The 57,671-nt window shown below is 46.4% G+C and carries 52 protein-coding genes, 1 other RNA gene and 3 pseudogenes (1 of these 56 running past the window's edge); 27 read left to right on the forward strand and 29 right to left on the reverse strand.

The genetic code is table 11. From position 1 onward, the window contains the following. Positions 1–11: 11 nt before the first annotated feature. Both IQ257_RS06025 and IQ257_RS06030 read right to left on the reverse strand, forming a co-directional pair. Positions 12–446, reverse strand: a complete 435-nt coding sequence (locus tag IQ257_RS06025) for a DUF4079 domain-containing protein (RefSeq protein ID WP_193876680.1) — start codon at positions 444–446, stop codon at positions 12–14. A gap of 101 nt (positions 447–547) precedes the next feature. Further along, a complete protein-coding gene (locus tag IQ257_RS06030; RefSeq protein ID WP_193876682.1) occupies positions 548–934 on the reverse strand; it encodes a DUF1830 domain-containing protein in 387 nt (128 codons plus the stop codon). A gap of 316 nt (positions 935–1,250) precedes the next feature. Between IQ257_RS06030 and IQ257_RS06035 the strand changes: the two are divergent. The 6 genes and pseudogenes from IQ257_RS06035 to IQ257_RS06060 all read left to right on the forward strand — a co-directional run. Further along, positions 1,251–1,640, forward strand: a pseudogene (locus IQ257_RS06035) (RNA-guided endonuclease InsQ/TnpB family protein); the annotation flags it as partial. 404 nt (positions 1,641–2,044) lie between these two features. After that, positions 2,045–3,625: a photosystem II high light acclimation radical SAM protein gene (locus IQ257_RS06040; RefSeq protein WP_193876685.1), complete on the forward strand. Its 1,581-nt coding sequence runs from the start codon at positions 2,045–2,047 to the stop codon at positions 3,623–3,625. A 99-nt stretch (positions 3,626–3,724) separates the two neighbouring features. Further along, on the forward strand, positions 3,725–5,086 hold the full coding sequence (locus IQ257_RS06045; protein ID WP_193876687.1) for a DICT sensory domain-containing protein: 1,362 nt from the start codon (positions 3,725–3,727) through the stop codon (positions 5,084–5,086). A 54-nt stretch (positions 5,087–5,140) separates the two neighbouring features. After that, positions 5,141–5,779: a pentapeptide repeat-containing protein gene (locus tag IQ257_RS06050; protein WP_193876689.1), complete on the forward strand. Its 639-nt coding sequence runs from the start codon at positions 5,141–5,143 to the stop codon at positions 5,777–5,779. Between the two features lie 1,145 nt (positions 5,780–6,924). Then, positions 6,925–7,917: an RNA polymerase sigma factor, RpoD/SigA family gene (locus IQ257_RS06055; RefSeq protein ID WP_193876691.1), complete on the forward strand. Its 993-nt coding sequence runs from the start codon at positions 6,925–6,927 to the stop codon at positions 7,915–7,917. Between the two features lie 521 nt (positions 7,918–8,438). After that, a complete protein-coding gene (locus IQ257_RS06060; RefSeq protein ID WP_193876693.1) occupies positions 8,439–9,041 on the forward strand; it encodes a hypothetical protein in 603 nt (200 codons plus the stop codon). 6 nt (positions 9,042–9,047) lie between these two features. On the opposite strand, the gene IQ257_RS06065 is transcribed toward IQ257_RS06060, so the two are convergent. The 3 genes from IQ257_RS06065 to IQ257_RS06075 form a co-directional block, all read right to left on the reverse strand. After that, positions 9,048–9,230 carry a hypothetical protein gene (locus IQ257_RS06065; protein ID WP_193876695.1) on the reverse strand — a complete coding sequence of 61 codons (183 nt, stop codon included), beginning with the start codon at positions 9,228–9,230 and terminating at the stop codon, positions 9,048–9,050. Between the two features lie 135 nt (positions 9,231–9,365). After that, a complete protein-coding gene (locus IQ257_RS06070) occupies positions 9,366–12,908 on the reverse strand; it encodes an AAA-like domain-containing protein (RefSeq protein WP_193876697.1) in 3,543 nt (1,180 codons plus the stop codon). After that, positions 12,856–14,838 (reverse strand): AAA-like domain-containing protein, encoded by a 1,983-nt coding sequence (locus tag IQ257_RS06075; protein ID WP_228060462.1) that lies wholly within the window; start codon positions 14,836–14,838, stop codon positions 12,856–12,858. Before IQ257_RS06075 ends, IQ257_RS06070 begins: the two co-directional genes overlap by 53 nt. A gap of 325 nt (positions 14,839–15,163) precedes the next feature. Here IQ257_RS06075 and IQ257_RS06080 point away from each other — a divergent pair, with 325 nt between their 5' ends. Together IQ257_RS06080 and IQ257_RS06085 are read left to right on the forward strand one after the other, a co-directional pair. Then, positions 15,164–15,943, forward strand: coding sequence for a DUF4388 domain-containing protein (locus IQ257_RS06080; protein WP_193876699.1), 780 nt, complete (start codon positions 15,164–15,166; stop codon positions 15,941–15,943). Positions 15,944–15,957: 14 nt separating this feature from the next. After that, a complete protein-coding gene (locus tag IQ257_RS06085; protein WP_193876701.1) occupies positions 15,958–16,341 on the forward strand; it encodes a response regulator transcription factor in 384 nt (127 codons plus the stop codon). 61 nt (positions 16,342–16,402) lie between these two features. On the opposite strand, the gene IQ257_RS06090 is transcribed toward IQ257_RS06085, so the two are convergent. The 4 genes from IQ257_RS06090 to IQ257_RS06105 all read right to left on the reverse strand — a co-directional run bounded on the left by IQ257_RS06090 (position 16,403) and on the right by IQ257_RS06105 (position 20,341). Further along, a complete protein-coding gene (locus IQ257_RS06090) occupies positions 16,403–16,816 on the reverse strand; it encodes a hypothetical protein (RefSeq protein WP_193876703.1) in 414 nt (137 codons plus the stop codon). A gap of 40 nt (positions 16,817–16,856) precedes the next feature. Then, positions 16,857–17,822: a protein translocase subunit SecF gene (gene secF / locus IQ257_RS06095; RefSeq protein WP_193876705.1), complete on the reverse strand. Its 966-nt coding sequence runs from the start codon at positions 17,820–17,822 to the stop codon at positions 16,857–16,859. Positions 17,823–17,840: 18 nt separating this feature from the next. Continuing rightward, positions 17,841–19,244, reverse strand: a complete 1,404-nt coding sequence (gene secD / locus IQ257_RS06100; RefSeq protein WP_193876707.1) for a protein translocase subunit SecD — start codon at positions 19,242–19,244, stop codon at positions 17,841–17,843. A 113-nt stretch (positions 19,245–19,357) separates the two neighbouring features. Next, the gene (locus IQ257_RS06105) at positions 19,358–20,341 is read right to left on the reverse strand and encodes an alpha-ketoacid dehydrogenase subunit beta (RefSeq protein ID WP_193876709.1); all 984 of its coding nucleotides are present in this window, start codon (positions 20,339–20,341) and stop codon (positions 19,358–19,360) included. A 251-nt stretch (positions 20,342–20,592) separates the two neighbouring features. On the opposite strand from IQ257_RS06105, the gene IQ257_RS06110 reads away from it, so the two are divergent. After that, positions 20,593–21,840, forward strand: a complete 1,248-nt coding sequence (locus IQ257_RS06110) for a septal ring lytic transglycosylase RlpA family protein (RefSeq protein WP_228060463.1) — start codon at positions 20,593–20,595, stop codon at positions 21,838–21,840. A 126-nt stretch (positions 21,841–21,966) separates the two neighbouring features. Here the strand turns inward: IQ257_RS06110 and IQ257_RS06115 are convergent, their stop codons facing one another. Continuing rightward, entirely contained in the window at positions 21,967–23,874 is a 1,908-nt protein-coding gene (locus IQ257_RS06115; protein ID WP_193876711.1) for a PAS domain-containing sensor histidine kinase, read from the reverse strand. A gap of 308 nt (positions 23,875–24,182) precedes the next feature. Next, entirely contained in the window at positions 24,183–25,490 is a 1,308-nt protein-coding gene (locus IQ257_RS06120) for an ArsB/NhaD family transporter (RefSeq protein WP_193932968.1), read from the reverse strand. Between the two features lie 76 nt (positions 25,491–25,566). Between IQ257_RS06120 and IQ257_RS06125 the strand changes: the two genes are divergently transcribed. Then, positions 25,567–26,076: a GNAT family N-acetyltransferase gene (locus IQ257_RS06125; RefSeq protein WP_193873865.1), complete on the forward strand. Its 510-nt coding sequence runs from the start codon at positions 25,567–25,569 to the stop codon at positions 26,074–26,076. A 25-nt stretch (positions 26,077–26,101) separates the two neighbouring features. On the opposite strand, the gene IQ257_RS06130 is transcribed toward IQ257_RS06125, so the two are convergent. Together IQ257_RS06130 and IQ257_RS06140 are read right to left on the reverse strand one after the other, a co-directional pair. Continuing rightward, entirely contained in the window at positions 26,102–27,220 is a 1,119-nt protein-coding gene (locus tag IQ257_RS06130; RefSeq protein WP_193873864.1) for a LuxR C-terminal-related transcriptional regulator, read from the reverse strand. A 447-nt stretch (positions 27,221–27,667) separates the two neighbouring features. Next, the gene (locus tag IQ257_RS06140) at positions 27,668–29,428 is read right to left on the reverse strand and encodes an iron uptake porin (protein WP_193873869.1); all 1,761 of its coding nucleotides are present in this window, start codon (positions 29,426–29,428) and stop codon (positions 27,668–27,670) included. A 505-nt stretch (positions 29,429–29,933) separates the two neighbouring features. On the opposite strand from IQ257_RS06140, the gene IQ257_RS06145 reads away from it, so the two are divergent. From IQ257_RS06145 to IQ257_RS06155, 3 genes are all read left to right on the forward strand, one after another. Next, entirely contained in the window at positions 29,934–30,245 is a 312-nt protein-coding gene (locus IQ257_RS06145) for an RNA recognition motif domain-containing protein (protein ID WP_193873863.1), read from the forward strand. A gap of 188 nt (positions 30,246–30,433) precedes the next feature. Beyond that, positions 30,434–30,637 (forward strand): 30S ribosomal protein S21, encoded by a 204-nt coding sequence (gene rpsU / locus IQ257_RS06150; protein WP_193873862.1) that lies wholly within the window; start codon positions 30,434–30,436, stop codon positions 30,635–30,637. Between the two features lie 161 nt (positions 30,638–30,798). Continuing rightward, the gene (locus tag IQ257_RS06155) at positions 30,799–32,007 is read left to right on the forward strand and encodes a 4-hydroxy-3-methylbut-2-enyl diphosphate reductase (protein WP_193873861.1); all 1,209 of its coding nucleotides are present in this window, start codon (positions 30,799–30,801) and stop codon (positions 32,005–32,007) included. A 111-nt stretch (positions 32,008–32,118) separates the two neighbouring features. Here the strand turns inward: IQ257_RS06155 and IQ257_RS06160 are convergent, their stop codons facing one another. Beyond that, positions 32,119–32,991 carry a pentapeptide repeat-containing protein gene (locus IQ257_RS06160; RefSeq protein ID WP_228060464.1) on the reverse strand — a complete coding sequence of 291 codons (873 nt, stop codon included), beginning with the start codon at positions 32,989–32,991 and terminating at the stop codon, positions 32,119–32,121. Positions 32,992–33,355: 364 nt separating this feature from the next. Between IQ257_RS06160 and ilvD the strand changes: the two genes are divergently transcribed. Continuing rightward, complete coding sequence (ilvD, locus tag IQ257_RS06165) at positions 33,356–35,038, forward strand: dihydroxy-acid dehydratase (protein WP_193873860.1); 1,683 nt, start codon at positions 33,356–33,358, stop codon at positions 35,036–35,038. Positions 35,039–35,194: 156 nt separating this feature from the next. After that, positions 35,195–35,368, forward strand: a complete 174-nt coding sequence (locus IQ257_RS06170) for a hypothetical protein (RefSeq protein ID WP_193873859.1) — start codon at positions 35,195–35,197, stop codon at positions 35,366–35,368. A gap of 328 nt (positions 35,369–35,696) precedes the next feature. Here the strand turns inward: IQ257_RS06170 and IQ257_RS06175 are convergent, their stop codons facing one another. Next, complete coding sequence (locus IQ257_RS06175; RefSeq protein WP_193873858.1) at positions 35,697–36,926, reverse strand: DUF4336 domain-containing protein; 1,230 nt, start codon at positions 36,924–36,926, stop codon at positions 35,697–35,699. Positions 36,927–37,254: 328 nt separating this feature from the next. On the opposite strand from IQ257_RS06175, the gene infC reads away from it, so the two are divergent. The 4 genes from infC (at position 37,255) to IQ257_RS30660 (ending at position 39,103) form a co-directional block, all read left to right on the forward strand. Further along, entirely contained in the window at positions 37,255–37,722 is a 468-nt protein-coding gene (gene infC, locus IQ257_RS06180) for a translation initiation factor IF-3 (protein WP_322744213.1), read from the forward strand. Between the two features lie 229 nt (positions 37,723–37,951). Further along, positions 37,952–38,398 carry a DUF29 domain-containing protein gene (locus tag IQ257_RS06185; protein WP_193873857.1) on the forward strand — a complete coding sequence of 149 codons (447 nt, stop codon included), beginning with the start codon at positions 37,952–37,954 and terminating at the stop codon, positions 38,396–38,398. Between the two features lie 292 nt (positions 38,399–38,690). After that, entirely contained in the window at positions 38,691–38,900 is a 210-nt protein-coding gene (locus IQ257_RS06190) for a hypothetical protein (RefSeq protein ID WP_193873856.1), read from the forward strand. An 80-nt stretch (positions 38,901–38,980) separates the two neighbouring features. Next, entirely contained in the window at positions 38,981–39,103 is a 123-nt protein-coding gene (locus IQ257_RS30660) for a hypothetical protein (RefSeq protein WP_265584469.1), read from the forward strand. 25 nt (positions 39,104–39,128) lie between these two features. Here the strand turns inward: IQ257_RS30660 and IQ257_RS30665 are convergent, their stop codons facing one another. From IQ257_RS30665 to IQ257_RS06225, 9 genes and pseudogenes are all read right to left on the reverse strand, one after another. Next, positions 39,129–39,257 (reverse strand): hypothetical protein, encoded by a 129-nt coding sequence (locus tag IQ257_RS30665; protein ID WP_265584468.1) that lies wholly within the window; start codon positions 39,255–39,257, stop codon positions 39,129–39,131. Further along, a complete protein-coding gene (locus IQ257_RS06195) occupies positions 39,254–39,580 on the reverse strand; it encodes a type II toxin-antitoxin system RelE/ParE family toxin (protein ID WP_193873855.1) in 327 nt (108 codons plus the stop codon). Before IQ257_RS06195 ends, IQ257_RS30665 begins: the two co-directional genes overlap by 4 nt. Next, positions 39,577–39,828: a ribbon-helix-helix domain-containing protein gene (locus IQ257_RS06200; protein ID WP_193873854.1), complete on the reverse strand. Its 252-nt coding sequence runs from the start codon at positions 39,826–39,828 to the stop codon at positions 39,577–39,579. The genes IQ257_RS06195 and IQ257_RS06200 overlap by 4 nt, the downstream gene beginning before the upstream one ends. A gap of 153 nt (positions 39,829–39,981) precedes the next feature. Beyond that, positions 39,982–41,865 (reverse strand): glycosyltransferase family 4 protein, encoded by a 1,884-nt coding sequence (locus IQ257_RS06205; protein ID WP_193873853.1) that lies wholly within the window; start codon positions 41,863–41,865, stop codon positions 39,982–39,984. 14 nt (positions 41,866–41,879) lie between these two features. Then, on the reverse strand, positions 41,880–42,602 hold the full coding sequence (locus tag IQ257_RS06210) for a hypothetical protein (protein ID WP_193873852.1): 723 nt from the start codon (positions 42,600–42,602) through the stop codon (positions 41,880–41,882). A gap of 218 nt (positions 42,603–42,820) precedes the next feature. Continuing rightward, positions 42,821–43,030, reverse strand: coding sequence for a type II toxin-antitoxin system HicB family antitoxin (locus tag IQ257_RS31380; RefSeq protein WP_228060469.1), 210 nt, complete (start codon positions 43,028–43,030; stop codon positions 42,821–42,823). A 114-nt stretch (positions 43,031–43,144) separates the two neighbouring features. Continuing rightward, a pseudogene (locus tag IQ257_RS31385) lies at positions 43,145–43,264 on the reverse strand (type II toxin-antitoxin system HicA family toxin); the annotation flags it as partial. 459 nt (positions 43,265–43,723) lie between these two features. Further along, positions 43,724–43,820, reverse strand: an RNA gene (gene ffs / locus IQ257_RS06220) — signal recognition particle sRNA small type. Positions 43,821–43,997: 177 nt separating this feature from the next. After that, complete coding sequence (locus IQ257_RS06225; protein ID WP_228060465.1) at positions 43,998–45,173, reverse strand: sugar phosphate nucleotidyltransferase; 1,176 nt, start codon at positions 45,171–45,173, stop codon at positions 43,998–44,000. 334 nt (positions 45,174–45,507) lie between these two features. Between IQ257_RS06225 and IQ257_RS31390 the strand changes: the two are divergent. Continuing rightward, a pseudogene (locus tag IQ257_RS31390) lies at positions 45,508–45,681 on the forward strand (SulP family inorganic anion transporter); the annotation flags it as partial. Between the two features lie 37 nt (positions 45,682–45,718). On the opposite strand, the gene IQ257_RS06235 reads toward IQ257_RS31390, so the two are convergent. Together IQ257_RS06235 and IQ257_RS06240 are read right to left on the reverse strand one after the other, a co-directional pair. Next, positions 45,719–46,606, reverse strand: coding sequence for a hypothetical protein (locus IQ257_RS06235; RefSeq protein ID WP_193873851.1), 888 nt, complete (start codon positions 46,604–46,606; stop codon positions 45,719–45,721). A gap of 43 nt (positions 46,607–46,649) precedes the next feature. Next, positions 46,650–47,177 (reverse strand): hypothetical protein, encoded by a 528-nt coding sequence (locus tag IQ257_RS06240; protein ID WP_193873850.1) that lies wholly within the window; start codon positions 47,175–47,177, stop codon positions 46,650–46,652. Positions 47,178–47,412: 235 nt separating this feature from the next. Between IQ257_RS06240 and IQ257_RS06245 the strand changes: the two genes are divergently transcribed. The 4 genes from IQ257_RS06245 (at position 47,413) to IQ257_RS06260 (ending at position 52,248) form a co-directional block, all read left to right on the forward strand. After that, the gene (locus tag IQ257_RS06245; RefSeq protein ID WP_193873849.1) at positions 47,413–49,119 is read left to right on the forward strand and encodes an ABC-F family ATP-binding cassette domain-containing protein; all 1,707 of its coding nucleotides are present in this window, start codon (positions 47,413–47,415) and stop codon (positions 49,117–49,119) included. A 277-nt stretch (positions 49,120–49,396) separates the two neighbouring features. Beyond that, complete coding sequence (gene gpmI, locus IQ257_RS06250) at positions 49,397–50,995, forward strand: 2,3-bisphosphoglycerate-independent phosphoglycerate mutase (RefSeq protein WP_193873848.1); 1,599 nt, start codon at positions 49,397–49,399, stop codon at positions 50,993–50,995. An 87-nt stretch (positions 50,996–51,082) separates the two neighbouring features. Next, positions 51,083–51,316: a preprotein translocase subunit SecG gene (gene secG, locus IQ257_RS06255; protein ID WP_193873847.1), complete on the forward strand. Its 234-nt coding sequence runs from the start codon at positions 51,083–51,085 to the stop codon at positions 51,314–51,316. Between the two features lie 68 nt (positions 51,317–51,384). Then, entirely contained in the window at positions 51,385–52,248 is an 864-nt protein-coding gene (locus tag IQ257_RS06260; protein ID WP_193873846.1) for a matrixin family metalloprotease, read from the forward strand. A gap of 9 nt (positions 52,249–52,257) precedes the next feature. Here IQ257_RS06260 and IQ257_RS06265 read toward each other — a convergent pair whose 3' ends face one another. Together IQ257_RS06265 and IQ257_RS06270 are read right to left on the reverse strand one after the other, a co-directional pair. Further along, entirely contained in the window at positions 52,258–52,440 is a 183-nt protein-coding gene (locus IQ257_RS06265) for a hypothetical protein (protein ID WP_193873845.1), read from the reverse strand. A 93-nt stretch (positions 52,441–52,533) separates the two neighbouring features. Beyond that, positions 52,534–54,681, reverse strand: coding sequence for a S8 family peptidase (locus IQ257_RS06270; RefSeq protein WP_193873844.1), 2,148 nt, complete (start codon positions 54,679–54,681; stop codon positions 52,534–52,536). Between the two features lie 295 nt (positions 54,682–54,976). Between IQ257_RS06270 and IQ257_RS06275 the strand changes: the two genes are divergently transcribed. The 3 genes from IQ257_RS06275 to IQ257_RS06285 all read left to right on the forward strand — a co-directional run bounded on the left by IQ257_RS06275 (position 54,977) and on the right by IQ257_RS06285 (position 57,268). Continuing rightward, the gene (locus tag IQ257_RS06275) at positions 54,977–55,300 is read left to right on the forward strand and encodes a nucleoside triphosphate pyrophosphohydrolase (RefSeq protein ID WP_193873843.1); all 324 of its coding nucleotides are present in this window, start codon (positions 54,977–54,979) and stop codon (positions 55,298–55,300) included. A 199-nt stretch (positions 55,301–55,499) separates the two neighbouring features. Then, entirely contained in the window at positions 55,500–56,576 is a 1,077-nt protein-coding gene (locus IQ257_RS06280; RefSeq protein ID WP_193873842.1) for a DUF262 domain-containing protein, read from the forward strand. Next, positions 56,573–57,268, forward strand: coding sequence for an MAE_28990/MAE_18760 family HEPN-like nuclease (locus IQ257_RS06285; protein WP_193873841.1), 696 nt, complete (start codon positions 56,573–56,575; stop codon positions 57,266–57,268). Before IQ257_RS06280 ends, IQ257_RS06285 begins: the two co-directional genes overlap by 4 nt. On the opposite strand, the gene IQ257_RS06290 is transcribed toward IQ257_RS06285, so the two are convergent. Next, positions 57,265–57,671, reverse strand: the 3' end of a protein-coding gene (locus IQ257_RS06290; RefSeq protein WP_193873840.1) for a DNA cytosine methyltransferase. The gene runs 634 nt beyond the window's last position; the window shows 407 of its 1,041 coding nt (coding positions 635–1,041); its start codon lies beyond the right edge, outside the window; its stop codon occupies positions 57,265–57,267. The genes IQ257_RS06285 and IQ257_RS06290 overlap by 4 nt on opposite strands.

The following is a 57,671-nucleotide window of genomic DNA, read 5'->3' on the forward strand; positions in this document are numbered from 1 at the left end:
CTCCCAAAGCTCTACAGGTACTTTTGCACTACCTGCCAACCTGTAAATGAAACCCAAGCAAATCCCACAAACAGAGCAATATTCGTTCCTACATGAACGGCACGCGCCCAAGGTTGGTGAGGACTAATTTGGGTGGAACTCGCTGCCGAAACTAAAACCAAAACCACAACCGAGCCACCAGCAATTAAGTGTCCTGAATGTCCTAAACTGCCGTAATGACCTAGAGTTCCGACTAAACCAATAGCGAGTAAGAGCAACACTAAACCCACCATTACCCAACCAATAATGTAGTGTAACGGTCGCAACCACTGAGGTCGCGGATGCTGAGACAGGCGTTTGGAGAAAAGGACACTACCAGTAATGCCTAGCAAGGCATAAGCCAAAATCGACAAACCCATTGACCAAGCGGCTGCTCTCCAGAGCCAGAGAAAATCAGGCAGATTCACGAGTTATTAAGAATACTTAGCGTTCCCTTGTCATCATACAAAGCAAGGGGGCTGCCGATGTGGGCAACCCCTTTAATTTTCATTCAACTGGCTTTTCTTAATTAGCTGAGAGACGCCAGCGCTAAAGGCTCTGACGTTACCTGGCTTTTATGATTAACAGTTTCTACAGTTTGCTTGTTATTGGTAGCGTCTTGGCTGGGTTGTGGAGCAGATTTATCAGGGGGACTGCTGTTTTCGCTTACAACCAGGCGAGTACAAGGAATTGTATCTGACAAAATCGCGCTTGCCATCATTCCAGAGTGGATTTCTACTAAAGCCTCTGGTAGGGCTTCAAATACCAAGCGCTGCCCAGGAAAAACAACCCGCTCAAAATACCAGTTGGGAATGTTTGAAATGCGAGCAATTTGGATCTGGCTGGTAGCATTCACATAGCAACAGAGAATGCCCTTTGGGTCATCTGAAGGAAGGGAGTCTAGAATTTGAGCCATAACTGCCGAGGTAATCAACGAATCTAGCTGCTTATTACACTCCCCAAGTTAGCACCTGTGATCCCCAGTTGCTGTAAACCCGACTACCAATCACTACTTATCTCTGTCGCTAGCCAGGTAAGCGTCAGAGCTTATTGAGATAATTTCTTTTATTCTCTGCTGTTTATGGCTAAATTCGGCAATTTCCCTTAAAAATGCTCAGTTTTTTCAGCTCCGGTTCATCCCTCATTGCCAGTACTCATCAAGAATTGGGGTTGGAGCTGGCACGCACCCCAAGGTAGGAACTTTAACTTATCGCCGGGAAGTCCCCCACTATATTAATGTCAAAGGCATGGTACGCAATCACAGTTTAGCTAAAGCAATATCTGATGCTGGTTGGGGAACCTTTGTTAATTTCTTGGCATATAAGCTAGAGAAAAAAGGTGGAAAGTTAGTAGAAATTGACAGATGGTTTCCCAGTTCTAAGCTCTGTTCTAATTGTTATTACCAGATTGATAAGTTGCCACTTGACGTTAGAGAGTGGACTTGCCCTCATTGTGGCACTCGTCACGACCGCGATGGTAATGCATCAACAAACATTAGAGCAGAAGGCATCAGAATACTACAGACGGATGGAACAGCCGTCTCTGCTGAAGGAGGGGAAGTAAGACCAAAGTTGGGACGCAAGTCCGTTCTGAGGCATTCCCCCATGAGTTCAGAAGCCTAGACTATAGTCGTTTCGACTTAGTGTAGGTAGTTCACCTCTTACCCGTTAACGTAGACCAAGTAAGTCTTAAGTTGGTCAGGTTTAGGCTTTTTCAAGCCCCCGGCTTATAGCCGTGGGGTTCCTGACGCATTTGAGGAGACTCTACACCTCAAAAAAAATACCATATTCTTAAGACGGTTGAGGTCGATCGCCAATCTTGTTAAAGTTAAGTTATATAAACAAAATTTTTCAACATTCTTCTGAACGCTAGGTGAGAACGGCATCCCGATCCTCAAAAAGGCTAAACGCTTCTAAGGGTTAGGATTGCTAGGACATCTAAGCCAACTCAGTTAAGGCTGATTAACCCGGAGGTGCAGCATCAACAACCATTAATAAAGAACACAATCCTTAACAGAAAATCCCCAATGTTACAGAAAATTCTCTACGTCCGCCTTCCCTGCAACCCCATCTTTCCGATTGGTGTCGTCTACTTAGCCGATCACGTTCACAAACAGTTCCCAGAGGTTGAACAGCGTATTTTTGACCTAGGAACCGTACCCCCCCTAGATTTTACCCGTGATCTCAATAGCTGTATCGACGAGTTTCAACCCACACTCCTCGTTTTTTCCTGGCGTGATATTCAAATTTACGCACCTGTAGGCGGTAGGGGTGGCAATCCGCTGCAAAATGCCTTCGAGTTCTACTACGCGCAGAATCCCTTGGTGAAGTTACGCGGTGCGATAGGAGGATTGCGTCTAGCGGCTTCTTACTATACCGAACTTTGGCGTAATATGGGTTTGATTCGGCGCGGACTAAAACGCGCCCGTCGTTACCATCAAAACGTGCGTGCCGTTGTCGGGGGGGGAGCGGTGAGCGTTTTCTACGAGCAACTAGAAAATCAACTGCCCCAAGGCACGATTGTTTCTGTGGGAGAAGGAGAAAATCTCCTAGAAAAAATTCTTCGGGGTGAAAGTGTTCAGGACGAGCGTTGCTATATCGTGGGTGAAACCACGCCGCGCGATCGCCTGATTCACGAACGCCCTACTCCCCTTGAAAAAACAGCGTGTAACTACGACTACATCGAACGCATCTGGCACAGCTTTGACTATTACTTACAAGGGAGCGACTTCTACATCGGCGTCCAAACCAAGCGGGGTTGTCCTCACAATTGCTGCTACTGCATTTACACCGTTGTAGAAGGCAAGCAAGTGCGGATTAACCCAGCCGATGAAGTAGTGGCTGAGATGCGCCAGCTTTACAATCGAGGGGTTCGCAACTTCTGGTTTACCGATGCCCAATTCATTCCGGCGCGGAAGTTTATTGATGACGCAGCAGAGCTGTTGCAGAAAATTCTCGATTCCGGCATGACGGATATCCACTGGGCGGCATACATTCGGGCAGATAACCTGACGCCTGAGTTATGCGACTTGATGGTGAAAACGGGAATGAATTACTTTGAAATTGGCATCACCAGTGGTTCTCAGGAACTCGTGCGGAAGATGCGGATGGGGTACAACTTACGCACAGTGCTACAAAACTGCCGGGATTTGAAAGCGGCTGGCTTTAATGACTTGGTTTCGGTCAACTACTCCTTTAATGTAATAGATGAGCGACCTGAAACTATTCGCCAGACTATTGCCTATCATCGGGAGCTAGAACGAATTTTCGGTGCAGATAAGGTTGAACCCGCGATTTTCTTCATTGGCTTACAACCCCATACTCATTTAGAAGAGTATGCCTTTGAGCACAATATCATCACGCGGGATTACAATCCCATGAGCCTGATGCCTTGGACAGCGAAGAAACTTCTCTGGAATCCCGAACCCCTAGGTTCTTTTTTCGGTGAGGTTTGCCTGCAAGCTTGGCAGCAAAATCCTAATGATTTTGGTCGTGAAGTGATGAAAATTTTGGAGGAAAGACTCGGTTGTGCTGACTTGGAGGAAGCACTAGTTGCCCCGATTGAAACCAAGCCAAAACAAGAGAAACAATTAATCGCTGCTCATTAGTGGGTAGCCCCAGGGGAAAGGTGCTTGATGATCGGTGATTAAACGAATGGGGTTAAGCCTATCCGTTAGATCCGCTGCAAAATCCGTTGCGAATAAATCATGCTGCAAGGTTCGATTTTACAAAAGCTAGAAACAGCCCATCGACACAGTAAAAGACCGCTAAATTTTGGAGTGTATTACAAAAACACTCTGGTTTCCCTGTGCCATGCTTTGGAAGATTTCATTTTAGAGTCTGGGGGAAAACCCTTAACAATCGCGGCATTCCAACGGGGGAAGTGGTATCTGCAAGAGGCAGAACGCTACTCACAGTTAGCTGAGAAATCTTCCCAAGTGGCGATTATGGCGGCACCCGATACGGGCTTTGCTGAACATTCCACCAGTCAACTCAAGAATGTGTCACTTGTGTCTCTGGACCCGGCTGATCCAGTGGCTCAAGAGTGGCACTTAATCATTATGTCGGAAACTTACACGGCAATGGTTTTGTGTCAAGAGCTATCGGAATCAGATTATGGGGTTAAAGGAGTACCAGAAAGTGACCGAGATCGCAAATTTTATGGGTTCTGGACCTTTGAGCCGGAGTTGGTTCGGGAAACGATAGATTTGGCGATCGCTCACATTGGTAATTACAATCGCGACTTACAACAAACCTTAGGGGAACAAGCGCAGCAGATTACGGCTGCCTTTGGCACCACAGAACGGGATGACATTGGGATTGTGGTGTCTCGCGTAGTCGATTACCTGCAAAGTTCTCAACACAATTTATACCAAACAGGGGAAGATCAACTGCATACCTTGCCCATCGAAGACAAGGTGTTGGATGATAACCTCCTTTCCAATGAGATGCAGGCATTCTTACGGATGGCGCAGCTTATCGATCAAGCTGATGCCACCAACCCCATGGCAGCATCAGAGGTAGCGGCGCTGTGCGAAGCAATGGGGCAGTTGCTAGATTTACCCGCATGGCAACTCAAACGTTTGCGTCTGGCGGGTTTGCTGCACCGTCTTATCCCGATGCAAGGGGTCGAAGATGTTTTGGACGCGCCTAAGTCACCGGTTCAGAAAGAGGTGGTAGGCCAAAAAGAATCACTGCCGAAGGCATCGGTTTTGCGAATCATGCCTCAGTTGCAGGCGATCGCTCACATTGTCACTCACCAAACTGAACATTGGCAGGGTTCGGGGAAACCTGATGGGTTAGCTTACGATGCCATTCCTTTAGAATCAAGGATTCTGGCGTTAATCGCCGACTTTCAGCAGCGGGTGGCGACTTACCAATCCCAGGACAATTCTCTGGCAAGGGCGCTCAGTGATTGTCGGGCGAAAGCTGGCACAGTATTCGACCCCAAACTGGTTGAGGCTCTAGAACTGTTGACGATTGGGATGCAACAGGGTATGAGTTTGCAGGTAAATCAACCTAAAATAGCAGCAGGGATGTGGTTGATCGATTCCCACTCCAGTGAGTGAAGAAGCGCCATTGGATGCTTCCTCTAGAAAGGCATGATTTAGCAAGGAAGATTGATGGAGATAGAGGCAATTCAAGCGGGAAAAATCAAACAGCTATCGGGAGCGGCGTTAGACGACGAGGACTTGTCGGGTAGCCAACTTGAGCAAATTAATTTAGCAGGTGCTAGTCTGGTGGGAACGAATTTTTCGGAAGCCAATCTCAACGGTGCTCGCCTTGATGGTGCAAAACTTATCTGCGCTCGATTGGTGTCAGCAGACTTGCGGGCAAATTTGCTAGGTGCCAACCTGATGCAGGCAGATTTGACGGGGGCTGACTTGCGGGGCAGCAATCTTCGAGGTGCGAATTTGATGGGAGCAACCCTTTTTCAGGCATCTTTGGCGGGTGCCTTTTTGAGTGGTGCGACTCTCACCGGAGTGAACTTGCAGGGCGTGGATTTTCGAGGGGCAGACTTGCGGGGTGCAAATCTCAATAGCGCTAATCTTAAGGGGGCAGACCTTTCACAAGCTAATTTGCAGGGAGCGAGTTTGAACCAAGCCAATCTGGAAGAAGCCGATTTGCGAGGGGCTAATCTTGCCGGTGCCACCCTCACCGACGCGAATTTGCTTTGTGCTGAGTTAGCAGAGGCAAACTTGGAAGGGGTCGATTGGGAGGGAGCTTGTCTCGTAGGCACCTTTCTGGCAAAGGACTCTTAGCTAGGATTGAGCATAATCCCCTAAAATTTGGATTGAATACCTACCCAAAACTCTTTGATCTGTGTTATAATTCGCAAATGCCAGTAGGTTCTTGGGTAAAGTATAACTCTGCGCTAATACCACTGAGTGATCAATTGCCTTAAGCAAGAAAATCCAAAAACTTTATTGTCCCAGCTCACAACGCCAACTCCTGTCCAGTAACAGGAGATAGGCTGGCTTGGTAGGGTAAACATCATTTTTAGTTTTTCTCCCGAATGGCTGTTTCTTAACCGAAAACAAGCAATCGGCGTCTTGCTCTTATTCGGGAAAGGGGAGCTTTAAACTGATAAGATCGAACATTTGCAAGAGGTTTAATCGCCAATGAACCTCAGAAAAAGAGGGAACAAGGAAAGACAGGACTAGCGCAATAGTTGCCTAAAAAGTTAGGTTTTCGAGTAAAATAAGCGTCTGTCTTAAAGTCAAGGGAGATAGGACGTTAATAAAGAATCAATGCGCTAGGGGGTAGAAGGAATACCACGGTTGGAAAGCTCTAAGCCTGTGGGTTCCTGGTTTTCTATGCCCTTTCCAGTTTAGAAAGTCAAGGGTTCCAAACATCTGCTCGCCCTAGTCGCTGTAGCATGGTAGGATATCAATCCACGAATCAGTTCGGTTATCTCCATTGGGGTTGCCTATTCGTTCCCAGTGTATTGGGAGATGATAGTAACTAGGGAGCGATGCCAATCCCCCAGTCCTATTCGGTGTCAGGAGGAGGATTCTATCGATGCGACACCACCGTCAGGTTAGAGAAATGTTGAACCTTTGCCTCTTTACCAACGTCTAAACTTGTAATACTATTGAGTAAAAGCAAACTCATACTGACTTCGATTTTACTCTCGGTTCTCAGCCACGAGCAGCCAAACTGGGAAACGCAGTAAAAGTACCGAAGAGAGAATTTTCTCGAGTAACTGGCTTTAACTCAAATTTACGGTTAGATCTCCTGCCCAATATAGAACAGGTGGGCGGTCTATACATCTTTTAGTAGATGTAGGTCACCAATTCGCGCCAATATCCTCAGGGTGAGAGACTAGTCCATCGCTATTGCTTTTGCTTTTGAGGTCCTAATCCGCGACAGACTTATTGCTCGTTTACGGAGTCACCACTCACAGATGCCCACTGTTAACACTAACACCAAACAAAAGACAACCAAGCCCACGTTCTCGGCAGATATGGTGCGTACCTACCTGCACGAGATCGGTCGCGTACCGCTACTGACCCATGAGCAAGAAATTGTCTATGGAAAGCAAGTGCAGCAGATGATGCAACTTGTAGAGGCGAAAGAAGCCCTAGAGGAAACCTTGCAGCGCGAACCGACCCTGAAAGAGTGGGCTGCTGACATCAAGCTTGATGAATCTGCCCTCAAGAAAATTATAAGCCAGGGAACGCGGGCTAAACGCAAGATGATCGAAGCGAACCTGCGTTTAGTTGTAGCGATCGCGAAAAAGTATCAAAAGCGTAACATGGAATTTCTGGACTTGATCCAGGAAGGAACCCTCGGCTTAGAGCGAGGTGTAGAGAAATTTGACCCGACACGGGGCTATAAGTTTTCCACCTACGCCTACTGGTGGATTCGTCAGGCAATTACCCGTGCGATCGCGCAGCAAGCGCGTGCGATTCGGCTGCCCATTCACATTACCGAAAAACTCAACAAAATCAAGAAAGTTCAGCGAGAACTCTCCCAAAAGTTGGGGCGCAACCCTACACCGGCTGAGATCGGTGAGGAGTTGGAATTAGAACCCGCCCAGATTCGGGAGTACTTGAGCATTGCCCGTCAACCCGTTTCTTTAGATGTGCGGGTAGGGGATAACCAAGATACGGAACTGTCTGACCTGCTAGAAGACAGAGGTCCAACGCCCGTACATTACACAACCCAAGAGTCCCTGCGCCAAGATCTCGATAACCTGCTGGCAGAACTCACCCCCCAACAACGGGAAGTGCTGGCGCTGCGCTTTGGGCTAGAAGACGGTCACGAACTGTCTTTGGCGAAAGTTGGTCAGCGCCTCAACCTGAGCCGGGAACGGGTGCGTCAGTTAGAACACCAAGCCCTAGCACAGCTACGCCGTCGTCATGGGAATGTCCGAGAGTACATCGTCGCTAGTTAATGGCTAATCCGGGCATTTGCGGAAGTGGTAGCAGAGGTTGTTACCACTTTTTTTTCGCTAAAGAATTGTAACGTTATACGAAATCCTATCCCTTGCTACTGAAGTTAGTAGTGAGGGGTTTTATTTATGGGATGTAGGGGGTAGGTGAAGAGACAAGGAGACATGAAAACCCTTGAGGTGTTACTCCACTCCCCCCATTGGGGTGAGACGATTTTCACTCCTTTGAGGGAAGTTTTATACCGTGTTTCTGAGTTATCTTTTTTACATAGGATGGCTTTTTTTACAAGGGATTATACGGAAAAAATATGTATTCAGATGTGACGGTTGAGAAACCGGTTGGAGGAGGCGCAAACAACGCCAGGGTTCAGGTTTAGATAGATAAACAAGGAGACGGCTTAAAAGTATCGATTTTTAGGGCAAATGCAAGGTTCTCCTAGGCTTTTGGCTTGCTGCCGACTGTGCCTTAACATGACGGCATTTTTCCAGGGTGTTTCGAGGTTTTATCAAAGGAGGTAACCACCGTGATTAACCAATTAATGGGGTTCGTTTCGTCACAACATCAGCGACTTGCTTTTTGGCAATTACCGCTCACTGGGTTACTCCTCACAGTAGGATTGATAGGGAATACCTCTATCGGGGAGAAAGCAGCCGCTCAAGAACAAGCAGAAACCGTTGATACTACTGCCGTTGCGATCGCACAAGCACAAACCTCAACTGCCTCTATTGCTGATGGTGTCTACCTTTACGGTCAATCTTCAGAACCGGAACAAATTGGTACAGAATATATCGTCTTTGAAGCCGATCACGGTAAGTTGCTCGGTGCTCTCTACCTACCCAATTCGGAGTTTAGCTGTTTTTACGGCACCTTAGATTCAAACCAAATGAATCTAACAGTAGTCAATCCCTACGACCAAACCGCTTTGTCTCACACCATTGCTCGCGCCCAACCCCAGTCTATTGCAGCAGCTAGAAGTCAGCCTAATTTAGGAAATACCTACGAATCCCTAACCTATCCCCATACCGTCTCCCTCGAAGGCTATCAACCCGTTGGCAAACTCAGTGATAACGATAAACGTATCTTGAGTACCTGTCGAGAGAGTTATCAAGAACGGGTTGGGAATTAGAACGTCTCAACACCCCATATCAAACCCTTCGGGGGGCAGTATGTCCATCGCTTGCATCTGGATTAGTGTTGGGGCAGTAGTCAACTGTTCAATTTGAGTCAGTAAGGTTTTAGCTTCAAGATCGCCATTGTCAGCTCGGTGTTTGAGGTAGAGTTTGAGTTGGTTGACTAGGGTATCGGGGACGTTCATGTTTACAGGGGTTTTCAAGTGAATAGACTACATTTTGACCCCCCTAGCTCCCCTTATCAAGGGGGGACTGTGCCAGACTAACTCGCAAAGTGCTGTAAATAAAAGTTCTATCTCAGATATTGCACCATTTCCAAATTAGTGAGTGTTAAGGTACTGTGTGTTTCGCCGCAGCGCTTTGCGATCGCACAAATGTCTGTCACTCTCTTCCACCTCGATATTCGTCTGCAAATAATCCTGCACCCAATTGCAACCATAGGATAACACTTGCTCAAGCTTGACTACCTGATCTAAATCCCACAAAATAATCGTTTTGTCTACACTAGCTGAAGCAATGGTTCTGCCATCTGGACTGAAAGCAACGTCGTAAACGCGATCGCTATGCTTTTCGAGAGTGGTGATAAACGTACCGTCACGCCTCCAGAGTTTGATCGTATTGTCCCAAGAAGTCGAGGCAATTATTTTATTATCAGGACTAAAGGCAAGACCATCAACGCGATCGCCATGTCCTGCTAGAGTAGCGAGAAAGGTGCCATCACGCTTCCAGAGTTTGACGGTATTATCCCAACTTGCAGAGACAAGACGCTGACTATCCGGGCTAAACGCTACTGCCCGAATTACGTCCTTATGCCCACTCAGCGTTCTTAGCAACGTGCCGTCAGGCTTCCAGAGTTTAATGGTCTTATCTCCACTCGCTGATGCCAAAAGCTGACCGTCCCGACTAAAAGCGACTCCATGAACTGGTGCGCTATGTCCTTGAAGAGTTTTTACCAACGTGCCGTCAGGCTTCCAGAGTTTAATGGTCTTATCTCCACTGACTGATGCTAAAAGCTGACCGTCAGGGCTAAACGCTACTTTATAAATTGTATCACTATGACCCTGGAGAGTCTGAAGTAAAAGACCCTCCTTGCTCCAGAGTTTAACCGTCTTATCCCGACTTGCCGAAGCAATCGTTTCACCATTGGGACTAAAAGCAACGTCGAGAACTGCATCCTGATGTCCATACAAGGTTTTCAACAAGGTGCCGTCTATTTTCCAGAGCTTGATAGTACTATCCCAACTGGCAGATACTAAGGTTTTACCGTCGGGGCTGAATGCCACTCCCCAAACAGCATCCCTATGTCCAGGAAGGACTCTCAACAAGGTATTTTCAAGGGTCCAAAGTTTGATTGTTTTGTCCCAACTGGCAGATGCTAGGGTTTTACCGTCGGGACTGAACGCAACTCCCCAAATAGCATTGGTATGCCCTTTGAAGGTAGTCAGTTGGGTGCCATCGATTTTCCAGAGTCTGATAGTTCTATCCCAACTCCCGGAGGCTAAAATTTGACCGTCGGGACTAAAGGCAACACCGTAAACCCCATCACTATGTCCTTCTAGAGTTCTTAGCAGAGTTCCGTCATCCCTCCAGAGTTTCACTGTTCCATCAAAACAGGTTGATGCCAGGGTTTGACTGTTGGGGCTAAATGCCACACCGTTAATCCCGTCATTATGACCCCTAAGAGTTTTCAGTAACGTGCCGTCAGGCTGCCAGAGTTTGATAGTACTATCCCAACTTGCTGATGCCAGCATCTGATTATTTGGGCTAAATGCCACGCCTCGAACTTCGTCAGTATGTCCTGTTAAGGTAGTCAGCAAAGTGCCGTCTATTTTCCAGAGTTTTACAGTTCTATCGGCACTTCCAGAAGCAATAATTTCACCATCTCGACTGAATGCCACGCTATTGACGCCATCACTATGTCCGTTTATTGTTCTCAGCAGAGTCCCGTCACGCTTCCAGAGTTTAACCGTCTTATCTCCACTGGCTGAAGCGATAAGCTGACTGTCGGGGCTAATTGCTACTCCTCTGATCTTATCGCTATGCCCTTTGAGTGTAATCAGTAAGGTGCCATCCGGTTGCCAAAGTTTAACGGTTGTGTCCTCACTGGCGGAGGCAATTAGAGAACCATCAAGACTGAAAGCGACGGTATAAACGCCCTGACGATGACTCGATAAGCGGTTATGTTCTTTAACTCCATACACGGTTCGGCGCAATACCTGTTCAACTTGGTTCTCCGTCTCGGTGTCTGTCCTCCCTAGGGTTTGTAGTTTTTGTTTGGCTTTAATGGCGGCTATTAGGGCATCCAATCGTTTATCGACAGCAAATAAAGCCTCAGATGAGGTGGCGATTGCTTTAATTTCACTAATCGCTAATCGGTGGTTTTGAATCAGCATTGCCCCTGCGAGTCCACTCGCCACGAGAAAGGCGATACAAAAGGTCGCTAGTAACAATCGCTGTTTTTTGGCAACCTCTTGTTCGGCTTTGAGCCGGGCTTCAATTTCTTTGATGCGTTCGGCTTCCAACCGTTGTTGAACATCTTTTCGATCTAATTCTTCGCTGGCGGCTAAAAATTGATAATCGAGATCGCTCAAACTTTTGTCCCGCGCCCAAGCTTGCGCCTCTTTGAGAGCTTGTCCCCGCAATAATCGTGATTCATCCTGTTGTTTGGAGGCTATCCAGGTATCGAAATTTTGAGAATAGGGACGAAGAGAGGTTAACTGTTTTTCGACCCATTCGAGGTTGAATACCTCTTGATAAATTCGGTTTTTAAGTTTCAGATATCCTTGCTGTTTGACGACTAAGCCTGATAGCAGCAGTTCAATTTGCTCTGGAGAGTCATCGGTTTCGATTCCCCCGGCATCACTTAAATCAAATTGTAAGAGTTGCTGATAGATACCCAATAATCTGCCAGCCCGTTGCTCGTTTTTTAAGATGCGATCGCGGATTGTTCTTAAATGCTCTGGTTCATCAGCAGATTCCCATTTGTAGATAATGTGCTTGTGTATTATTGATTCCACCCAAAAGGCTTCGGTTCCCGGTGGAATTTGCCAAACTTCACTCCCGGCATCAGAGGCAATATATCGCGTTTCTACAAGATTTTGTAGCAGTTGACACAGCTTTTGGGTCAGAAAGGGTTGTCCGCTTGTCCAGGCTAATATCTGTTTGAGAATGGCTTGGGGATTTGAGAACTTCTCCTTTAATCCTTTAGCTAAGGGTTGAGCTTCCTCTAGAGTAAAGCCTTGCAAATCTATGGCTTTACCAATATTAAAGGGTGTGCGATTTCGGTCAGCAATTAAATCTGAAGGTGTTGCTACTCCGAAGATGGCAAAGGTGATGCGGTTATAGTCGGGATTGATGGCTCTCTGGTTATAGCAAAACCGGATAAGGGCAAAAAAATCATCAATGGGGAAGTCTAAGCTGAGAATACTATCAATTTCATCAATAAAAATAAAAATTTTTTCGTTGGGGAATTTAACTAAGAGGATATCTTCGATAAAATGACTCAAACTCTGAAGAATTGAGATATCTTCTTCGTGTTGCCACCAGGTTTTGAGATTCACTTTTCCCAGCAGTTTGAACCCTCGCCACAACTCCGAAACCACACCTTTGTACCACTGAGTCGGGGTGATAGTTTCACTGCCGATACGAGTCATATCTAGGGTTGTACATTTAAACCCGTCCTGTTGCAATTGATTGCGGGTGCGGACTAAGAGGGAAGATTTGCCCATCTGCCGGCAGTTGAGAATGTAACAAAACTCCCCCTGTTTTAGTGCCTCATAAAGTTCGCTGTCTGCTTGTCGTTCTACATAGCTAGGATGATTGGTTGCGAGACTTCCACCAACTTGATAGTCGTAATTCGTCATTCCCCATTCCCTGTTCAAATCTAAAATTTAAACTTGAACAAAGGGTAACGCGATCGCGTCCCCATCGTTTTGACTCATACAGCGCATTGTCAGCCGCATCTATAATCGTTGTTAGATCATCATCTGGTTTGGGAATAGTGCTAGCGACTCCTAAACTGATGGTGATAATTGGTAAAAAACCGCCAATTCGACTCTCATCATGGGCAATCCCCAGTGCTTTTACCTGCTCTCGGATTTCTTCAGCCAGTTGTAAAGCACTATTGGCATCGCTATAGAGCATAATCACCGCAAATTCTTCCCCCCCAAAACGCGCCACGAAAGCAGCCCGACTATCTGCGCAATCACCGATAGCTTTAGCAACTTTCTGTAAACACCCATCCCCAGCTAGATGACCAAATGTATCATTGTAAATCTTGAAAAAGTCGATATCGGCTAAAATTATTGAAAGGGGAGCTTCTGCCTGCACCAACTGCTGCCATTCTTGTTCGAGGTATTCGTCAAAGCTACGCCGATTCGGGAGTCGGGTTAGGTTATCTAAGCTACACAAGCGCTGTAATTGCTGGTTTTCTTCTTCCAACTGCTCAAGGCGATTTTCCAAGGGGGGTTCTTCAAAGAGTTGCTCTCCAAAATACAAGCGATACAACTCACAACCGATTATCGCCTCATTTCCCTCCAGCTTCACCAGCCCCATACTCTCTAATTTATATGCTGCGATCGCGTCTAAGCGCACCCTATCCGATGCAGTAACCACTTGTTTCAAAACATCTGCCAATTCCGGACGCTTTTGCAGAGTTGCTAGCTGACTCCGTAAGTGATGGCTATAAATCCCGGCTGCTGTGGGTGCGTTTTGCAATAGCGGCTCTAAGGTTAAATCAGAACAACAGAGGTGATAAAGAGCCAATCGCAGTAAATAAGGATGTCCTCCTACCATTCCCATTAGTTTTTCAGCTTCATAGCCATCTGTCCAATCAAGTCCGTGACGCACTGCCAAATCCTGCAACTGCTCCAGGGTAAACTCTGGTAAGGTAATCGGCAGTCCGATATTAAAAGGGGATTGGTTGAGTGTTAAGGATACATAAACTTCTGTAGAGTGAACCACCACCAGCCGTAGTTTTTGTAGGCTCTCATCCTGTTGAGCTTCTTCATGCCATGATCGCAGTAAGGGCAGAAACTCTCTAGCAATCTTGGGATACTCGAAAATTCGATTCACTTCATTGAATGCCAAGACTACAGGAGAGTCGATTTGCTCCAACAGATATCCCTGAAAATAGATCGTGCAGCTTACTTTACTGCCAATCTCTTCATCCCAATACTCATCAATGTAAGATTCGAGCTTTAACTGCCGAGTGGCATTGGCACACAACCAACGCAAAAATTTATCAAGGGAGGCAAAAACTGCCTCATCCGCTTGCTGAAAATCTATACTAACAATTTGGTACTCCTGAGCAGCAGCCTGAGCGATAAGCCGCAGCAGCAGAGAACTTTTTCCCATCTTCCGAGGCGCTTTGATGCGAACAACGCTACCAGGTTTTCTAATCTCACTGTAGGCACGTTCTTCAAGGGGAGAACGCTCGATGTAAAATGCTGAGTTGAGTGGTACAGGACTACCCGGAAATTCGATACACTCTTCAGTTGCTTCTGGCTCAGAGTCTAACTGGGTGTAGTCATCTGGTTTCAGAGTTAGGTTAAAAGCACTGAAGTAGCACTCTAAACTTTGTCGATCAACACCCACTTGACGGTGATGAATTTTGGTGAGAGTATTGGGGCTTAAACTCGTTCGTTCGTTTAACTCTTCAAGGGTATAAGCTTTGTTAGAGTTTTCTTGTGCTTCTAATGCCTGCCTTGTTGCTTGTAGGCGGTGCCAACCCGGAAGCGTAAGGACAACACCTCGTTTGCGCTTTGGGGGCATATTTCTCAGTGGCATTTGCATAACTGGTTCAATTGCCAGGAGACTATTTCGGTTAATTATTGCACTTCCCTAAAGGTAAAGCGAGGAAAACAGTTTTTTTTAACCTTGTCAAATTTTTCTCCCCATCAAACTTTTTTTAAACTCATCCTGCCAGGGGTAGAACTCCCCTAATTTTTCTTAAGTTGCGTCATTAACTTGCGATCTTCAGTTGTAGGGCTCTGAGAGCAGAAGCAAACTAAAGGTGCGGCTGAGGTGAGTGCATACTTTTTAAGGAATGTAAATGCTCTAGCTCTAGTGTTCTCAACCGCCTCAAGCAACTATCGGGGAGCATCTAAAGGGGTAACGTATGTGTATTGCAGGTTCTGTAACAGACTGTTCCATCGCTGAAATTTTTCAGTTCATCGAGAAAACCAAAAAAACTGGCTTACTTACGATTCGTTCTTTTCCAGACTCCAAAGCCACACCGTCTAATGTTCATTACATCTGGGTCTGCAATGGTAAGATTGTGGCAGCCGCAAACCGATTAGACGAGCAAGGTTTGAGTTCGCTGATTAGTCGATGTAAGTGGGTGAGCGATCGCGTCCTCACCAAATTACTTCAGTGGTGCTGTCCGACTAATCAACCCTTGGGTGTGTGGCTCAAAAACAATCGAGTCTTAGAATCCCAAAATCTAGAACAGCTATTTCAGATTCAATTATTACAACAAGTCTACCCCTTGTTTCAACTCAAGGAGGCTCAGTTTCAATTCGACTCGAAAGCATTCTTACCAGCGCGAGAAATGACGGGTTTAAACATACCCGCAACAGAAGCCACATTAATGGGGTTGCGAGTGCTGCAAAATCAGGGCATTCTCACCGAAGGCTTGCCCGATCCCCAAAAAGCATTAATCAGTATTATTAGCAATCAACCCCTCTGTCGGCTAGATGCCCTAGAGTGGCAAGTTTGGGAGTTTACCAACGGGACGGTATCTCTGAGTGCGATCGCGCAGCAGCTAAGATTACCTGTCAAAACTATACAGCAAACTGCATTAAGGTTAATAAGTGTGGGTCTAGTGCAAGAAGTGCCATTGCTGGTTAATCCCTTATCAAAACCAGCATTCCACTTCGTACCTCTCTATCCCCTGTAGCCCACCCCTCGAAAATGAAAATTCTATTACTAGTGAAGGATGCGTCCTTTAGTGAAACTTTAACAGAAGCTCTCACTGATCAAGGTTATACAGTCTATGCCGTCTGCAACAGCAAAGCTGCTTGGAACCAACTAAGAGACACCCACTACGATTTGATGCTGTTGGATATCCTATTTCCCAAGCTAGATGGTGTCAACTTTTGCCGAAACCTGCGTTCTCACGGCTACTGCCTGCCCATATTCTTGATGACTGAACCAGATATTGGCGTTAATAAAATGATCGGTTGGGGTGCTGGTGCCGACGAATATTTCCTAAAACCCTTTGATTTACAGTCGTTAAATGCCCGAATCAGAGCCTACTGGAGAAACCAAGTTCCGTTAAGCCCATTCCCTGCATAGTTAAAAGGGGAGTGGGGAGTAGGGAGTCATTACTCATTACTCATTACTCATTACTCCCTAATTACCGCTCACAAACCCATTTCCACAACGGATGACTCGCTCCCTGCTGACAAATACGGTGTACTTTATGTTCCAAACGTTTTTGTTCAGCGGGATGTATTCCCAGTAAAATATTACGACTCTGCCATACCAAAACAGAAGCCGTCATGCCAATGCAGATAGAAAAACCTAAAACAGGCAGACGGTTGTAAACGATACCATATCGCACGGCTGCCCAGGTAAAATGCGATCGCAACAGAGAAAGTTCATAGCGCCAACCCCACAAGCTCAACGGAGCCAGACTAATCCACAAGAAACCCACCAGTAACCACCGCCCATAGACGGTAAGCTGATGTAACCGTTGAACTTTAATATGGAAGGTTGAGTCGAGGTTATGGGGGGTTGTCTGAGACGTTTGAGCGTCGGGCTGCTCCATAGTTAGTGAATCGTTTAGGGTAGGAAATCGCAACAGCCAGCTAACCTTCGTCGGATATTTTAGCCTCTGTTGCTGGCATCATTTGAGCCTTGCCAGTACGTTCTCGCCACCACGCTAACATCGTACTGGCAACAAAAATACTTGAATAGGCACCCGCAATAAAGCCGACGATTAAGGCTAAAGCAAAGTATTTGAGAGTTTCCCCCCCAAATAGAAAGATAGATACTAATGCTAGTAACGTTGTAAACGTGGTGTTGATTGATCGTGTCAGTGTTTGATTGACAGCATCTTCTACCACTTGGTTAATATGTCGCTCTGGATGCAGGGCGATAACCTCCCGCACACGATCATAAATGACTACAGTGTCGTTAACAGAAAAACCAATAATTGTCAAGAGAGCCACTACAAACAGGCTATCAACTTCCAGTCCCTGAACTAAACCTAAAATAGAAAAAATCCCCAGAGTCACTAATACGTCGTGAAATAGAGCAATGAAAGCGAAGAAGGCATAGTCAAATTGGAAGCGGAAGGAGAGGTAGATGAGAATACCTGCAAAGGAGACGAGCAATGCCAGCAAGCCCGAAACAAATAGCTGTCGTCCCAGGGTTGGACCAACTGTATCAATCTGAGTCGCTTGCGGATCAAACGCTCCAATCTTTTCGCTCAACGCCTGTTGCAATTGAGTGCGGGGTTCTACATCCAAGGTTTTGGTGCGAATAGTCAGAGCGTGTTGCTGTTCCCCCAGACGTTGAATACTGCTGCCTCCCAGTTCCTGTTCTGCCAAAACCTCTCGCACGGTTTCCAGCTCAATTGGTTTTTCACAGTTCCCCGGCACAGAGCAATCGAGTTCAAATTGCAGCCGTGTACCCCCTACAAAATCTAAACCCAGGCGTAACGGTGCCCCAAACTGGCTAACAGAGATCGCCATAGCAACGATACCCGCTAGGATCACGGTAGCCGAGATTGTCCACCAAAGCGATCGCTGTTTAATTACATTGAATGTCATTTCAAATTTCCCTTTCCCCTACGATTTTACTGAAGCCGGGAGATTGGGACAAAACAGTTCCGGCTTCTGGCGCACCCCAGGAAATCCCAAGACGAGTAGCAGCATCAAGGTACGACTACAGGTAATAGCGGTAAACATACTCATGGCTACTCCGATGGCAAGGGTGAGGGCAAAACCCTTCACCAAGCCAGAACCCAGCCAAAACAGCGCCGCACAAGCAATTAACGTGGTGACGTTGGCATCTAGAATACTCGAAAACGCTCGATAAAACCCTGATTCTACTGACCGATAAAGGGTTTTTCCCTCTCGCAATTCTTCTCGCGTCCGCTCAAAAATCAGCACATTGGCATCCACCGCCATGCCAATACTGAGAATAAATCCAGCGATTCCCGGTAGGGTTAAGGTGACACCCAGTAAGACAAAGGCGGCTAGGGTGAACAGGGAATAAACGCTCAGGGCAGCATCAGCAATCAAACCGGGTAGCCGGTAGTAAACCCCCATAAATATCAAAACTAAAATTAGACCGCCAACCGCTGCATAAACACTGCTTTGGATACTGTCTCGCCCCAAGGTGGCTCCCACAGTCCGATTTTCCACAATTTCCACAGGCAGGGGTAAGGCTCCACCCCGTAGCTGAACCGCCAATTCGCTAGCCGTTTCGACAGTAAAGTTGCCAGTAATCACAGCCCCCCCACCCGCGATACCTGTTTCGGCATATTCAGGTCCGACGGTTGGGGAGCTGAGTAAGGCATTATCCAGAAAAATACCAATACTGCGACCCGTGCCCGCTAAATCTTTTGTGAGTTGAGCAAATTTTTCACCGCCCCCAGCGTCAAAGCGAATCGACACTTCCCACAGCTCCCCAAATTGAGTGGGTTGAGCGCGGGCATCTTGAAGATTTTTACCCGTGAGATTGATGCTTTCAAAGAGTTTGGCGATCGCTTCGTTACTCCGATCTAATGTATCTTGAACTTCCGTCAGTTCTTCTTCATTCCCACTTTTCTGGAGTACGTCTCGCTGCTCCAACAATTGCTGGCGTACCTGCTGCTCGATTTGCAACTGCGCCTCCGTACCCGGTCGTTGCATCCGAAATTCTAGCTGTGCCGTCCCTCCCAGCACCCGTTCTGCCTGTTGCGGGTCATTCACCCCTGGCAACTGCACCAAAATTTGGTCAGAGCCAACGCTTTGTACCACCGATTCTGAAACTCCTAGGGCATTAACTCGGCGCTCAATAACACTTTGAACTGCTTCTAGTTGTTCGGCTGTAATTTCTTGGATTTCTTCTGTAGGGTTAACCTGAATGGTCAGTTGCGCCCCGCCCCGCAAATCTAGTCCTAGTTGGATGGGAATCTTGATCAACACAACAATTGCCAGAACCACCAGGACTAGAATTAAGGCTAATAACGAACGCTGTCTCTGCATAACTACGACCCGCCGCAACAAATGCTATGATAATCCCTTTTGAGGGTCATGAGTTCAACGGCGATGCTTTCCTTGAAGTTCTAATTGCTGTAAAGACGCTAAATATTGCACCTCTACACCTGTAACATAATCATCTTCTTCACGGCTTCAACAATTTGCTGGGGTTGGACAATCGTCAGGCTCTCCAGAGTGCCGTTGTAAGGGGTAGGGATATCTTGAGACGATAGCCGTAGGACGGGGGCGTCTAGTTCATCAAATAACCGCTCATTAATCGATGCCGTCACTTCCGCTGCGATACCCCCTGTCTTCATGCATTCTTCCACCACAATGACTCGGTGGGTTTTGCGAATCGAGGCACTAATCGTTTCAAAATCTAGGGGTTTTAGGGAAATCAGGTCAATGATCTCTGGGTCAAATCCTTCTTTCTCAAGGGGCTTCACCGCTTGCAGCACATGGTGACGCATTCGAGAATAGGTCAGGATAGTAACATCGCTACCCTTACGAACCACTTCGGCTTTATCAAGGGGCAGCAGGTATTCCGCTTCTGGCAGGTCTTCTTTTAAGTTGTAGAGTAGGACGTGTTCAAAGAATAAAACCGGATTGTCATCACGGATTGCTGATTTCAGCAGTCCCTTGCCATTGTAAGGAGTTGAACAGGCAACAATTTTCAGACCGGGAACTGCCTGAAAATAAGCTTCTAATCGCTGGGAATGTTCAGCACCAAGTTGACGACCTACCCCACCGGGTCCTCGAATCACCATGGGAATTTTGAAGTTACCGCCGGAGGTATAGCGCAGCATCCCTGCATTATTGGCAATTTGGTTAAATGCCAGGAGCAAAAAACCCATATTCATGCCTTCAATGATGGGGCGCAAACCCGTCATTGCGGCACCCACTGCCAGTCCGGTGAAGCTATTTTCAGCGATGGGAGTATCAAGAACTCGCAGTTCCCCGTATTTTTTGTATAAATCCTTCGTGACTTTGTAGGAACCTCCGTAGTGACCAACATCCTCACCGAGAACAAAAACCGTTTTATCCCGAGCCATTTCTTCATCAATGGCTGCGCGCAATGCATTGAAAAAAAGTGTTTCTGCCATCAATACCTCACCAAATTCGGCAAATGAGATCCTAGCATTGCCCAGCTTACCTTAGGCTGCACGAGGGATATATTTTGTCGTTTTCGATTCCCTTGTCTTCACTCAATCAAAAACAAGCTGTAAACTTTGTTTTTTAGAGGGATCGCTCCCCAGATGGATCTATTGATCCCAAAGATAGGTATACTGTAACTTTTGTATACAGTATTACGGCTAATTGCCAAAGTGCATCCTAACTCACATTATCATCGCTCATGCCATTTTTCGGACTTATTTGGGTAACTGCCTGGGTTAGCTGTTTGGTTTCCGCCAGTCAGAATCGATTAAAAGTACCGGAGTACATCACAAACACGTTTCCTGCTCGGACGTTCGCGGTAGTCAGCAGTCCTATCGAACTGCCAACTTCTCGGCTTTTGCCAATGCAACTTCCCTCAGGAGTCCGGTCTTCTAACTCGTCGGTAGGAACAGCCCAACACCTGGCATTTCAGACCGGTACGGGCAGCTCCTGGTTTCGAGTCCAGCCGACCTCAACGATTGAGAAGATTTCCATTCAAAGGAATGCGGGAGTTGGTGCATTCTGTCCTGTACCCGCAGCCACCTCTGCTCCCAACTCGTCAAAAAAGACGCTGCCAGAAAAAATTTTCCAGGTTATGCAGAACTTACTCCCCTGGCGTCAGCATTCTGGCTTGGAAGATAAGGCAGTTGCTGATTCTATCAGCATTGTCAGCACTCACCAGGGAGAGGGTATTGGCGAGAAACCCAGCAGTGAAGGACGGCGTTTGAAGCGAGGATTTTGGCGGTACTCGCAAATGCTCAAGAGCCAAGCTGTTGAGAGTTCATCCTCTACGAATGGGGAGCAGTTTCAAGTGCGGATGAGGGGACAAGTTATCGCCCAATTTCCGACCAAACAGCAAGCCGAGCGGATGGCACATCAGTTGAAGCAATTCTTCTGTCAGCCCTTAGACTCCTACAGGCACGAGTCATCTGTAGAACCAGCATTCTCTCATGGACAACCCGCTGTAAAGGTTGGTACTCGCCTGTTTCTAAAAGTTGACGACAAGCTGGCAAACAATTTGGGGAAGAATCGACAACTGCTAGCCATAAAATGGGCAAATAATCTGCGCGTTGCCTTGGGACAAGGGGCTTTGACGCTCACAGAAGCCCAAGAACGTATGCATAATTTAGTGGAAACCTCGAGCACGATTGAGGGCATTGCCTCCTGGTACGGACCTTATTTTCACGGACGAGTCACTGCCACAGGCGAAACTTACAACGAAAACGAACTAACGGCAGCTCATCCCTCCTTGCCCTTTGACACCTATCTCAAGGTCAGAAATCTAGAAAATGGTAACAGCGTGATTGTCCGAATTAACGATCGCGGACCCTATATTCCGGGTAGAACCCTGGATTTATCCCGTCAGGCAGCACGTTCGATTAAAAGTGAAAAGGCAGGAATCATACCCTTTGAAGCGATTATTATGCAGCCATCTTCAGCTCGATAAGCCTGCTTAAAAGAGTGGTGCGTTGACTGTTAACGGCTTGGATTTGAGAGTTTCTGAGTTTAAGGATAAGGAAACAATGTAGGACAAATCACACACGACAGAGGCGATAGGGAGCCTCCGCATTAGTCAGGAGTTAACCACTAGGGATGGATACGGTTCACTTTTCACCGCCATCGGTAGATTGTAGGATCGAGTTCTTAGTTGCCGGATCGGTAGGGCAATTGAGAATTCAGAACCCTTACCCGGTTCGGACTGATAGGTCAGTTGACCGTTATGGTTTTCTACAATGATTTGATAACTAATTGACAAACCTAAACCCGTCCCTTTGCCCACAAGTTTTGTTGTAAAAAAGGGTTCAAACAGCCGACGACAAACCTCCTGACTCATCCCCGGGCCATTATCAGCAATCCGAATCACAACGTGGGGGATTTTCTGAGAACGATTAACTTTAGCGGATTCCGTAGCCAGTTCCTGAACTTCAGTGCTAATTTTTAGGTGGAAGGACGTCCTCCGCTTTGAAGCTGATGCTTGCAAAACATCAATGGCATTTGAAATGAGATTCATAAAGACTTGGTTTATCTGTCCGGCGTAACAATTGACGAGAGGGAGATTTCCGTACTCTTTGCTCAACGTAATTTCAGGATGTTCAACCGTTGCTTGCAGGCGGTGCTGTAAAATCAAGAGAGTGCTATCAATGCCTTCATGAAGATCGGCGGGCTTCATTTCCGCTTGCTCAGTTTTTAAAAACTTCTGTAAGGATAAAACAACCTGGCGAATACGACTTGCTCCCACCTTCATTGAGGTTAGAAGTTTAGGGATGTCCGTCATGAGAAAATCGAGGTCAATGGCTGCGATTTGAGCTTGAATTTCGGCAGCAGGCTGAGGATAGTGCGTGCCATAGAGTTTCACGAGGTTGACCAAATCTTGAAGGTAGCAAATGGCATAATCAATGTTGCCGTAAATAAAGCTGACGGGGTTATTGATTTCATGAGCAACACCTGCCACAAGTTGCCCCAAACTCGACATTTTTTCGGTATGAATGAGCTTGGTTTGGGTTTGCTGAAGTTTTCGCAATAAAGTGGTAACGTGCTGTGTTTCTGCCTCTAATGCCACCTCCGTTCGCTTGTGCTGGGCAATCTCCTGTTTAAGTCGCTCATTAATTTTTGTCAGTTCAGCCGTTCGTTCTGCGACTCGTCTTTCCAACTCGCCATTCGATTTTTGCAACGCTTCCCGAGCGAACTGGCGTTCTGTGATATCCCGCGTTACCCTAGCAAAACCCCGTAGCTGCCCATCTTCTGTTTGCAAGGCAGTCGTCACAACATTGGCAAAGAATTGGGAGCCATCTTTACGCACTCGCCAACCTTCTTCTTCAAAACGTTCCTGACGTGCAGCAATTTGTAATCCTTCCTCGGGTTTGCTGAGTTTAACATCTTCAGGAGTATAAAAACACGAAAGGTGCTGACCGATAATTTCAGTAGCCCGATACTGTTGAATTCGTTCAGCTCCCGTACTCCAGCTAACAACATAACCGAGGGGATCGAGCATTATAATGGCGTAGTCCTTGACCCCTTCTACCAACAAGCGGAAACGTTCTTCGCTTTCTTGATGGGCGGCTTCTGCCTGCTTGCATTCAGTATTATCACGAGCCAACGCATAAACCAACTGCTGTTTGGGGCATAGGGTTGCATTCCACACCAACCATTTATAGGAACCATCTTTGCAGCGGTAGCGATTTTCAAAAGATATCGTATCCGTACAGGCAGATAGCTGTTGCCACTGCTTGAGGGTCAATTGCCGATCGTCTGGATGCACCCATTCAATCCACGGTTGTGCTAAGAATTCCTCAGTGGTAAATCCGAGAATTTTCTCGCACATCGGGTTTATTTGTGTCCAATAGCCGTCGGCACTGGCAACAAAAAACATATCCAGCGTGAGCGTAAAAAATTTGTCATGATTGCTACAAACTGAAGGGTGACGAGTACTTTTCTCTCTTTTGCAATGGGAGTTTTGGCTTTCTGACACTTGGGTTGCCATTCGATTACTTACCTGATTGGTTAGATTCACTTCCTCATACCAAGAGCAATTAGAATGCTAGAATGTTTCAGCACTAGACTGAGCCTGAGTTTGCTGAGTCAGCATCTGAATTGAAAAAAGCCCTAAAAACAGCTTCGCTATATTCAGCTCTATATCGGCAAAAGCTGTTGGTATTAGGCAAGCAGACACACCCTAAAATATAATAAAGCCTTTCGATATTTAAAGCTAGTTTCAGTCTATACCCTGTGTCTATATGTTGCTTTCTTGACATAAATACTTCGGTGAGAACCACTAGAGTTATCAATCCCTCAGGCAATTAGCCAGGGGAGCCAAACTGCCAAACTTAATAAACTTAAAAATAGAACGGGTAGAGTCAGGATCGAACTCAAGCGAACATAGTGACTCCAGCGAATCGGCAATCCTTTACCCGCCAAAGCATTCAACCAGAGTAAGGTGGAGAGACTGCCTAGAGGCATCAGTTTTGCTCCCATATTGCAACCAATGATAGTGGCGTAAACCATTGCCTCTTGACTTATTGGTTCAGTTATGATTGCATCTTGGAGAGCCAGGGCATTAAGCAAAACCCCTGGTAAGTTATTCATTGCACCCGATAGGGACAGGGCAAGAACACCAGTCCCCGTAGCGGTAAGCGTCAGTCCCCAGTGTGAGAGCTCCTCCAATCCCTGCTTGAGCAGTAAGGTTAAACCAGCGTTGCCTAACCCCACGACCACAAAATACATTCCTAAACTAAACCCGATCGCTTGCCAAGGGACTCGATGCCACACCTTACCCAAAGAAATCACCGGAGTGGTCTTTGCATCAAACCATCGTCCTGCTAGTGCCAGCAGACACAAAGCAGCAATTAGGGCGATCGCACTAACGGGGACAGACAGCACTTGAGCAAACCCATAACCAACGAAGAGCAACCCGAAGATGGCAAAACCCCACTGGCAAAGTAGGGGGTCGCGAATAGCACTACGCGGTGGCGGTAGGCGTTGCAGCTCGTAAGTCGGTGGAATGTAACGGTCGAAGTAGAACCAGAGGACACCAAAACTAGAAGCGATCGCCACAAACGTGACTGGCACCATTACCATAAGATAACGCAAACCAGCGATATCAAAATAGTCAGTGGCAATGATATTCACAGGACTACTTGTGGGTAAGACCATGCTAGCAGCATCAGCGATAAAACCAATTGCAAAGACGAAAGCGACAGAAGCCCTAGCACTAAAACGAAGTACCAGCAGCATTTCTATCACCGCAGGTGTCCAAATTAATGCCGTGCCGACATTCGTCAGCACCCATGTCGCCAAGACTGCCAGCAATACCACTAACGCAAAAAGCAACCGCCCCCGACCCATTCCCCAGCCCACCACTTGCAGCGCCAACCACCGCCAAAACCCAGCTTCATCCAAAAGCAGGCTAATTAGAATCAGAGCAATTAGGGTAAGGGTAGTATTCCAAACGGCACTGCCAATCGTGAGGATATCTAATAAGGATACTCTACCGCTAACAACGGTAAGTAGCGCTCCTATCAAGGCACTACAGCCGATACCTAGTCCTCGCGGCTGCCAAATAACTAGAGCGATCGTCACCAGAAAAATTGCTATTGCCACTGAGGAAGGTTGTAGGGTTGAGCTGAACCGTGAAAACGACTGTATTTTATATTGTATGTAGCCTTTAACTGCTTCGATGTATATACGTGATGCTACTGAAGCCGATCTACCAACGATTGTCGAAATTTACAATGCTGCCGTTCCCAGCCGAATAGCAACTGCTGATATTAAGCCTATTTCTGTTGAGAGCCGTTTGAGATGGTATCACGAGCATATACCCACTAGCCGCCCCCTGTGGGTAATGGATGTAGAGATAAAGCATAGCTCTACTTGTGCGATCGCAGGTTGGCTCAGTTTTCAGTCGTTTTACGGACGCCCAGCCTATCATGCAACCGCAGAGCTGAGTATCTACATAGCTCCAAACTATCATCGCCAAGGCATAGGGCAGCAACTTCTCGAACGAGCCATATGCCAAAGCCCAACGGTAGGATTAAAAACCTTGATCGGCTTTATCTTTGCCCACAACCAGCCCAGCTTACAATTATTTCAAAAAAACGGCTTCCAACGCTGGGGTTACTTGCCTAGAGTGGCGGATCTTGACGGCGTTGATCGAGATTTGGTGATTCTGGGGCGTCGAGTGGGTTAATGCAGAGATGTTGCCTAAAACGTCTTTACAGCGTTTCATTAGCGTTGAGTACCTTCTCCACCAACTCAGGATGGCGCACTCTAACCCAATCGGGAAACGCCAAGTGTGGCTCCTCTGTTAGCTGCCGCGACAAAAGCTCAATGATGTCATCAACTTCATTGACCAAATCAAATACAAAAATATTAAATGGCATGATTTGATTGACATTAAAATCCAAAGCTAAGAAATGCTCGATATCAATGTCTTTGCCTAATCCCAGTACAAAGAACTTAACATTTTTGGGGTCGTTAATTTTGGTACAAACTGAAGCAATGCAGTTGATAAACTCTTCTTCATCATCAAACTGACCATCGGTATAGATGATAAAAAATGCTCCCTGCCCTTTAGGTTTTCCTGCTGTTAGCCAAGTATTGATGCAGTGGTGTAGGGTAGAGCAAACAAAGGTTTTGGTTTTAGGTTGATTTTCGACAAACAGCTTCCAGACGTGGGACGCATCTTGAATGACAATCGGATGGGGAGCAGTTCTTGCGCGGCTGAAAAAGTAAACGAAAACGCGATCGCAAATCTTTGCACCCGATTGGTTTTTAGCTTCAGAACCCGCTGATAAAATTGCGGCGATATGTCCTTCAACCACTTCTGCCAAGTACTCGTAACGGGTTTGATTGCGCGTGTCTGAGTCCTTTCTTACCATTGAACCACTCTGATCGATCAGGATAAAGACATCGCGGTTATAGAGAGGAGAAATTGGCAAATCTGTTGGTTGAATATCTGAGATTCGTTTCTCCGTATCATCCGAGTCAGTGTTCATCAGCAGTTTGATCGATAAATCCCTCTCACTAATCGTCTCAGACACCATCCCTGACTGAGAAAATGCTGGCGAAGCGTTAATATTTACCCATTCCGGCTGGTGTTTGGCGAACAGAGCAATTAACTCACCTCGTTTGGAGCGACGTTCGTCAGGAAAGTCATTTTTTAAGCCAAATGCCAAACAAATATTCTCAACGTGCTTTCGAACCGTTGATGCTTCGATATGCAAGGATTGAGCGATATCGCGATCGGAAGCGCCAGCTAACAGCAGTTTCAGGACTTGCCTGCGTCTTGGTGTCAGCTCCTCAAAAGCTGCGGTAAACTTCCAGGGGTTCATGCTCTCTACTCATCCTGTGTAGATGGGGATACACACCTGATGGTTTAACCCATAGGGTGTCAGTCTTTTTTTATCCTATCTAGCTTAGAAAGCATCGTTAATGCTGGGTTTCGTCAATCGCTATGCCATCGTGTCTGATTGACTGACAGAACTCTCCAACTTCTTGCCTAGTCAGCTTTCTATAAGACTTCTATTGTAAACCCAAAGCCTTTCTATGGCTAAGTTTCAGGGAACTATCAGGAGTGTAGTCTCGAACAAATGATTGAAAAGTGGGACGGAATCTTGCCCGTTTATCAAGGCGGTTCGGCACCGTTTCCGGCATTCGATCCGAATGCAGGTCGAGCAGCTCAGACTCAACCCAGTAAATAGGTTGAGGGAGATGGGGAAGATGGGGGATAATTTTGCTAATCCCAAATTCCCAAATCCCCAGTCCCCAATTCCCCAGAATTAGAAGGTAAACGTAGTTCTGAGTGTACCGATAAATACGTCGTCGTTGTCTGAATTTTGGTTGGGAGAGGTTAGCCAGATGACACCTGGAGTAATGGAGATATTATCAGTGACCTGATATTTGTAGAACCCTTCAACGTGATAGGCAAAATCTCGATCAAAGTTTTGTGTACCTCCTGGAACATCAAGTCCTCTGAGAGTTGGTTCTGCACCCGCAACAATAGCAGCGATATTACCGGGTTTACCCAGATCTGGGAAGACTAGACCTAGGGCAAAATTCCAAATGTCAGCATCGCCCAAACCAATTAAACGGGCATCGGTTTTACCCACCCAGCCATTGACGAGAAAGTTAGGACTAAATTTCAATGAGGCTTCTAGCCCGTAGGAATTGCTGACTACGGGAGTACTTAAAGCAGCGGCTGACAGGTTGGTAACTTGTGCCAGTTGAGCGGGGTTGAGGTTGGCATACGCTGTGCCAGTCCCTCCTAGCAGAAAGCGCCTTGCGCTATCCCCGCCATCATCATAGGCGTGAATGTATGTCAATCCAATCTTAAACCGACTCCCATAAACAACCTGTGCAATTCCTGAATAGTTGCCGTTGAACAAACCATTATCTTCTCCAGGGTTGCTGGCTGTATTGGAGATATAACCTAGGTCTACTCTCAGATTATTGCTCGGTTGAATCGCGATCGCGGCACCTGCACCAAACGGACCAATCCGATAAATTGGGTTACGTTCGGCAAAACGGGAAATAGCATTAGAGCCTCCCGCAAAGCCTTCTAAAAAGGGGTTAACGGTATCGGCATAGTAGTGGTGCAGGGCATTATTTGCCAAAATCTGCACCGTCATGTTGTCACCTACGGGGAAGCGATAGCGCAGGATGTCGATGGAAACGTCGTTATTAGCGCCCCCATCGTAGGTGAAGCGCCCTTCTTGAGTGAAACCTGAGCCATCTTGAAATGTTACGCCCGATCTTGCCAGCAGTGGGGTTGCATTACCCGCTTGTAGGCGAGTTTGCAATAAGTCTTTGCCTGTGAAGCTGGTAAGGAAGTTGAGGCGCACTCGATCGTGAAAGACGGTATTGACATCATCATTTACCTCGTCGCCGAAGGCATCAGCAAGACCGAAGATGACTTCTCCTGCCAGTTTAGTCGTTGTTGAAAACTGATGGTCTTCTAAAAATGCTACTCGCCCTTCTAAGTTATCAACCTGTGCCCCTAAGGTGGCGAGTTCGGCTTCAAACTCCTGAATTAGCCGCCGCAGGGTTGTCAAATTTGCACCCCCGTCAGCACCGGTAACAATGAGACGTTCAATCTGCTGCAAACAAGCGTTCAAACCCGCTGCAAATTCGTAGCGAGTCATGGCGCGATTGCCCCGGAAGGTGCCATCGGGATAACCAGCAATACAGCCATAACGTTCAACCAGCGATCGCAACGCTTCGTAAGCCCAGTCTCCGGGAGAAACATCTCGAAGTTGGGAGACGTTGGTGACTTGCTCCATTGAGTCGCTTTCTAGGGTACTCAGTTCCAGTGGCACTTCTGGCAGAGTGGCATCAACCCCAGGCAATTCTGGAGCAATTGGAGTTTCAGCAACTTCAATGTCGGGTATGGCTGCTGGGCTGGGTTGTTCTGCTGTCACCGTCACGTCAGTGACACCGACAGGGGAAACGACATCTTCCGATAATGTATTTTCTGTGGCAACAGCAGAGGAAGCCAGCCAGAATGCGGCTCCTAAAATTACTGGAAAATTGAGCAGCGCCATCCAGGAAAACTTTACTCTCTTCAACGCTTTTCCTCACACCTCATCAAGGTTTTGCTAAGGTCACATCCGAAGGCAAAGTCCGTGACTGTTTTCTATCTCAACGGTTTTCCTTCAATTAACCTCACGTTAACCCTACGTTGCTTATCCAGTTTTTTTGTAATTTTTGATGCAAAATGTATTATTCCCATGTAAGTTATGAATAAAAATTATTCATTTTTTGCAAAAGCTAAATTTAAAGATTGCGAGTAAGACAGGAATTAAGATGCCTGTCGAAGGTTGCCAGAGAAAACCAGCTAACGAAATAATGGGGAATACAGCCTCCAACAGAGAAGAAAAGCTCAATCCCCCCAGTCTCCAGAAAAAAACTGCTAGGAGTATTGCTAAAGAGTGTTATAATAGTATGTAGGGATTATATTCGGCTGCATAGTTTGTTTTGGATTTACGGACAGGCATTTCTCCGAATCATAAGTCTCTACACCCTTTGATTCTGGAGACAGTTTCTTTTATGTCAATTTACATCGGCAACCTCTCGTATCAAGTTACAGAGGAAGACGTTACCAGCATTTTTGCTGAGTATGGAACGGTGAAACGGGTTCAGTTGCCTACCGATCGGGAAACGGGTCGGATGCGTGGCTTTGGCTTTGTGGAAATGGAATCAGAAGCCGAAGAAACTGCCGCAATAGAGGCTCTGGATGGTGCTGAATGGATGGGTCGGGACTTGAAAGTAAATAAAGCCAAGCCTCGCGAGAGTCGAGGTAACAGTGGCGGTGGCGGTCGGCGCAGCGGCAACCGGGATGGATTTTCTCGACGCTACTAAGCTTTGAGCGTGCAGATAGGAGAAGCCAAGTGATTGCGACGTTTCTTATAACTGCTCGGAACGGTTGAAGGTTAGGCTTTGCAGCAAGTCAAGTGAGGTGGCTTTTTGGGCTACCTCTACTTGATTAGGATTTTATACTGGGTGGTCGCAAACACCCAGTAATCAATCTAAAGCTTAGAGGAAATCGAATGGCACAGGTGACTGTCGGTGAACATGAAGGGATCGAGTCAGCCCTCCGTCGGTTTAAGCAAGCTGTTTCCAAGGCAGGAATTTTTCCCGACATTAAGAAGAATCGTCACTTTGAAACGCCTATTCAAAAACGCAAACGCAAAGCCATTGCCAGACACAAACAGATTCGCAGGCTCTCGCGCTATCGCCGAAAACCGTATTAGCGTAATTCACGAGAAGCCCCACCGCTCAACCCAATAGGGTTACTTTAGCATGAATCGCGGGGCAAGGTAGTTAAACTTTTAATCTGACTGCGTAAATCTTGCTGTTTGTATAAACTTAAAAGGGATTAAGAAATGTATACAGTTATTCCCTAAAACACGGCATGGATACAAAAGCCTTCAAACGCTCACTCCACAGTTCAGAAAACTACCATCGTAAGGGATTCGGTCACGAAGCCGAAGTTGCGACTCAGTTGCAGTCAGCCTATCAAAGTAATCTAATTCAAGAAATTCGCAATAACAACTATCGGCTGGAACGAGGAGAAGTCACAATCCATCTGGCAGAAGCCTTTGGCTTTTGCTGGGGTGTAGAGCGAGCCGTCGCTATGGCTTATGAAACCCGCCAGCATTTTCCCACGGAGCAGATTTGGGTGACGAATGAAATCATTCACAACCCTTCAGTCAACCAACGCTTGCAACAGATGCAAGTAGGATTTATACCGGTTGAGCAAGGCGATAAAGACTTTTCTGTCGTCGAGCAGGGTGATGTGGTGATTTTACCCGCCTTTGGTGCCAGCGTTCAGGAAATGCAACTGTTGAACGACAAGCAGTGCAAGATAGTCGATACTACCTGTCCTTGGGTTTCCAAAGTGTGGAACACGGTAGAAAAGCACAAGAAAAAGCAATATACCTCCATCATTCACGGCAAGTACAAGCATGAAGAAACGATTGCCACCAGTTCCTTTGCAGGCAAATACCTGGTAGTGTTGAATCTAAAAGAAGCTGAGTACGTTGCCGATTACATTCTCAATGGTGGTAATCAAGAGGAGTTTATGGCAAAATTCAGCCGTGCCTGTTCCCCTGGTTTTGACCCAGAACGGGATTTAGAACGTATCGGCATTGCCAATCAAACCACCATGCTCAAGAGTGAAACCGAGCAAATTGGCAAGCTGTTTGAGCGTACTATGATGAAAAAGTACAGTCCTGCTGAGTTAAATGACCATTTCCAAAGCTTCAACACCATCTGCGATGCTACCCAAGAGCGGCAGGATGCCATGTTGGGGCTAGTCGCAGAAAAACTAGACTTGATGCTGGTAATTGGTGGCTTCAACTCATCGAATACCACCCAATTGCAACAAATCGCCATTGAGCGCAATATTCCATCCTATCACATTGACATTGCCGAGCGGATTCTGCCAGGGAATAAGCTAGAACACAAGCCACTGCACCATGATTTAGTCGTGACCGAAAATTGGCTGCCCTCTGGTGAGATTGTTGTTGGGGTAACTTCGGGAGCTTCGACACCGGATAAAGTAGTGGAGGATGCGATCAAGAAGATTTTTGAGTTGAAGGGAGCCGTTGCAGTGGTTTAACGGTTGCTGATGGGGTGGACGGCTCTGCTCCCTTCTCCTTTGGCGAGAAGGGTTGGGGGTTAGGTTATTCTGAATCTACTTCATGCAACTGAGAACTGCTATAAAGTCCAATTATTCGTGATTAGCACCATCAGGCATGATAGCTCCCTTTAAGTCCGCACCCCGCAGATTAACCTGATTCAAATTCGCATCAATCAAAACCGCTTCCACCAAAATTGCCTCAGTCAAATTAGACCAACAAAGGTTCGCTCGATATAAATTTGCCTTGGTTAAATTCGCCCCTCGTAAGGTTGTCCAACTCACGCTAGCACCTCGCAATTTAGCTCCCACGAGGATAGCACTTGCCATATTCGTGCCACTTACTTTTGCCCGACTCAAGTCTGCCTGAGTCAAGTTTGCCCCAGTTAGGTTCGCTCCATTTAAAAGGACTTTACACAGACTTGCCCCTTTGAGGTTGGCTTCAATCAGAATTGCATTCGTCAAGTTAGCCTCATCCAAGTTGGCTCCCATTAAAATAGCATTGGAAAGATTGGTGCGGCTCATTGATGTTCCAAGCAGTTTGGCTCGACTCAAATTGGCATCCCGGAGAACGGACTCGCTCAGAATTGCTTCAGTAAAGTTAGCTCCACTTAAATTTGCACCAGTCAGATTGGACGCTCGCAGACTCGCATCTGTCAAGTTGGCTTCACTGAAATTGGCTTGGATCAGGTTACAAGCAATAAGATTTACTTCTTGCAAATCGGCACCCCGCAGGGTGGCTTTACTAAGATTAGCTTCCCGCAGGTTGACGAGTTTGAGAGATGCGCCCGTGAGATTACTTTCACTCAGATTCGCTCCGCGCAGATTAGATTGACTCAGGTCAACTCCAATTAAAGACGCACCCCGCAGATCCACATCTCGAAAGTCCCGTTCACCTGCCGCATAGCGTTCCAGCAGTTCACCGGCATCCATGACTATTGCCTCGTCTTTTACTTTTAAATTCATTTGTACATAGAAAAACCCTCGACTCCTTTACCCAAATCCAATCAGCAGGGGAGCGGGGTAGATAGCTAACGGGTCGGTTATTTGTGCCATGCTGCACTAGTAAACGTCTAGCAATTTCCGTTTTTGCGCCTTGCCTCTTGTGGTTTCACGATTTACTCCAAAGCTAGCTTAATTCCAACATTGGGGGTCACTCACGCCGTTGCAAAGAATCGAAAGAAAAGAAAAGCGAACCGTTGCTGCACCAAAAAATCTGCGACAATCATGATGTTGCAGTCAGCCGTCAGCTCTTCGAGCGTCTGAGGCAATTCCTCCACTGCCGTGCATCTGACTGCTGATAGCGAATAGCTAAGGAAAGAATAGAGCAATGCCGGACAACGTTAGAAGCAAAATCGTAACTCAGGGCGTTCAGCGATCGCCTAACCGTGCCATGCTACGGGCAGTTGGTTTCACCGATGAAGATTTCACCAAACCAATAGTCGGCTTGGCAAATGGATATAGTACTATCACCCCCTGCAATATGGGGTTAAACGACCTCGCCAAACGCGCCGAAGCCGGACTCAAACAGGCAGGTGCCATGGCTCAAATGTTCGGCACGATTACGATTAGCGACGGCATCTCCATGGGAACCGAAGGGATGAAATATTCCCTGGTGTCGCGGGAAGTGATTGCCGACTCCATCGAAACTGTCTGCAACGGTCAAAGTATGGATGGGGTGCTAGCTATTGGCGGCTGCGATAAGAATATGCCTGGGGCAATGATTGCGATCGCACGCCTGAATATCCCAGCCATTTTCGTCTACGGTGGCACCATCAAACCCGGATCTCACAACGGCTGTGACTTAACTGTTGTCAGTGCCTTTGAAGCCGTGGGACAATACAGCGCTGGCAAACTGCCAGAATCCGAACTGCTGGAAGTGGAACGTAAAGCCTGCCCCGGTGCGGGTTCCTGCGGTGGGATGTTTACCGCTAACACCATGTCTTCCGCATTTGAAGCCATGGGCATGAGCCTGCCTTATTCTTCCACTATGGCGGCTGAAGATGCCGAAAAAGCCGATAGTGCCGAAAAATCCGGCTTCGTGTTAGTTGATGCCATTCGCCAGCAACGGTTGCCCAAGCAGATTTTAACCCGCAAAGCCTTTGAGAATGCAATTGCTGTAATTATGGCAGTCGGCGGTTCCACCAATGCTGTCTTGCATTTATTAGCGATCGCCCAAGCCATTGGGGTTGAATTATCCCTAGATGACTTTGAAACCATTCGCGCCAAAGTCCCCGTTTTGTGCGACCTCAAACCCAGTGGCAAATATGTGGCAACCGACTTGCACCGAGTGGGCGGCATTCCCCAAGTCATGAAAATGCTGCTAGTCCACAACCTTCTGCACGGTGATGCCCTGACGATTACAGGTCAAACGATTGCCGAAGTTTTGGCAGATGTCTCCGATGAACCCCCGTCGGATCAAGATATTATTCGTCCTTGGGATAAGCCGATGTATGCACAAGGACACCTGGCAATCTTGAGAGGCAATCTGGCAACCGAAGGTGCGGTAGCGAAGATTACTGGGGTGAAAAATCCGCAAATTACAGGTCCGGCGCGGGTGTTTGAGTCTGAAGAAGCCTGCCTGGATGCAATTTTGGCAGGTAAGATTAATCCCGGTGACGTAATTATTGTCCGTTACGAGGGACCCAAAGGGGGTCCGGGAATGCGGGAAATGCTAGCACCTACCTCCGCTCTTATCGGCGCGGGTTTGGGAGATTCAGTTGGATTGATTACCGATGGTCGCTTCTCCGGTGGTACTTATGGCATGGTAGTCGGTCACGTTGCCCCAGAAGCTGCCGTTGGCGGTGCGATCGCGTTAGTGCAAGAGGGCGACTCGATTACCATTGATGCCCCAGCACGATTGTTGCAAATCAACATATCCGACGAAGAACTGGCGCAGCGGAGTGCTAATTGGCAATCCCCGAAATCCCGCTATACAACAGGAGTACTGGCGAAGTATGCCAAATTAGTCTCTTCTAGCAGTGTTGGTGCCGTAACCGATTTGAATTTATGAATTAAGGCAACTCCCCGTAGGACAGGCATCTTGCCTGTCCTCTATCCTCACCATCTCCTGCCCAGTTAATTGCTTCATTTTCTTTAGAATTGTTAAAATAATCGTAACCTTTGTTTAGCGATTATTACGTTGAACGTTATTTAGGAGTCAAAAAACATGGCAGATAGAACGACAACCAAGACCAAAAACACCAATACTGAGACTCAACAATTATTGCCGCCAATGGATCAAACCACCGCAACCCTAAACTTGAGTCCTTTACCCAACAATCGTCCCATTTCTAAGAATGTTACTGAAGATACTGACGCACTTATGGGTTATCTGGACTAAGTTAACGCTTTCTTGCGTAAGGAATTATCCCGATTTCTGGGTTAGAAGTTGGGGTTTTTCCTAGTTACATCTATTGACAAAATCACTAGATTCTGTATACCTAGATTGAGGTATTTCTAGCCCTTCACAAACCTGGAAATACACGATTGAGCTCAAGCAATAAGTCTAAAAAACCAGGAAGTTTAACCGTTTCATTCCGTAATGCAATCCGTCTGATACGATAGTCAAAATTCCCTTGAGTATCTTGATAGGGTTGACTGTAGCGTTATTCAATCAGACGATGATACTCAGCTAAGGAAAAGCGCTTCGTTGTCACCTGGAGCATAAGTTATATTTTTTCCTTCCGTGGGGGTACGATACCTCGCTTGGTAAGACGTTCATCAATTTCTCTGAGGAATCCAAAGTCTTTTTCCAGGAGGGGCTGACTTCCATTGGCGAGTACGCCCTCCGGAGATGAGAACTTAATCTCAAGGAAGGCAAACGCCTGCCGAAACTGGCGCGGACTTGCCTCAATGGGCGAATCTAAGTGGCAGGGAACAATCCGCTCAAAATTCCAACTCGCCACTTTATCAGCCCAGTCAATCGTTGCCTGAGGTGCTCGATTGAGAATGAGAGTTTGTAGAATCGGTGCTACAAACAACCGTCCACCCCCTCCCAAGGTATTAAATGACTGCTTCCAGTTATCCTGCCATCGAAAGGGAAACAACCCGAAATACCCTTTCCTTGACCGATTAGGCGCTTTGAGGGCATTACGGAATACTTGTCCCCATCCAATTGTTTCTAGGGCACTCGGTTGGAAGTAAAATGCAAACAGCGAGATGCGCTGCCATCCCTTACGGCGGTTTTCTGGATTGTCCTCTACACTATCAAAGGCACTATCCTTGGCATGGAACAGCAAGGGATAGGGGTCAAGTTGAACAATCTCCGGCGGTTCATCGGGTACGGAAACCACCAAATCAGTGACAAGTAGAGTACGCGATCGCTTATCGAAAAAGGCTACTTCTGCAAACCGCCCCGGTCCAAGTTCGAGGGGACCGAGTATCCCGTAGTCAAATTGGTCGGCAAAGGGGGCTTTGCTGCTATCGGTTGGAAGAACAGATGTGCGTTTGGCAGGACAACCAAGCCAACTCAAGGGAAGGTTTACAGGAAAACTCCACTGCTTCGGAGCTACAAAGACTTGCGACTTTGGAAAGCGTCTGGCGAAGGGACCGACAAAGACTTTATGCTCTAAGCCAGAGATGGTGGGTAAGATGATGTACTTAACATCGCCATGCTCTGCTACTAATTCTTTGACCAGTCGGATACATTCTCGGGTTGGCGCAACGGGTGCATAGATAAGCAAACCGCCTGTATCGAGTTTCACAACAGTCATGCGAATTGGCACGACGACGTAGAGAATACCCTGCAACTGGTCGAACGTCCAAATTTTGTCCTTAACCACTTCTTTGCGAATGGTCTGCCGCCTACCATAGGGGTAAAGTGGCATGGCGGGCCAGAAGAGCCAAGATAAGTCTCTTGGGTGGATGCTTTGTTGTGCCTGCGTTTCTTGCGCGTTCATCGTGGTTCTATCCACGCCACGACCCCCTCTTTAAATTCCCAACCCTCAAAATGGTTGTGTCTATTCCCCACTCTAGTTTCTCATGACCCGGGGAATTGAATGATGTCAGTCGTGATGTAGTTTACAAGGTAGAGGCTGAAATAGCAGCGCTGCGGTATTAGGCTACGAGCTTGCAACCCTAATTTTACGATTTGCGATCGCCCCTAACACTTTTCACCCCTTAGTGACGTGTTACTTTGTCAAGGCTGCGCTACGCTAGTAGTGTTGGCTAAGTTATCTATTGAGTTATCGAGTTTAAGAGGAAACGATTATCGCTAAGAAACAACTAATCAACCATCACATCAAGTCTCCTCAGGTTCTTTTAATTGACCATGAGAACAATAATCGCGGTTTGACGGATACCCGCGAGGCGTTGCAACTAGCTGAGAGTGTGGGACTTGACCTTGTCGTAGTCTCTGAAAGCAAGGATGCTCCAGTGGCTAAGATTTTGGACTATGGTAAACATCAATACCAACAGAAAAAACGTCAACGCCAAAGCGCTAAACCAACGATGAAGGAAGTTAAACTCCGTCCAAACGTTGGTGAGTCGGATTACAGCTTACGCATTGATAGAGCCGTCGAGTGGTTGGGTAAGGGTGATTCAGTTAAATTTCAGATTCGTTTACGGGGTCGGGAACACCAACATCGCGATCGCGCCGCAGAACTATTAGACCGCATTGTCAATGACCTAGGTGAAGCTGGGAAAGTCCAGTCTTTGGATAAACGGGCACTGATTGTTCAGGTTACTCCCGGCTAGAGTAACTTTTCTGGAAGTTCCGAGAAAATCGCTCGCATCAGCGTAACAGAAATAAGTAAGCCGCTATTGCTCTCCCTTGTTCTCCTTTATCTAGAAGAAGGGAAATATCACTTTATGCCGTCTTGTACTATTGCAGGGCGGCATAAATAACTGGCGACTTCCAGTCGAGCAAACCCTCAAATCAACATCTATAACTTTGAGATTAAAACAGTGATAGGAGAAGAATACCATGTCCAAAACGCGATATGAAACCGACTATCATCGATGGCTCGAAGAAACGGTCAACCAATTACGAGAACGGAATTTTAATGAGGTTGATTGGGATAATTTGATAGAAGAGTTAGAAAGTATGGGAAAAAGTGATAGACGGGCTGTATTAAGTCTTTTAACCCGTTTATTAGAACATCTACTGAAATTATCCTATTGGGAAGCCGAAAAAGAGCATTCAGGCAATCATTGGGCTGCGGAAATTGTCAACTTTCGCGCTCAGATTCAACATCGTTTAGAAGATAGTCCCAGTTTAAAACCTGAACTTGAAGCAATGTATGCTAAAGCATATCCTGTAGCGGTTAAGTCTGTCTCTAAGCTGTTTTCACTGCCGGAAGATGCTCATATTTCTCTAGAACAAGCCTTAGATGAAGATTGGTTTATTGTAGATAAATCTGAAGATTTTTGAGTGAAGTGTCGCTAAGTGAATAGGCGAAGAGAAGTCCCTCGGATAATGACGTGCAAACAGAACTGATTTTTGACTGGGAACGGGATCATTATCAGTAGGCGGAAGGCGATCGCCCGAACAGCAATTACACTTCTCAGATTGAGGTGTGGCAAGCGATGCTGGGAAAGTTGGGAGGGAATGAATGAGCGATAAGCTTTCTTCGGTATGCAACGCTTGCGCCCCCTCCTTTCCGTCCGATACTTTCGCCTACAATGAGGCTACAGCTCGCGTTGCTAATTAAACTAACTGCTCTATGCCAGAAATCGTAGAGATTCCTATCGAACTAACCCGATTCCAGCTTCCCCAAGCGGTTCACGCACGCTTACAATTTTTGTTGGATCGTCAGGACGAGGGCTATACACTGTCTCAGGCAGAACGACAGGAAGCAGAAGGACTTGTGGAACTGGTGGAATTTTTATCTCTACTGCGTTTGCGATCGACACGGGTGATGAAGCAAGCATAGATGGCAACGATTCCAGCTTCCCTGCGTCGATTAGTCATTCAAAGAGCAGATAATGGAAAGAACACTTTGATTGAAACGGTGTGCAAGTTGCCGGGTTGACAGCTACAGGTAGAGCAACGGTGCAAGCACTTGATTTGAATCGAGCAACAATGTTGGCGATTAGGGCAGAAGAGGAATTGCTAGGTCGTCATCCACCACCCTAAACTTGCCTTGACTGAAGTTGCTGTTCTAACGTTGGCAGGCAATGAATGAGCGATCGCTTTTCCTCATCGTCCTAGGTGCGATAGCGAAGCGCTGCTGCGTTCGCCCTTGGCGTTGCCGAAGGCTAGCGCAGATCGCACCACTAGTCGTATTCATTCGTCTTCCTGTTGTTCTAAAATCGCCTCAATATCCCGTGCGGCGTGGAGAATTCGCACGATTTCAATGTAATCATCAAAAGATAAATAAAAAATCAGGTGCTTCTCAAATCCCTTAACTGACCACTTCCGCAAACCTTCTAAACGGGGATTAGTTACTGGATAAGGGCGACCCATCCCTGACATTTGGGCTAATTTAGCACAGGTTTGACGTACTGCATCAAAAAATCGCAAGGCTGTATCCGAGTTATTCTGGGCGATGTAAGCAAAGTGTTCGTCTATATCTTGGCTTGCCCTTGGCGTGATGACAATGCGTTTGGTCATTCCTGAGTTTGTTGAAGTCCTTGCATTAACTGAGTGCGTTTTTGCTCCCACCAATCATCTGTCACTTCTATGGGTTCGCCACTATCCAAACCTTCCAGTAATAATGCCTCAACTCGTGCAGCTTCGGCTTGTTCTTGGAGAATCAGGTGCAGGATGTATTCCGACGCATTGCTATAACCTCCCTTAGCGACTTGTTGCTCGACAAACGATTGAATGCTCTCAGGAAGCGAAATATTCAGCGGGGTCATAACTCTTTTACTGATTCCGGTTGTCTTTAGTCAAGTTGTTTAACTTTTAGCTTACTCTTTGTAGCTTGTTGGATGAGGTTATCCTGTCGGGCGCGATCGCATCTCGGAGGATGAATGGATGCGATCGCATCCAGCACTTATTGAAGTTGCTCACTATCTTTGTTTTCTCATTAGCTTCAGGTATTCTGTACGAACGTATGAATCATCTGGATGTTTTTGGAACCAAATATCAGCCTGATTAATGGCTGTTTGCTGCTGTTGTACTCTTCCTTCTTGGTTAATTAATTTGAGATATTCCCAAAAAACGTAGGAATCACAATTAGTTTCAGGCTCTTCCAACCATAAAGCCATTTTAGAAATTACCTCTTGAGAGTGTTCTGGCTTCCCTTTTTCCCTTACTAATGCAAGGTATTGCCTGAGAACATATGATTCATCTGGATGTTCTGATAGCCAAGTAGAAGACTGAACAATTGCCTCATGACATTGCTCTTTCGGTATTCCTGAGCTTCTAATCAGCTTTAGATACTCCGTAAAAACGTAGGGATCACAGTTTTCTAGATTCTCTTGTAGCCAAAGGGACATTTTTGCAATTGCTCTCTGCTGTTGTTCTAGTGAGCCTTTTTCTCTTACCAGAGCAAGGTATTTTGAACGAATATATGGTTCATCTGGATGCTTTTCCAACCAAATATCAGTCTCGTAAATTGCCTGACGGCAGGCATCAGGATTTCCTTGTTGTTTAATATCTTGGAGATTCTCTCGAATCGTTCTTGAATCCATTTCAAATATCTCTGCTATGTCAGAGCTAGGTGTGGATTTTAATATATCTTCAAGCTCTGTAAGAACTTGGCGAGCTGCGTTTTCCCATGTCCAAAGTTTAGACAGCTTTTCTTTGAGTTTCTTAGCATTTCTCTTCGCTTTCTCTCTATCATTGGCTATTCTATAGAGGCAATCTACAACTTTTTGAATATCTGCATCTTGAAAGGGTTTCTCACCAAATGAACCTGAGATATCAACATGATACAAACAGCCAGTTCCTTCTCCCTCAAGAGTTTGGTCTATAGCATTATACAAACCGGTATTCTTTGAAATGATAAGCGGAACTTCAGCACTTATTGCCTCTAGACCAACAAGACCAAAACCCTCGTGAAGAGAAAGCATCATGCAAACAGTCTTTCCTCTAAGCTCATTGAACAGTTCTTCTCGATTTTCGTTATATGTCCAACCGTAAATCGATACGGCTCTTTTCGCATAATTTTCCCCTAACAATTTGAGTGACTGATTCCCCTCGTCTATCTCCTCATTAGACAATCCAATCACTACGAGTCCAGGATCTTGTCCAAGTGGGTCTGCCTTATTTTGTACGGCTTCCCCAAAACTAGCTACAGCTAAATCGGTCTGTTTAAGTAAGCCATTTTCTTTATCCAGCCGTCCAAAAGTTATCGTTGAAAAGCGGGATGGCATTTCTACTGGCTTTATCTCTGCTAAGCCTGGTTGAACTTTTATGACACGGACTTCTTTTTCCCCTCCACGAATCTTGTCTATTGCCGACTCTTCCAATTTCGGACCAATAGCGAATACAGTATCAGCTTTCTTCAGGATATTCTCTTGACGCGAAATCAGATTCTTATCGTTTTTACCTTGAAAGGGCTTGTATGCCCTGTAATCCATGTGATGAAATACGGCGACTGGAACGTTAATATGCTCTGATAATTTAATGGCTCTCAGCCCAGTATGTACGTCATGCCCCAACACATATACAGGCTTTATTTCGCAGCCTTTAAGTTGGCTACTAACACTATTTATGTCGAGGGTAGGCTCAGCTTGGTGCGGAATAACAATAAGTTCTACGCCAAGCGACTTAGCCTCTTCGACCTCAGCGTATTTTCCTTCATTGACAATGCAAACGACCTTTAAGTTGGGATGACCCGGTTCAGCCAAAAGTTTAGCCAAAGCTTCACAGAGGTCATAGTTAAAAGAATTGATCCCTCCGTGACGCGACCCCCAAGCGGTCGCAAAAAATACGAGGCATTCATTCATAGCTGTAAAATTTACTAGGAGAATGGAATAAACGCTGTGTCTGCCAAATCTTTCTCTAGTCTTGCAGATTTGTATCCATATGTTAAAGGTGATTGTAATGTAATGATTAGGCAAAACTGTTTTTTATTTCCAAATTTCTTTCTCAATAAATTATCGTAGTTTTGGATTAAATAGTGAATAGCTCCCTGATTACTTCTTGCTGTCTGTCCACAAATTAGAATCACAGGATGAGAAGTTGAACTAGGATATAGTCTTGCCAAAACAGCGTGTTCGCTCTTGTTTTTCTCATATCTAAATTTCTCGTCTTTAGTAACAATCGCGATATTATCGGGGTCACCCGGCGCGTAAGGTTTCAGATGAATCCCCTTGAGAAAATTTTCTAAATGTACTCTGGTTCTTTGATTGGAGTCCGGACCACCTATACAAAATTCTGTCGTGCCTCCAGCAGGTTCCAGTATTTCATCGAAGGGAGCAATAATTAATTTAGAGCCAATTTCATCTACAAGCCTAACAACTTCAATCAACGTCTGTACGTCTGAATGAGACATTGTATTCGGGATTTTAGGATTATGATTCATCACTGCAAGGCATCTTTCTTTTGGTAAAAGACCAAAAAAGGCAGCCCTCCGATTTATGATTCTGGATTTGCGTAGCTTTTCCCATAGCCAAACAGCAAGGGCTGTTACAATACTTGTTACAATACCAACTACAAAGTTTTCAATAACTGATGGAGACATTGATCCTGAAGCCAATAGGGTTGTAGTAGAATTCAGTGCAGTCGTCTGGCGATTTCGCTCACTCGTACAGAATTAATGCCAACAACATCATAATCTAGTAAATGAATTGTCAGACTGACTCATCTACCTCTTAAAGCTTCTGAGGTTTTCTCGCAAGCGTTGATGAATGCGATCGCCTTTTCCAAATCAAACTCTACTAGGAAAGAGCGATCGCTCTCTCAACAAGTTTCGACATATTCACATAGAGTAGTTGGTTCGGGAATGGGTAAACCCTCTTCTCGCAAACCATCCCAATGAAAAGCGATCGCTTCTTTTATCTGCTGTTCCATCTCTTCAAGAGTTGCACCTGTTGCCACACATCCAGGTAAATCTGGAACATAAGCTGAATAATTACTCTCCAGCTTTTCAATCACAATCGCATAGCGCATTACTCTTCTTCTCCTGCGTCCTTGTGTTCCTTGAGTTGAGCTTGCGTCATTATGCTGTTTAAGGTGCCAGGTACTCGCATCATCAGATGGTTTACCTGCAATTGTGACTAAACCGGACTTGGTTGGATGCTTGAACTGACGATGACTGCCCCTAGTTCTTGCTAGATACCAACCATCCTCTTCTATTAGCTTAATCACTTCCCTAACTTTCATGCTGTAGAAATTTTCATCCATAACCTCTCATGATACTAAACGAGGTAAAGCTCAAAGCAGGTATCGTCAAGCAACTGTGTCAACCACTCAAAACTGACCCTCGCTTCAGCACTCAACCAGGGCGGTTTTATACGAGTGCGTGAAGCGTTAGCGAAGCGGTAGCGAGGAACGAGCGTCAGCTAGCGCGTAGCGGCTCGCATTAGTCGAATACATCTACAAATCCTGGTTCAAAGTCCAACAACGGTTGCAGCGCAAGTTACAGGGACAGACACGCTGGCTAGAAATGCTCAGAGGGATCAGTCAAAAGTTCAAAACCCTTATCTAATCTTGACTTCAGGAATTTCGACAGCGATTAATCTTCTATTTTTTCAGGAGATTGAGCAGGAATTTTCGGCAGCCGTCAGTCATGATTCTGAAAGGGCAGCGTAGGCAAGGGTCTAGGTGGGAAGAGTTTCAACGACCATCCCAGCTGTACTACTAAAAGACCCGGAGTTCACGCCTATTCCAAGCATCTCGTATTGCTGCTACCTTCCGGTTCTGGCAAGGTTTGAGCGTTGGAATCGCATGAATCCGAGTCAATTACTAGAATAACATCATCTCTTGAGAATTAACAGATTTTCTACCCAAAAATCAGATCAAAGTCCCTCTCCCAAAGCGGGAGAGGGATTTAGGGTGAGGGCAAATGACTTTTGTCAGTCAATCAGATACCAGGCTCAACTGTAATACGTCCTTAGCAATCCATGTCCCAACAGCTCTAATTCGCGCCGATACCGAAGAGTTCTTCAATCTCTGCACGTGTTGTCGAGTCTGCCAGTTCAGCCGATGACGGACTCCGACGAGTATCGGTAATCAGCCAATCGAGTGCTGCTGCCTGAACATCAATGGTGGCACCGGTTTTGTCAACGCAGTAGCGTCCAAAGACCAACTTATCCACCACACTTACTCCGGCTCCCAAACGGGAATATTCAAAGATAACGCTATTATCAACGATTGCCCCCTTACAGATCCGGCAATTCGCTCCAATCACGGTCGGACCGATAATCTTTGCGCCATCTTCGATATGAGTCATAGCACCAATGTAAACCGGACCTTGGATATCCACTTTGTCCCAATTGACCGCCACATTCAAACCCGTGTAGATGCCGGGAGCCACTTCCTTGCCGGGAATCGGCACATTCTTAATCTCTCCAGTCAAAACATTCCGCACCGCGTGCCAATAGTCTGGCACTTTGCCAATGTCCACCCATTCAAAATCCATTGGCACCGCATAAAACGGAGCATTCATATTTACCAGCTTGGGAAAAAGTTCGCCGCCGATGTCAAATTCCTGACCCGATGGAATATGGTCTAAGACTTCCGGCTCAAATATATAGATACCCGTGTTGATATTGGTGCTCAAGGCTTCCTCAACGGTCGGTTTTTCCTGAAAGGCAGTAATGCGCCCCGTTTCATCCGTAACCACAACACCGTAGCTAGAAACCCGCTCTTGCGGAACGGGTTTGGTAACAATGGTAGCAATAGCGCCCTTCTCTTTATGCCACTTCACGGCTGCCGACAAGTCCAGATCAATCAAGGCATCGCCGCACAGGACAACAAAGGTATCGTCGAAAAAAGGATAAAAGTCTTGGATTTTCCGCATCCCACCCGCAGAACCCAAGGCTTCTCCCACGAGTTGACCATCGACAATGCGACCTTCAAAGGAATAGGCAATTTCAACGCCAAAGCCCTGTCCGTCGCGGAAATAACTTTCAATCTCATTTGCCAGATGAGAAACGTTGACAACAACTTGGTCGAAGCCATGCTGTTTCAAGAGTTCGAGCAAAAACTCCATTACAGGTTTTTGCAGGATGGGAATCAAGGGTTTGGGAATCGTATAGGTAATGGGGCGAACCCGTGTCCCCTTTCCAGCCGCCAGAATCATGGCTTTCATGAATTTTCTCCTCAAGCTACTTTTATGACTCGATATTCAAGCTCTCAATTGTGAGCTATTTTTACTAGATGCATTGACAACAGCCCACTGCCACCATAGAAAATTTATGAAGAAAATGCGAACCGTATTTTTACTTATTTTTAATCAAATGAGTTGCCTTTTTGTATAGAAGAGATTAACTCTGATTGTTTATTAAAAATGATTCATTTATTTTTTCGTCAAAGTAAATTTAAAACTGCAATATCCTATAGTTAGAGAGACAAAATGAGACCTCTCTATGCTTTCCATAGAGACTCAAGATAATACAAATGATCATATTCATTTAAGATTTATGGTGATCGCTTACACCGTGATTTCCGGCTTCATGTCTGGGATTAGCGTTATTCTGGTCATCCTGCAAATCGCACCCTTTCTCGGACAGCCTAGTCCTAAAGGTGGCGTAGTCGGTACTATTCAAAATCTGCCCCAGCTTTTGACAAATATTAACCCTGCCGAAACCGCTGAAGGTCGGGTTTTGAAGGGTAGGCAATGCCCACCCTATTCTATTAAATTTCCGCCGCTGCGCGTTCAATTAAGCGATGAGCCACTGTTTGAGTTCCAGTATGTTCGTAGTAGTTTGTTGTCGTATCCAAGAATGCTGCCAAATAGTCCAGCTTATCGTCGGCAATTTCAACGAATCCTTGCAAGTGGCTGACTACTTTCTCCGGCGTCAAACCCTTGGCTGCAACTACCCCACCCATCCAACCTTTAACAGAGTCAAAACTTTCACCGATAAAGTTGAGCTTACCTTGAGAACTGTTGCCTGGAATTAGACTGCTGATTTGTTTGAACGTGGGATTTTGTTCTAACCGGGAGGGACTCAGCCCAGCTAAGGTTGATTGGGCTAATTGGATAAAATCAGGACCAAGGGGAATCAAACCATCCAGGCAAATGAGGGCTGCCATGCGCATGATAGACTCACCACTGTAGTCGGACAGAGCATTGACAAAATCTCCGATGCTGTCTCCAGGAATACCGTTAATTTGGCAGAATGCCACCAACTCGACTACAACTTTCAGACACAAATCGATGGTTTGAGCTGTATCAGCTTTGGGAGTAAGCCGATTTAAGAAACCTAGAAAAGAAATTTTCTCGCCAATTTTGTTGGCTAGTGCCGCTGTACCGAGTGCGAAATCAGCACTATCAACAGTTTGAAATAACCAGCTCGCTCGCTGGTATCCCTCTGACTTGTCATTGTACAGCCACAGAGCGCGTTCGCTAATGGCTTGAATTAAAGCTGGGTCATCTTCGCCAGTCACTTCACAGACTGTATTTTTAAACCCCACCACATTTTTCCACTCACCAGGCACGACAAAATCTAGCGATCGCAGCACGGAAACGGTCATTCCGCCTGTGGGTAAGTTATCGACTAATTCAATAATTGATTTGCTCATCTCAAGTTCTGGTTGTCGTTTACTAATAACCAATGGCTAATTATTATTTGAGTTGGGATAAACGGCTGAGGTTGAACTTTTGCAGCCAAGCGTCCCGATCGCTAGGGGTAAACGAATCATCACGGGATTGGACTTTGACTTGAAAGCGATCGCCCACTAAAATAGCCGTTTGAGTCTTCCCCACATCAACGGCTGGATAACCTGCAATTTTTCTAGTCGGGGTCTGGAATTTCTTAGCGGCACTGGGGTTATTTGCCAAATCATTGATAGAGAGAACTGCTACATCTTTACCCCCCGCTTTCAATTTTGCTTCGGCAAATCCTGTTTTCTCCTGGGCAAATACTCGCTTGTAATCACCGCTAGGGTTTGGAAAGAATTTATTAAATTTCCCCCCCGCTAAAGGTTCCCCTATAGGAGCCTTGATGGGTTGGGTGTCGGTCGGCTGTTGAGAACTAATGGGCGGGGCTTGAGTCGAAGTTGGGGGAGCTGTGGACGGTCCAGCGCAAGCCGTTACGAATAACAACACCGATACCAATAAAGTAGCCAGAATTTTACCTGCTCTAAAAATCATACTTGTCTTTCTAATCGCTTGTTCCAAGACCTTCCCATTTTGGCACGCGGATTAGAGCCGCAAGCAGTGATTCGTGACTAGTGACTAGTATTGATTTAAGCCCTGAAGTGAGAGCATCCCATTTTTGGGGTCATTAAATTTTGTTACGATAAACTCGGATAGAGAGCAAGCTGCGACCCTAAAGCGTCTAGTAGCTCAACCGCCCTGCTGAAATCTGCTTGAGACATTACAAAAAATGCTGCGACTTGAACATATCAGTAAAATTTACCCCACTGGCGAAGTTCTCAAGGATATCAACTGGGAAGTTAAGCCAGGAGATCGCATCGGTTTGGTTGGTGTCAACGGTGCGGGTAAATCGACTCAACTTAAAATTATTGCTGGGGAGATCGAACCCACCGCTGGCGAAATCATCCGTCCTGCCAGTTTTCACATTGCCTACCTCACTCAAGAATTTGAAGTAGACCCCAGCCGTACTGTCCGAGAAGAATTTTGGACGGTATTTGAGGAAGCCAACCAAATGCAGCACGAGATAGCGCAGGTGACTCGGGCGATGGAAACGGCTGACCCCGAGGAACTGGATCGACTGATTCACAAGCTCGATCGGTTGCAGCGTAAGTTTGAAGCCCTCGATGGTTACGGGTTAGAAGCTCAAATTGAGAAAATTTTACCGGAGATGGGGTTTGAACCGGAAGATGGCGATCGCTTAGTGAGTGCCTTCAGTGGTGGCTGGCAGATGCGCATGAGTTTAGGTAAAATCTTGCTGCAAAGCCCTGACCTATTGCTGCTGGACGAACCAACGAACCACATCGATTTAGAAACGATTGAATGGTTAGAAAATTACCTAAAAGGACTTAAAACTCCAATGGTAATTGTCTCCCATGACCGGGAGTTTCTTGATCGACTCTGCACCCAGATTGTCGAAACCGAGCGGGGTGTTTCCACAACCTACTTGGGTAACTATTCTGCGTACCTGCAACAGAAAGTGGAAATGCAGGAAGCGCAGATGAGTGCCTACGAACGTCAGCAAAAGGAACTGGAAAAACAGCAAGCCTTTGTTGAACGTTTCCGTGCCAGTGCAACTCGTTCGACCCAAGCGAAAAGCAGGGAGAAACAACTGGACAAAATTGAGCGGGTTGAAGTGCCAACCGCTAGCTTAAAAACCCTGCACTTTCGTTTCCCTCCCTCTCCTCGCAGCGGACGGGAAGTTGTAAAAATCAAGGATTTGGTGCATACCTACGATGATAAAATCCTCTTTTTGGGAGCTGACTTACTAATCGAACGGGGCGATCGCATTGCCTTCCTCGGTCCTAATGGAGCGGGGAAATCTACCCTACTGCGTCTGGTAATGGGCATGGAAAGCCCCACGGAAGGAACAGTTGAACTGGGCAATCACAATGTCATTCCTGGTTACTTTGAGCAGAATCAGGCAGAAGTTCTAGATCTGTCGAAAACTGTCATGGAAACCATTCACGATGAGGTGCCAGATTGGAAGAATGAAGAAGTCCGTACCTTATTGGGACGATTCTTATTTAGTGGAGAGACTGTCTTTAAAAAGATTGAGTCTCTCAGTGGGGGCGAAAAAGCGCGTGTGGCGTTGGCAAAAATGCTCCTGCGTCCCGCTAACTTGCTAATCTTGGATGAGCCGACCAATCACCTGGATATTCCGGCTAAAGAAATGCTGGAAGAGGCAATCCAAAACTATGATGGAACAGTAATTGTTGTCTCCCACGACCGCTATTTTATTTCCCAAGTGGCAAACAAAATTGTGGAAATCCGAGAGGGGGAGTTCCTTAGCTATCTGGGGGATTATCATTATTTTCTGGATAAAATTGCTGAAGAAAAAGAACAGGTAAGGTTAGCCGCGAGCGCCGCAGAAAAAGCCGCGAAGAAAGCGGCGAAGGAGGCGAAGAAAAAAGCAGCAGCTAAAAAAGGGAGTAAGTGATTATGCTTATTTTTTCTCGAAAATACAATTAGAACATTAAAGCATCAACTAAGTGATTCGGCTTTCAGTCATATTCCTTTTCCTTGAGAAGGATATTAATCATCAAGGGATCTGGATAAAGCTGTAGCGGTTGTTGAAGTTCAAATAGACCAGTAAATTTAGAATTATCCTTACGCTGAAAACCCAAACCTAAAAAGAAAATGCAAAATTAGCAACAAATTCAATCGGCAATGATATCATTGCGGTGAAATTAATGTAGGAACAAAGAGCGATACTTATGATGCAAGCACCTGTATCTCCTGTGGTGCTAGTCATCTTGGACGGCTGGGGTTGCCGCGAGGTAACGGATGGAAACGCCATTGCCGCTGCTCGCACCCCTGTAATGGATAGCCTTTGGGCTGCCTACCCCAGTACAACAATTCGGACTTCTGGAAAAGATGTAGGTCTGCCAGAGGGTCAAATGGGTAACTCCGAAGTGGGACACCTCAATATTGGCGCTGGGCGCGTAGTACCCCAAGAATTGGTTCGCATCTCTGATGCCGTTGAAGATGGCTCTATAAACGAGAACGCAGCGCTACTCAAAGTCAGTCAAGCTGTTAAGAGTCGAGGCAGTAAGCTTCACTTGATCGGTTTGTGCTCTGAAGGTGGAGTACATTCTCATTTAGATCACCTGATCGGATTGCTGAAATTTGCGAAATCTGAAGGCTTATCAGATGTTTGCGTTCACGCAATTACCGATGGTCGCGATACCAAACCCGTAGAAGGCGTGAACGTGATTCAAGCCCTTCAGGATAGTATTGATGAAATTGGCGTTGGACGCATTGTCACCCTTAGCGGTCGCTACTACACCATGGATCGAGACCACCGCTGGGATCGCATCCAAAAAGCCTATGAGATCATGACCCAGGATGGCACTGGGGATGGTCGCAGTGCCATTGAGGTTTTAAAAGCCTCCTACGATGCTGATATCACCGATGAGTTCGTTCTACCCACCCGCATTGCTCCCGGTGCGATAGAAGCAGGTGATGGTATTATTTTCTTTAACTTCCGTCCGGATCGGGCGCGGCAGCTAACCCAAGTCTTGGTCGATCCAGAATTTAAGGGATTTCAGCGGGAGCAAATTCAACCTCTAGCGTTTGTCACCTTTACCCAGTACGATCCAGCATTCCCTGTCTTAGTGGCGTTTGAACCTCAGAACTTGAATAATATTCTGGGGGACGTTATTGCCCAGAATGGTTTGCAGCAATTCCGTACTGCTGAAACTGAAAAATACGCCCATGTCACTTACTTTTTCAATGGCGGTTTAGAACTGCCCTTTGAAGGGGAGGATCGGGAGTTGATTCCCAGTCCGATGGTGGCAACTTACGATCGCGCACCCACTATGTCAGCGGTGGAAGTAACCGATGTGGCAGCAAATGCGATCGCAAAAGGCATTTACTCCTTAGTTGTAATCAACTACGCCAACCCCGATATGGTCGGGCATACGGGTAATATAGAAGCCTGTGTCCAAGCCATTGAAACCGTCGATAGCTGCCTCGGACGCCTGATAGAAAGCATCAACAGAGCAGGTGGCACAGCGATTATTATTGCTGACCACGGCAACGCTGAATGTATGCGAGACGAGCAAGGCAATCCCTGGACAGCTCACACAACCAACCCCGTACCCTTTATTCTGATAGAAGGGGAAAAATTAAAGATCCCTGGATACGGCACCGAAGTTGCCTTGCGCAACGATGGGCGTCTGGCGGATATAGCCCCGACCATTCTGGAAATCTTGCAACTACCGCAACCGCCGGAAATGACTGGGCGCTCTATGTTCGTGCCTCTTGAATTTGAAGTTCGAGCCAATCGGACACCCGTGCGAGTTGCTCTGTAGTCATTAGTCATTGGTCATTAGTCATTGGGTTTTCAAAAAAAAAGGACGAATGACAAAGGACAAACAACAAAGGACAAACAACCAATCATGGCAATCGATCAAATCCTGCAAATTATCTGGGCAATATCAGCCCTTGGTCTGATTATTTTGGTTCTGCTACACAGTCCCAAAGGGGACGGTATTGGCGGAATCGGCGGTCAAGCCCAACTATTTACCAGTGCCAAGAGTGCAGAGACAGCTCTGAATCGAGTGACTTGGGTACTCGCTGTTCTTTTTATCGGCTTGACTGTGATTTTGAGTGCAGGTTGGTTGAATCAGTAGACACTTTGAGTCGCAACTCCTAACGAGACAGTTGTGACTAAAGGACTGTACAGGGCAACCGCTTGAGGATGAAAAAAACCACCGTTCACTGGCTGAGGCGTCTCTGGAAAACTAACGGGAGACGCCTTATTTGGCTGGGAGTGGTTTTGATTTCAACTCTAGTCGTTCTGTTGACTTCCTTAGAGCAGGTGGATGCTCACAGAGATTCCCTTTCAGGAAACACCGTGCAAGGAATTTCCACTGCTCCCCCTGCTTCCCCTTCTCTACCCATGCCTCAAGTTCATCCCTTACCGCCAACTTTGGCACACTGGCAGGACTCTACCCATGCTGGTGATTACTTTTCCGAAATCAAGCTGACCCCAGTAAACTATCTGGTTTGGTCGCAGTTTCCTGTTAAGGTTTACGTGGAGCGACCTAAAGAACCTGTTGAATCCTCTGCCAGCGCTCAACGGTTTCAAAATTGGATGGATGCGGTATTGCAAGCGGTAGGGGAATGGAATGCTTACTTGCCCCTAGAGGTCGTTTCTCAGTCAGAGGGAGCTGATATTGCAATTTTGCGATCGCGTCCTCCCCTGCAAGCCTCCTTAAACCGTGAAACGGGAAAGTTTGACTCTATTCGCGCTCGTACTGCCGAAACTCGCTATGAATTTTACCTGCGGCAATCAGAAAATGAAAAAAGATTTGATATTATAGCACAGAAGTTTACCATTCAGCTCAGTCCCGACCAAAGTGTAGACTTCACGATTGCCACTGCTCGTCACGAGTTGGGTCACGCTTTGGGAATTTGGGGTCATTCTCCTGTAGAAACCGATGCCCTTTACTTTTCCCAAGTGCGCAACCCGCCAGGAATTTCTGCCAGAGATATCAATACGCTGAAACGGATTTACCAACAGCCAACCCGCTTGGGATGGACTTTGGAGGGTCAAGGGTAGAGGTTGCGCTTACCCAAATTTAATAATAACGGCTTGCACAAGCTTAACGATTTCAAACGCTACGAAGATACCCAGAATAGCTGTAACTAAACTATTCAGGATCGAGTTGTTGCCATAGCCAAAAAAGGAGGCAGCAAACTTGAGCAACACCGCTGAAAGGCAGATAATCACGAAAATTTGTAGGGGAGTCATAGATTCTGGTCAAGCTAGGTACTGTTGCTGATTTGACTATATCACCCCCAGTAGAGACGTTACATAAAACGTCTCTACATCAGGACAGGAACTTTAACGCTTAACTTCCTGAATGGCTGCCTGGGCGTTCACCAGCCCGCTGCCGAAGAAATACTGCTCCGGTGAGACGGGTTGGGGTATCGAGAAAATACCGGGTAGGCGCACAATGGAAAAACCAGTACCAAAACCAACGGCTGCCTGCAAGCGGTATTGATTCTCATCCCCCTTGGAAATCGTTAGTCCATCGTAACTAGAGGTTTCTTTGAGAATAGTCACTAAGCGATCGCGGCTCAAGCGGCGATTGGGGTCTTCCCCTTTCATCAGCGCCATCACACCCGCTACTGTGGGGGCTGAGAAGGACGTACCCTCGACCTGCACGTACTTGCCTTGCGGATCTAAGGCAACTCCCCAAGAATAGTCGGGAACAGACAGTCCCTTCCAGAAACCATCGACCCAAGTGCCGCCTGTGGTGAGAATGCCGCCATTCATGTTTAATTCGGTGTCCCCTCCAGGGGCAACGACATCCAGCCTGCCGCCATAGTTGCTGTAAACCGTGCGATTACCGGTCATATTGGTTGCCCCCACCGAAACCACGCCGGGAATTGCGGCGGGGAAAGCCACCCCATCTACGCTGTCATTTCCGGCAGAAGCGATAATAACCAGGTTGGGATTGGTATCAAGGACTTCAAAAATTTGATCGGTTAATTCCCGATCCGGCATCATACCACCCAAGCTCATATTAATAACATCCACTCCCCGTGCTGCGGCATAGCCTACGGCTTCAATCAAGGCGGCGGAATCAATTTGACCCCCCAAGCCAAAGACGCGGACGGGCAGAATTTTGGCATTTGGGGCAACACCGATAACTCCCATCTCTTCAGCAGGACGGGCAGCAATCACCCCAGCCGACCAAGTACCGTGAAACTCGGCGGCGACTTGATTGCGAAGGTAATTCCGCAACCAGGTGATTAACTGCGCCTGGGATGCATCGGGGTAGCGATACTCAAATTCATACACCAGCCCTTCGTATTGTTGGAGTAATTCCGCGTTTGAAAGTTCAAAGGACTGTTTAAAGTAAGGTTGTACGATTTCCAGTTCCTCTGGGCTGATCCGGGTATCAGGATCGCCCTCTCCCTCTCCCGAAAAGTCCCAGCCGTGAACTTCTCCGGGTAACTTGTCTTCTACTTCATCACCAATGCTGTAGACATTGTTGACCAAATCGGGGTGATCCCACTGAATCAAACTATCAATGACGGCAACAACGACGCCCTCACCCTTATTGGTATTTTTCCAAGCTTCTGTTGCTCGCACGTCGGTTCTCGGTAGGAGTTGACCGCGTTTGGAGGTGCTGTCGAGGTGCCATTGCAGGGGCAGCATAGCAGACGGAACAGGAGAGTTTGTTGATTTGGGCAGGCGATTTAGCAGTCGTTGCAGTCCCTCTACTGCCTGGGGCGTTTCGGTGAGGGAGGTTGTGTGGGTACTCTGTTCCTGAACTCTGGAGGTGAGAGACTGAATGAAATTAGGGGTAGCAGACTGCACGCCTGTCACGCCATTGAGTTGATTGGCTACATTCAGAACGGCGGTTCCTGATGTGGATTTGGAGCTTACCACATAGCGATTGTTAGTGAAGCGCAGAGGTCGAACAATCTCCAGGTTGTGGCGGGATAGGAGTAACTGCTTTTGAAGATTTGAGAGGTTGGGTTCCAAACTCAGGACAATTTCATTGGGGAGGACGACAACTTCCTCGCTGTTCTCTTCTGTGTTGCGGGTGAGTACGGGTAGGGTACTTTCAACATAGGATTGCTGTTGAATGCGTTCGGCGACAGCGGTGGGGGTAGCGGTACTGGCGGCTAGTTTGATGAGAGCATAGCGATCGCCTAAAGGATTCACTTCAACGTTTAACGGTTCGCTGGGAGTAGTAATGCTACGGCTATTAGAGCCACCCCCTTCCAAGGCTTGCTGGAGTTGCACGTAGGCAGGTTGAATGCCGATGCCCCGCGTACCCGCTTTCTGAGGTTTGAACGCGACAGCAATCATATCAGAACGCTCAGTTAGGGGAATTTGCTGACCGTAAAAGGTATAAAACAGGTCGCTCGGTGCTGGTGTTTGGGCGGTGGCGGCGAGAGGTTGCAGGAAAACGATGGGATTGGCTGCTCCCCAAAGGCAGCTAGTGAGCAGCAGGCTGGAGACAAGACGTTTCATAAGTTATTGCTTCCGATAGGGTGGTGTTATCAACCGATATCTCTGAGGGGTTGAGGGTTATGCAAGATTTAACGGTGGGATTTTGGGTAGGAAATCTCAGCTCTGACCCAAAGGAGGTTGACAAATTATTTTGAATGTGAATGATTATCGCACAATGTAGGAGTTAGATAGTAGCAGTTGTTGTTGATTAATGCAAAAGTTCCCGGATGAGCAATTTGTACAGCAAGTTGCTGCCTAAATTCCTTGGTTTTATAGGTAATCTAATCGTGATTATTTTGAGAACTGGAGCATTATTGTGCGGAAAGAGTATAACAAGCTGGTTCGGGATGGCATTCCTGAACTGATTCGCCAGGATAACCATGAGTATGAAGTCGTGGTGATGGGGGAGGAGGAGTATCGTGAAGCGTTGCGTCAGAAGCTAGTTGAGGAGGCGGGGGAGGTAGCTGCCGCAGATCATCAAAGGCTGGTGAGTGAGTTGGCGGATTTGTATGAGGTGATTGATGCGGTGATGGCTGCTTATGGGATTGAGCGGGAATTGGTGTTGGTGGAACAGGTGAGGCGGCGAGTTGATCGAGGGGGGTTTTTGAAGCGGTTGAAGTTGTTGTGGACGAGGGGGTAATTGGGGGTAATGATGGAGGAGCGATCGCGTTTTCATGTTCAGCTATCATCGTATCTTCTGTCTCTAGCTAACAATCCCATTGCAAGCCAGAATGGTTGGATGTCATTTAAGCCCTGCTTAGTGAGAACACTATGTAAGGGGTCTACAATCTATCCTTTCTACAGAACTTTCTACAGAACATGACATTTAAGGTTAAAGTATGCCACCGAAGCAAGAAATTACAGATGAGCTGAGAGAAGCCGCAGAAGCCGAAATCTGGGAAAAGCAGAAGCCTGTCGATTACGATACAAAAGAGTATCCAGTGGAAATACTTGTTCAGAAGTACATCGACGGTAGAGATGACGACACTAACGAGTTGTTTATACCTGATTACCAAAGAGAGATGGCTTGGGATGAGACAAGACAGTCAAAATTTATAGAGTCGGTACTTTTAGGATTGCCAATACCATACATCTTTGTTGCCGATATCTACGATGAGGTAAATGATCTAGGGCGTTTAGAGATAGTAGACGGTACACAACGCATCCGTACCCTAGCTAGATTCCTCAACAATGAACTAACGCTGAAAAAATTGGAGAAGCTTGGGAAGTTAAATGATTTCACCTTCGCTGACTTACCACTTGCTCGACAGAGGCGCTTTAAACGGAGTACTCTTCGGATGATCCAATTGACCGAGAAGGCAGATGAAGAAGTACGAAGGGATATGTTTGAACGAATCAACACAGGCAGTGTTGACTTGACCGATATGGAAAAGCGCCGGGGTATATCACCAGGCCCATTTCTCGATCTGATTGAAGAACTCTCTGAAAATTCAAAGTTCCGCAATCTATGCCCATTTTCCGAGGCTTCTATTCGCCGACGTGAACCCCAAGAATTTGTATTGCGTTTCTTCGCCTACTTAAACAATTATGAGAACTTTGAACGCCGAGTCAATGAGTTTCTTAATGACTATTTAAAAGAAAACAATCGCGAAGGGCTTGATCGTCAAGGAATGAAATATGAATTTCAGTCAATGCTGAATTTTGTAGAAGCTCATTTTCTTAATGGATTTAGTAAAGCCAAAGGATACACAAGGACTCCTCGTATCCGCTTTGAAGCAATTTCTGTAGGTGTTGCACTTGCCTTAAGAGAAAAGAGCAATCTGGAGCCAAAGTCAATGAAGTGGCTCAACTCTGACGAATTTAAAGAATACACTACATCCGATGCTAGCAACTCTAGACCTAAAGTAATTCGGCGGATAGAATATGTGCGAGATCAACTGTTAAGAAAATCATGACCAGCACATTATTTCAAGATTTCAATGAACGCTCTAAAGAAGTAAAAAAATATTTTATTTTCCTGAAAAGTTTAGAACAGGGAACAACTAAGTTAATTATGGAAGGGAAGAATGGAGTAGCTAAAATCCGAAAGATTGACCCGGAGTTGGAGAAAACTCTCAAAGCTAGTGGATTCTTATTGCTATACAATCTGGTCGAAGCCACTATGCGTAATGCAATCGAAGCAATATTTGAGGAACTTCGTAGTAAAGGAGTTTCGTTTGACAAGATTAGACCTGAACTCAGGAAAGTTGTCCTCAAGAATGTTGCAAAACGCAATCCTGATAAAGTCCTTTTGCAAATAACAGCTATTTCTCTTGACATTATCACGGCTGGATTCGATAAAGAAGATCTCTTTTCTGGCAACATTGATGGAAGAGAAATTAGAAAAACAGGGGATATGTATGGGTTCTCATGTGCTACCGATTATGCTAAAACAGCGAATGGATCTGATCTATTGACCGTTAAGATAAACAGGAATGATTTAGCACATGGTATCAAGTCCTTTGCAGAAGTAGGACGAGATCAAACTATGGGAGATCTCTTTAAGATTAAAAATAAGGTAGTCAAATACTTAAAACAAATATTACAAAATATTGAAACCTATTTGGCGAATGAGGAATATTTGGACTCCTCGACAGGCACTTTTTAACTTTTATTCTTGATATGGTTCAGAATACTTTGCGCGACTACTTGACCTAATTTGACGGGGACAGCATTTCCAATCAAGCGTCCTACACGGCTAAAACCAACAGGTTCATCAGGAGCTACAAACTCATAGTTAACCGGGAAAGTTTGCAACACTGCTGCTTCTCTGAGAGATATTGCTCTATCCTGCTCAGGATGCCCAAACCGACCGTTTCCGAAACCAAAGCACTGCGTTGTGATAGTCGGACTTGGACGATCCCATTCCATCCGACCGTAAACTGCTGGATAGGTCTTCCCACTGCGTTTAATATGGCATTCTGCAATCAGTTCCTCTGACCAATCTCGCCAAGTTCCACCAGGCTTTGAAGCACGAATACGACGAAGATTGAGTTTTGAAAGCTTGCTGC

It is taken from the genome of Coleofasciculus sp. LEGE 07092, assembly GCF_015207375.1.
GTDB lineage: Bacteria > Cyanobacteriota > Cyanobacteriia > Cyanobacteriales > Coleofasciculaceae > LEGE-07092.

Excerpts from the sequence above, each read along its gene's own strand:
- IQ257_RS06030 (WP_193876682.1), bottom strand. The coding sequence starts at position 934 with ATGGCTCAAATTCTAGACTCCCTTCCTTCAGATGACCCAAAGGGCATT.
- IQ257_RS06040 (WP_193876685.1), top strand. The coding sequence starts at position 2,045 with ATGTTACAGAAAATTCTCTACGTCCGCCTTCCCTGCAACCCCATCTTT.
- IQ257_RS06045 (WP_193876687.1), top strand. The coding sequence starts at position 3,725 with ATGCTGCAAGGTTCGATTTTACAAAAGCTAGAAACAGCCCATCGACAC.
- IQ257_RS06050 (WP_193876689.1), top strand. The coding sequence starts at position 5,141 with ATGGAGATAGAGGCAATTCAAGCGGGAAAAATCAAACAGCTATCGGGA.
- IQ257_RS06055 (WP_193876691.1), top strand. The coding sequence starts at position 6,925 with ATGCCCACTGTTAACACTAACACCAAACAAAAGACAACCAAGCCCACG.
- IQ257_RS06065 (WP_193876695.1), bottom strand. The coding sequence starts at position 9,230 with ATGAACGTCCCCGATACCCTAGTCAACCAACTCAAACTCTACCTCAAA.
- IQ257_RS06070 (WP_193876697.1), bottom strand. The coding sequence starts at position 12,908 with ATGACGAATTACGACTATCAAGTTGGTGGAAGTCTCGCAACCAATCAT.
- IQ257_RS06075 (WP_228060462.1), bottom strand. The coding sequence starts at position 14,838 with ATGCAAATGCCACTGAGAAATATGCCCCCAAAGCGCAAACGAGGTGTT.
- IQ257_RS06080 (WP_193876699.1), top strand. The coding sequence starts at position 15,164 with ATGTGTATTGCAGGTTCTGTAACAGACTGTTCCATCGCTGAAATTTTT.
- IQ257_RS06085 (WP_193876701.1), top strand. The coding sequence starts at position 15,958 with ATGAAAATTCTATTACTAGTGAAGGATGCGTCCTTTAGTGAAACTTTA.
- IQ257_RS06090 (WP_193876703.1), bottom strand. The coding sequence starts at position 16,816 with ATGGAGCAGCCCGACGCTCAAACGTCTCAGACAACCCCCCATAACCTC.
- secF (WP_193876705.1), bottom strand. The coding sequence starts at position 17,822 with ATGACATTCAATGTAATTAAACAGCGATCGCTTTGGTGGACAATCTCG.
- secD (WP_193876707.1), bottom strand. The coding sequence starts at position 19,244 with ATGCAGAGACAGCGTTCGTTATTAGCCTTAATTCTAGTCCTGGTGGTT.
- IQ257_RS06105 (WP_193876709.1), bottom strand. The coding sequence starts at position 20,341 with ATGGCAGAAACACTTTTTTTCAATGCATTGCGCGCAGCCATTGATGAA.
- IQ257_RS06110 (WP_228060463.1), top strand. The coding sequence starts at position 20,593 with ATGCCATTTTTCGGACTTATTTGGGTAACTGCCTGGGTTAGCTGTTTG.
- IQ257_RS06115 (WP_193876711.1), bottom strand. The coding sequence starts at position 23,874 with ATGGCAACCCAAGTGTCAGAAAGCCAAAACTCCCATTGCAAAAGAGAG.
- IQ257_RS06125 (WP_193873865.1), top strand. The coding sequence starts at position 25,567 with ATGTATATACGTGATGCTACTGAAGCCGATCTACCAACGATTGTCGAA.
- IQ257_RS06130 (WP_193873864.1), bottom strand. The coding sequence starts at position 27,220 with ATGAACCCCTGGAAGTTTACCGCAGCTTTTGAGGAGCTGACACCAAGA.
- IQ257_RS06140 (WP_193873869.1), bottom strand. The coding sequence starts at position 29,428 with ATGGCGCTGCTCAATTTTCCAGTAATTTTAGGAGCCGCATTCTGGCTG.
- IQ257_RS06145 (WP_193873863.1), top strand. The coding sequence starts at position 29,934 with ATGTCAATTTACATCGGCAACCTCTCGTATCAAGTTACAGAGGAAGAC.
- rpsU (WP_193873862.1), top strand. The coding sequence starts at position 30,434 with ATGGCACAGGTGACTGTCGGTGAACATGAAGGGATCGAGTCAGCCCTC.
- IQ257_RS06155 (WP_193873861.1), top strand. The coding sequence starts at position 30,799 with ATGGATACAAAAGCCTTCAAACGCTCACTCCACAGTTCAGAAAACTAC.
- IQ257_RS06160 (WP_228060464.1), bottom strand. The coding sequence starts at position 32,991 with ATGAATTTAAAAGTAAAAGACGAGGCAATAGTCATGGATGCCGGTGAA.
- ilvD (WP_193873860.1), top strand. The coding sequence starts at position 33,356 with ATGCCGGACAACGTTAGAAGCAAAATCGTAACTCAGGGCGTTCAGCGA.
- IQ257_RS06170 (WP_193873859.1), top strand. The coding sequence starts at position 35,195 with ATGGCAGATAGAACGACAACCAAGACCAAAAACACCAATACTGAGACT.
- IQ257_RS06175 (WP_193873858.1), bottom strand. The coding sequence starts at position 36,926 with ATGAACGCGCAAGAAACGCAGGCACAACAAAGCATCCACCCAAGAGAC.
- IQ257_RS06185 (WP_193873857.1), top strand. The coding sequence starts at position 37,952 with ATGTCCAAAACGCGATATGAAACCGACTATCATCGATGGCTCGAAGAA.
- IQ257_RS06190 (WP_193873856.1), top strand. The coding sequence starts at position 38,691 with ATGCCAGAAATCGTAGAGATTCCTATCGAACTAACCCGATTCCAGCTT.
- IQ257_RS30665 (WP_265584468.1), bottom strand. The coding sequence starts at position 39,257 with ATGAATACGACTAGTGGTGCGATCTGCGCTAGCCTTCGGCAACGCCAA.
- IQ257_RS06195 (WP_193873855.1), bottom strand. The coding sequence starts at position 39,580 with ATGACCAAACGCATTGTCATCACGCCAAGGGCAAGCCAAGATATAGAC.
- IQ257_RS06200 (WP_193873854.1), bottom strand. The coding sequence starts at position 39,828 with ATGACCCCGCTGAATATTTCGCTTCCTGAGAGCATTCAATCGTTTGTC.
- IQ257_RS06205 (WP_193873853.1), bottom strand. The coding sequence starts at position 41,865 with ATGAATGAATGCCTCGTATTTTTTGCGACCGCTTGGGGGTCGCGTCAC.
- IQ257_RS06210 (WP_193873852.1), bottom strand. The coding sequence starts at position 42,602 with ATGTCTCCATCAGTTATTGAAAACTTTGTAGTTGGTATTGTAACAAGT.
- IQ257_RS31380 (WP_228060469.1), bottom strand. The coding sequence starts at position 43,030 with ATGCGCTATGCGATTGTGATTGAAAAGCTGGAGAGTAATTATTCAGCT.
- IQ257_RS06225 (WP_228060465.1), bottom strand. The coding sequence starts at position 45,173 with ATGAAAGCCATGATTCTGGCGGCTGGAAAGGGGACACGGGTTCGCCCC.
- IQ257_RS06235 (WP_193873851.1), bottom strand. The coding sequence starts at position 46,606 with ATGAGCAAATCAATTATTGAATTAGTCGATAACTTACCCACAGGCGGA.
- IQ257_RS06240 (WP_193873850.1), bottom strand. The coding sequence starts at position 47,177 with ATGATTTTTAGAGCAGGTAAAATTCTGGCTACTTTATTGGTATCGGTG.
- IQ257_RS06245 (WP_193873849.1), top strand. The coding sequence starts at position 47,413 with ATGCTGCGACTTGAACATATCAGTAAAATTTACCCCACTGGCGAAGTT.
- gpmI (WP_193873848.1), top strand. The coding sequence starts at position 49,397 with ATGATGCAAGCACCTGTATCTCCTGTGGTGCTAGTCATCTTGGACGGC.
- secG (WP_193873847.1), top strand. The coding sequence starts at position 51,083 with ATGGCAATCGATCAAATCCTGCAAATTATCTGGGCAATATCAGCCCTT.
- IQ257_RS06260 (WP_193873846.1), top strand. The coding sequence starts at position 51,385 with ATGAAAAAAACCACCGTTCACTGGCTGAGGCGTCTCTGGAAAACTAAC.
- IQ257_RS06265 (WP_193873845.1), bottom strand. The coding sequence starts at position 52,440 with ATGACTCCCCTACAAATTTTCGTGATTATCTGCCTTTCAGCGGTGTTG.
- IQ257_RS06270 (WP_193873844.1), bottom strand. The coding sequence starts at position 54,681 with ATGAAACGTCTTGTCTCCAGCCTGCTGCTCACTAGCTGCCTTTGGGGA.
- IQ257_RS06280 (WP_193873842.1), top strand. The coding sequence starts at position 55,500 with ATGCCACCGAAGCAAGAAATTACAGATGAGCTGAGAGAAGCCGCAGAA.
- IQ257_RS06285 (WP_193873841.1), top strand. The coding sequence starts at position 56,573 with ATGACCAGCACATTATTTCAAGATTTCAATGAACGCTCTAAAGAAGTA.